Below are 57,671 nucleotides of genomic sequence, written 5' to 3'. Positions count from 1 at the left end.
GGGGTGGCTGGGGCTGAAAATGGTCGTCGGCGGCATTGTATACTACCCGGATACGGTCGGCGGGGATTTGGTAGGTGTGGATGAGGTCCTGTTTGGTGGCTTCGGATACGGCTACTACCCGGGCAGAGGCGCGGGCAAAGCGCGGGGCAAAGTAGTGATAGTACCAGCGCTGCAGGGTGCCTACATCCTGCGGAAAATGCTCGAAAGCCAGGTCGTGAATTACCGTGACGCGGGGCACGCTGGTGTTCAGCGTAGTATAGCCATCGGGGCTGAGAAATACCGCCGGGCGGAAGCGCAGCAGCCAGGCGGCCACGGCTACTTCAAACCACAGCACATACAGAAACGGATGCCGGGCCGGGGGGTAGAGCACGTGCGGTACCACGTTGGGCCCGAACACGTACCGCGCATCAAACTCCCGATCAAACAGAAAGTGAAAGGTGTGCCCGGGGTGCTGCCGCACCAGCCGTTGCAGCGTTTCAAAAGTAAAACGCCCGATGCCTTCCAGCTTGTTGCCGGGCAGCAGGAAACGGGTGTTGACGGCAATGTGCACGCGGGAAGGATTGAGCAGTGAAAGAGCAGCAAAATAGACAATCAGCCGCTCACGCCCGCCGGCCGCGCCGTTTTTGCAGTCGGCCAGGATAGATTAACGGCGCAACACTGCCCGCACTTCTTTCACTTTCACAATGCGCAGCAGCAGCAGAATAAGACCGAAAGCCAGCCCCGCCCCCACCGACTCTAACAGCCACTGGTGCAGCCACAGCTGCAGACCATACCACACGGCCGCCAGCAGCCCAAAGGCCAGCCCCAGGCGGCCCAGCAGCGCCCACGGAATGGCCACCCGCGCCCGGCCGCGCACCAAAGCCACGTAGCCAATCGAAACAAACAAAGCGCACCACAGCGTATTAAGCGCAGCAGCGGTAGCGCCAAACCGAGGGAGTAGCAACAGGTTCAGGCCCACATTCAGCACAATGCTGCCGGCCACCAGCGCACTCACGGCGCGCTCCTGATTGGTGCTGGTGAGCAGGGTGCTATAGATGGCGAAGAAGGCGTGCACCAGCACATTCACAAACAGGATTTTCAGGCAGAAAGCCATGTGCGCAATTTCCGTCGGGGTGCTGTGCTTAAACTGCCAGAACAGCACCTCGCCCCGAAACAGCACAAACGCGCACACAAACAGCAGCGGCACGGTTACAATTCGCTGCCCAAACCAGAGCAGCTCGCGCTGCTCGGTGGGGCGGGCGCTGGCGTGGGCAAACTTGGCAAAAAACAGGGGCAGCACCGTCCAGAGGTACATCATCACGGCATCTACCCAGCGGTAGGCCCCGGCGTAGTAACCCGCCTCCTGCGGCGAAGCCAGGCGCTCCAGCATCACCATGTCAATCCGCTCGTTCAGGCCATAGAGCAGGGTGATGAGGGCGAAAGGCAGGCTTTGCTTGAGCACGGTGCGGGCGTGCTGCCAGCGCAGCCGGTAGCGCTGCCACCCAAACAGCCTGGAAACCAGCACATACAGCACTACAAAGGTGAGCAGCGTGGCCACTGTGCGGGCCCCAATGTAGCTATCCAGTGAAAGGCCCACGGGCAGCAGCAAGAGCACCAGCCCCAGCAACAGCACTTTTTCCAGCACGGAGAGCAGGGCATCGGTATTGAAGCGCTGGCTGGCCTGCAACGTGCCGCGCAAAAACTGCGTGTATTGCATGAGCAGCAGTCCGCCCCCGGTAAGCGCCAGCAGCGTGAGCGTGTGCCCACGGTAGCCCAGCACGAAACCGGTGGCCACAATTAAGCCCAGAAAGCCCAAAGAAAGCCAGCCCTTCAGGGGCAGAATGGTAGGGAAATACTCGGGCAGAAAGGTGGCGTCGGCGGCCACGCGCTTGGTGGCGTGCTGCGTCATTCCCAGGTCAGAAACCGAGGCAAAGATGAGCGTCAGGGCATACAGGGCGGTAAACGTACCAAAGGCCGCGTGGCCCAGGCGGTCCTGCACCAGGTTTTCCACCACCACCCAGCCGGGCTTTACCAGCAGGTTGAGCAGCACGACGAAGCTGATATTTGCGAAAAACTTTTTGATGCTACTTGCCGCTGAGTGGACGGCAAAAATACGATTGGCACCGAACAATGCGTATTTTTCGGCCTTCGATGATTCTTCTGCTATTTTTCGGCGCGGCTGATGCGCCGCGTTCCTGCTACTGAAATGTTATTCGGGGCCCCGGCCGGGTACCAGCGGCCTTCGCTACCTGCATAATTGTAACCCTGCCCGTATGCCTGATTCGTCTTATTCGCTTCTCCATATTTGGCCGCTGCTCAGGCGGTGGCAAAAACCCGTGCTGCGGGCTTTGCTCCTCACGCTGCTGGTAAGCACCGTAGTGGCTTTCCTGCTGCCCAATCAATATAAATCAACCGCGGTATTTTACCCCACCGCTCCCCAAAGCACCGACCCCGACCAGATTGTAGCCGAAGGCGCCAAGCTGGAGCCCGGGGGAACGGCCGCCGACCTGGACCGGATTATTACCATTGGCACTTCCCTGCCCGTGGCCGAGCAGGTGGTGCGCAAATTTCATTTACAGCAGCATTATGGCCTAGACGATGGCAACACCGACAAAGTGCACCAGGCCGTGCTGGATGAGTTTAGCAGCAACCTGCGCATCATTCCCTCGGAGCGCGACGCCATTGAGCTGACCTTTATTGATGAAGACAAGTTTCTGGCGGCGAAAGTGGCCAACGCATTGGTGCAGATTATTGACAGCATCAACCAGCAGCTGACCACCGAAAACCGCCGCAAAGTACTGGCCCTCTACCAGTCCCGCTACGCTTACCTAAAAACCCAGTACCAGCTCACCCGCGACAGTCTGGTGAACAGCCGCAAGCGCTACGGCGTGTTTGGCATGGACCGCGAGTCGCGCTACCTGGCCAAGGAAGTGGTAGAAACTGAAACTGAGCTGCAGCGGGCCGAAGGCGAAGTGGCCGCTGGCGGGGGTTCCGTGGCCCGCGTGGCCGGCCTGCGCCGCGCCCTGCGCAATCTGACCACGGCCGAAGGCGGCAACCGCATCAACCTGGAAAACTACCTCACCGCCGCCGACGATGTGAGCACGCTTTACGCCCGTTTTCTGAATCTGCAGGAGCGCCTGGTGAAAGCCCGCGGCGCTTACGAGGATACGGAAGTCAGCCTGCGCAACCGGATTTCGTCTATTTACACGGTGCAAAAGGCCTACCCCGCCCTGCGCAAGTCCCAGCCCATCCGCTGGCTGATTATTGTAAGCTCGGTTACCGTCATGTTTGTGCTGTCGGTTATTGGGGTGAGCCTGCTGGAGCTCAGCCGCACGCAGCTACCGGTATTTAGCGCCCGGCGCGAACGGGAATACGCGGAATGAACCGCCTGACGCTGCCGGCTGCGTGGCGGCGCCACCTTCCTACCGATGTTCTCACCTGGCTGTACGCGGCCTTTGTGGGGCTGCTGCTGGTTTGCGGCAGCATTGCGCTGCTGACGAAGGATAGTGGCTGGTGGCTGGTGCCCTTTGTGGCGCCCGCCGTAGTGGCGCTGTTTTATGACTGGCGCTGGGCCTACTACCTGCTGCTGTTCTCGCTGGCGTTTTCCCACGAAATCAACCTGCCTAATGGGCTGAGCACCGATATTCCCTCGGAGCCGCTGATGCTGGTGGTTACCGGCTGCTGCCTGGCGGGCCTCATCACGGGGGCCATTCGCCTGCCCCGGCGTTTGCTGGGGCACCCGCTGGTGCTGCTGGTATTTCTGGCTTGGCTGTGGGCGGCTACCTCTACCCTGGTTTCGGTGGATACCCTGAAATCGGTGAAATACCTGCTGGCCAAAACCTGGTACCTCATTCCCTTTGGGATGGTGACGTGGCTGGTGGTGCGCCGCCCGGCCCATGTGTGGCGGGTGGCGGGCTGCTATACTGCCGGCGTGGCCCTATCTACTCTCTACAGCGTGCTGCGCCATGCCGGCAGCGGCTTTCGTTTTGATACCATTCATCAGGCGGTGCAGCCGTTTTACCGTAACCACGTTATCTACGCCGCCACGCTGGCCCTGCTGATTCCGTATACCTGGTATGCAGCGCGGGCGGCCCATACGCGCTGGGGTCGCCGCCTGTGGCTGGGCGCATTTTGGCTGTTCCTGTTTGGTGTATTCACCTCCTACACCCGGGCTTCTATTCTGGCGGTGGTGCTTTCCGGCGTGTTTTACTACATCATCCGCTGGCGGCTTACGCGCCTGTTGCTCATCGGCTCGGCGCTGGCCACCCTGCTGGCCGTGGTCTACTTTGTGCAGCAGAACAAGTACCTGCTGTACGCCCCCGATTATGAGAAAACGGTTTTCTACGGCGACAACTTCGAGAAGCATCTGGAAGCCACTTACAAGCTGGAAGACGTATCGGGGATGGAGCGCCTGTACCGCTGGGTAGCGGCCGCACGCATGTTTCACGATAAGCCCATTACCGGCACCGGCCCCAGCACCTTCTATCCGGAGTATAAGCACTACACCGTTAAGAGCTTCCGCACCTACGTCAGCGACAACCCCGAGCGCTCTACCACGCACAACTACTTCCTACTGCTGCTGGCTGAGCAGGGTCTGCCCGGGCTGCTGCTTTTTGCTTTTCTGCTGAGTACTGCCCTGCTGCTCATTGAGCGCCTATACCACCAGAGCAAGGACCCGGTCCTGCGCAACGTGGTGCTGGCGGCCGGCCTGTCTTTCTATATTATTGTGTTTCACCTGCTGTTGAACGAGCTAGTGGAAGTAGATAAAATCGGCTCCTTCTTCTTTATAGCACTGGTCATTCTAATTCGGGTGCAGGAATGGGTTTATCAGCCGGAAACCAGGCTGACGGCAGACGATTCTTCCTCACCCGGCTGAAGTGGATACAAAAGCTACCACACTCCGCCCGCACTGTGCGGCGGCAGCTAGCGGTAAAAAATATTGTAGAGAATCCAGAGCAGGACAATTACTGCCATGGCATACCAGCCCCATTTAGCATAGTTATCGGAGGAGGTTCGGCGGGGTGGACGGTTGAGGCCGGGGAGTTTCATAGCTATAATTTTAAGGGAGGAAAGAATAAGAAAAGGTATCCATTAGGACTGGCCCCGCCAAATATTGGTTCCCCGGGCCGGCCGCTGTTCTTTTCCACCTTTAGCAGGAATACTGGGAGCAGTACGCTAAAACAAATGCCAGCAACTGAACCAGAGGCATTGACAATGCAATTTTATATTTATATTATAACATAATTAAACCAAACAGCATTATCCCTCCCGTTCCTCCGTGTTATGAAAAACTTTCTCGTCCCCACCAATTTCACCCCCGAAGCGCACCATGCTTTTGAGGTAGCTATGCAACTGGCGCAGCGGGTAGGCGGCCGCGTGGTGCTGCTGCACAAGCCGGATTTGCCCGGCGGCTCGGGATTTGTGTCCAGCGGCAGCGGCAATAAGGGCGACGGGCTGGATGATATGTTTGCCGTACGACTGCTGCAGAACGTGAAGTTTAAAATGCACGAGCTGATGCGCGAAGCCCTGCGCCAGACCAATAATGTTAATTTCGATGAAGTCATCAGCACGGAGGAACTGACCACGGCCATTCTGGACACCATTCGCTCCCATGATATCGACCTGGTGGTGATGGGCACCCAGCCCGCCACCCAGGCCCGCCCCTGGTGGGTGGGCTCCAATACCGAGAAGGTAGTTCAGCTGGCACCCTGCCCCGTACTCACGGTAAAGCATGCCCAGCCCAACTTTGACGTGCAGCACCTGGTAGTAGCCTCAGATTTTTCGGATGAGGCTGACCGCCTGGTGCCCCAGCTGCGGGAGCTGCAGGAGCTGTTCCCGGAGGCCAGTCTGCACCTGCTGGATGTGGTAGCCCCGGGCCGCAGCCACGAAGCCCCGCTGCAGCGCATCCATGCCTTCGCCAGCCGCCACTCCCTGGACGACTACGAGCCTGATGTTATTGATGCGCCCCGCGTGCGCGAAGGCATCCCCCGCTTTGCCGAGCAGGCCCACGCCGATTTGGTAGTGATGCTCACCCACGGGCATACCGGCCTCAGCCACCTCTGGCACGCCAATACCGCCGAAAACGTGGCCACTCACACCTACGCCCCTGTGCTCACACTGCGCTCAGCATGACGGAAAAAGTTGCTGCTTACATAAGCCATTAACTGGCTTAAAACAGTAAAATCCCCATCCACCAGAAGTAGATTCTGATGGGTGGGGATTTTACTTGTTGCCGCTCTTTCAGCAGGTTTTGAAAAGCTTACTTAAAACGGCAGCTGAGGATGGTAATATCATCAGCAAACTGATTGCCTTTCACGTTGAAGCCGCGAATCTCATCCAGTACCTCCGTGTGCAGCGTGCGCAGGGGCAGGTAGCGGGAGCGGCGCAGGAAATCCAGCACGCCTTCTTCGCCATACTCGTCGCCGGCTTTGTTGAATACTTCCGTCAGACCATCGGTGTAAGTGAGCAGCAGGGCTTTGGGGCGAATAGTGATGCGCGACACTTTCAGGAAGGGCAGCTCGTCCATAATACCCAGCATGGTAGCCCCATCAGCCAAGTACTCCACCGTGTCGTCGTCCTGCAGCAGAATAGGCGAGTTGTGGCCGGCATTCACGTATTGCAGCTCTCGCGTGGTGCGGTTATAAATGCCAAAAAACGCTGTGATAAACTTCTCTGACACGGCATTGCAGTAAATCAGATTATTCAGCTCGGCTACCACCGTGGCCAGCTCCACGCCCTGGCGCAGCAGCGTGCGCAGCCCGGCCTGGAAGTTCGACATCAACAGCGAAGCCGGCACGCCCTTCCCGGATACATCGGCCACGCAGAACAGAAACCGGTCCTTGTCAATGGTCACTACATCATAATAATCGCCCCCAATGGCGGTGTGGGGCACGTAGCTGGCATGCACGGCCACCTGAGCATCGTTGGGGAGGTTGCGCGGAAAGAGCATGGTTTGCACTTCCTGGGCAATTTCAATTTCCTTGCGCATGGCGGCGGCCGCTACCCGCTGCCGGGCCAGGCGGCGGTTCTCAATGGCGCCCAGCAAAATGTTGCTCAGCGTTTCCAGAAACTTGGTGGCTTCGCCATCGGCGTAGTCCTCGTGCACATTCCCGATGAGGATGTACGCCAGCACCTCGCCGTTCTGCAATACCGGAATCAGGGTTTCCAGCAGCTGCCACTCCGGGCCCAAGTGGGCGGCGGCTACCGGGCAGGGCTGCAGCTGGGTTTGCTCCTGCACCAGGGCGGGCACGGGCAGCTTTTTAAAATCGGGCATGCCCGCCCCGAAGGAAAGCATGCACTGCCACTCCCCTTCTTCCTGCACATACAGCACCAGGCGGCGCACATTCAGCTGGCCCAGCAGCGTGAACTGAAATATTTTGTACAGCGCACCTTCCGGCGAGTCCTGGTTAATGGACTGCGTGATTTCCAGTAAGGCGTTCAGTTCCCGCTCCTTCAGGAAGAAGCGTTTCTCAAGCGTAATTAGGCGGGCTGATTCAGGCATGGGAAAGCGGGGTTTTCGGATCGTAGGCGTCGCGCAGGCCGTTGCCGAGCAGGTTAAAGCTAAGCACCAGCAGGCTAATAGCCAGCCCGGGCAGCAAAGTCAGCCACAGGCCGGCCTGCGTGCCCAGCAGCTGAAAGCCTTCATTCACCATCAGGCCCCAGGAAGGCGCCGGTGGCTGCACGCCCAGCCCCAGAAAGCTGAGGCCGGCTTCCAGCAGAATAGCTGCCGCAAAGTTACTGGTTGCAATTACAATCAGAGGGCCGGTCATATTGGGGAGCAGGTGGCGCGCAATCAGGCGGCTTTGTGGCAAGCCTAGTACGCGCCCGGCCTCTACAAAGGTTGTGGTGCGCAAACTCAGCATCTGACCCCGCACTACGCGGGCCACATCCACCCACATGGTAAGCCCCACCGCCACAAACGACGTCCAGACGCCTTTGCTGTCCAGGGCCAGGGAAATGGCAATAACCAGCATAATGCCCGGAATGCTCCACACCACCGTCATCAGCCCCAGCAGCAAACTATCTACCCAGCCGCCTACGTAGCCGGCCACGGCCCCAATCAGCATGCCCAAAGCCAGGGAAATAAGCACGGCCACCAGCCCAATGCCCAGGGAAATGCGTGTGCCCAGCAGCAGGCGGCTCAGCTCGTCGCGGCCGGCTTTGTCGGTGCCCAGCCAGTAGGTACGGTGCACTATATGGGTTGATTCCACCTCGAGGCGCAGCTCGGCAGCCGGGCCGGCATGCCCGGTAATCTGCGCCAGCGAATACCGCCGCGACTTATCGGCCAGGGCGGAATGGTTGCGGTAGGGTTCGGTTATGATTGAATCGCCCACAATACGGTAGCTGCCAATGGGCTGCTCGGCGTAGCGCGGTGCGCGGCCCTGCCACCAGGTCAGGAATAGGTTATCGGCTGAAATAGTATCCCGGGGCGCGGGCAGGCGCAGAATGGTAGCCTGGAAGCCGGGTGGCTCTTTTTGCAGCTGCACAATGCTGTTGTTGGCCGAGGGCGAATTATCGGGCAGCACCCAATAGCCCAGCACCGCTATAAGCGTGCACAGGGCAATAAAGCCCAGCCCGAACATGGCGGGCTTGTTACCGAGCAGGCGCTGGCGCACATAGTAGCCGGGCGGCCGCGCCGTAGTAGGTGCAGGAGCAGTTAGTACGGCCACCGTTAGCGGGTATTGTGCTGCAGCAGGCCTTCTTTGGAGGCCAGATAAAAGGCATCGCGGCCAATGGCCCCGAAGGAAGTAGGCTCATAGGCCAGCTCGGTATCGGGGTCGGGCCAGTAGCTGCGCACCAGGCCTTTTTCCAGCAGGCTGCGCAGGTGCTGTTCCAGCTCGGCCGTAGAAAGGCTGGTTTTCTGGAGCAGGTCGCGGAAGGAAGTAACGAAGTACAGCTCGTCGAGGATATCGAATTCGGCGTCGGTCAAGGCAGCAGGGGCTGAAGTGAAGTAAGCAAATGTAACGCAGGAAGGCGAGTTGTCAGTTGTCAGTTGCCAGTTACCGGTTGCAAGAAGTTCGTTATGCTTACTGACAACTGGCAACCGGCAACTCATTTCACCTGCCGGCCTTTCCACTGATACTGCCCGCGCCGCGCACCCAGCGCCACGGCCAGCGCATACGGCGCATAAAGCAGCTGCAGCGGCAGCACCCACCACAGTAACTCCCCGCGGCCTAATAGCCGCAGCACGGGCCGCAGGAAGACCATATCAGCCCCCAGCTTCAGGAGCCAGCCGCCTGCCACCCAGGGCCATAGCACTGGCCATACCAGCAGTGAAACCAGACCCAGGAAAAGCGCCACGTTGGCCAGCAAAACCACCACGGCCAGGCGTTGGGGTGCAGTAGTCTGATAATGCGGCCACTTACTGGCCCAGCGCACCCGCTGCCGGAGCAAGGCCGGAATGGTGCCCTGCGCGGCGGTGCTGACGGTGGCTTTGGCTTCTTTCAAGAACTGAATACCGCCGGGGTTGCGCTGCTGTATTTTATGCAGCAGAAACTCATCGTCGCCGCTGGCCAGGTGGTGGTTGCCGGCAAAGCCGCCCACTGCCTGGAAAGTGCTGCGCCGATACCCCAGATTGGCACCATTGCACATGGTGGAGGCTTGTTGCGCGATGCAGGCAGCCCCCACTCCTACCAGCCCGGCCATTTCCAGGGCCTGCAGTTGCGCCAGCCAGCCGGCACCCGTTAGCCGTACCGGGCCGCTTACAAAGTGCGTGGCGGGGTTGGCGGCCGCCAGCGCGTGCAGCCTTAGCCAGTCGGCGGGCACACGGCAGTCGGCATCAGTGCACACCACCCACGGTGCCCGGGCTACGGCCAGGGCCGCTTCCAGCGCTGCTTTTTTTCCGGTGCCCTGCCCCGGCGCCTCAGCTAAAGCCAACAGGCGCAGGCAGAAGGGCAACTTCTTCGCCCACTGTTGCACCAGCGCGGCAGTGGCATCAGTGGAATGATCATCGACTATAATTACCTCAAACTGCGCGACCGGCAGCGTTTGCTCCTGCAAATCCTGGAGTAAACCCGGCAGGTTTTCGGCCTCATTCCGGGCGGCAATCAGCACAGAAAGCTTGGGCAGCTCTCTTGCTAAAATTGAATGATCAGCCTGATTTTTCTGAGCCTGATCAGACAATCCAGGCAACGCCGGAAGCTGCTGCCAGGCTTGCCGGAAGCGCAGCATGGCCACCGCATACAGCACGGGCGGTATGAGTAGCGTCAGGCCCCAACTAAACGGCAGCCAGCTCACGAGGCGGTATCTTTATGTGCCTTTTTCCGAAACACCTTCACCCGCAGCACAAACAGCAGCCCGGCCGCGCTGGGCAAGGCAATATTAATCACCCACAAGCTCAGGCTGGCACTTAGCACCGGCAGCACCGGCTGACCCAGCAGGCCAAACAAATGCGTGGCCGACAGCTCCCGCACGCCCACATCGGCCAGCGCATTGAGCGACGGCACTAGGGACTTCAGCAGCAAAGTACCCGCAATAGCCGACAGCCCCGGCCCTACATCCGGCCGCGCACCATAAGCCCACAGCAGCAGCATAAACTGCCCGCAGAAAACCAGATACCGCAACCCCGACACCGCCAAAACGGAGTGCAGCAAATTAGCCGGATACGTAGGCATCACGGCCAGATACCGCCGGAAGCGCCGCAATGGGCGCACCAGCGTGAGGGCCGCCAGCAGCAAGCGGCTGCGGTAGAGCGGCACCAGTAGGGCTACGTTGATAGCCACGGCCGCACCTATTACCCCCAGCTTAGTAGCCGGGTAGCCGGTTAAATAAAAGGTGAGCAGGAAATAAAGTAGTCCGGCCGTGCCCGCCAGCATGGTAGCCACCATTTGGCAGTAGCGCCCGAGAAAAACCGCGCCCAGCGCATCCAGACGGCGGCTTTTGAGCTCAATGATGCGGCCGGCGTAGTCGCCCACGCGGTTGGGGGTGACGAAGCCCAGCGTGAGGCCTACCAGCACGGCCCGGAAACTGCGGCGGAAGGAAACCGGCTCCAGATGCCGGGCCAGGCGCCACCATTTCCAGGCCTCCAGGCCCCAGTTTACGGGCACCAGGGCCAGCGCGGCCAGCACCGGCCCGCGGCCAGCACCGGTTAGTGTGGAGCGGAGCAGCTGCCGCCAGGCTGCGGCCGTAGCTTCATCAGCAAACACCGAGTGGTACAGCAGCCCCAGCGTGAGCAGCGTAATAAGTAATTTGCCGCCCACCACCCATACGCGCCGACGACGCGCAGATTCTTCCGGCTTTCGTGCGTAGTTTTGTAGTGGTTCGGGGGGCAAAATGGTGGCGAATTTGGCGTACTCAGCTGGCAAGTTATCCAGCCCTACGCAATAAAGCGCCCGTCCGTCGTGCTTCTTCCCCGGTCTGCTATGATTTTGCCTCTCGCCTCTACTGAATTACTGCCTAAAATTATCATGGGCGTGGACCCCGGCACTCAGATTATGGGCTACGCCGTGATTGAGGTGCGTGGCCAGCACGTAACGGTGCTGCGCTACGATGTCATTGATATGAAGAAGCTGGGCACCAACCACGCCCTCAAGCTCAAGCGCATCTACGAGCGGATGACGGAGCTGATTGAGGAGTTTCTGCCCGATGAGCTGGCCATTGAAGCGCCGTTTTTTGGCGTCAACGTGCAGAGCATGCTCAAGCTGGGCCGGGCGCAGGGCGTGGCCATTGCCGCCTGCCTTTCCCGCCAGATTCCCTATGTGGAGTATGCGCCCACTAAAGTCAAGCAGTCGGTAACCGGCTCCGGCAACGCTACCAAGGAGCAGGTAGCGCACATGCTGCGCCAAACGCTGAAGCTGCCGCCCATCGAGGAAGCCCCCAAGTTTCTGGATGCGACCGATGCCCTGGCCGTGGCGCTCTGTCACCACTACCAAAAAGGCAACAACGTGAAAGCCGGCGGCAAAAGCTGGGGCAAGTTTCTGGCCGATAATCCCGGGAAGCTGGCTGCGCCAGTGGCGGGCAAGAAGGCCGTGGCGAGCAGGAAAAAGCCGGCGGCGTAAAAGTTTGTAAGTACTTTATCAGCTGGTATATCTGTGTAATTATCTATAGGATATCAATGAAAGTATTTACCAAATACCCCATATAGTAGAGGCCATAACCCCGAAAAAAAAATCAGCATAAAAGAAAATAATCTATCCGAAGTACTCAAGTGCGGATTGTGTTTTGCAAGTCCTAACCCAACAACATCTTTGGCACCTCTCGCAAGTAAATAGAACGTCCTTCCCTGAATTCGCAAGGATATACAATCAAATAATTCGTAAAGGACGCCAGCAATAAGAGAGGCTGAAAACAGTCCATAGATTGGGTGATGCAGCTTTATTTCAGGTTTGAATATAATAAGGTATAGCACTGGCAATAAAGACAACCCAATTAATATGTGGCGCATTCTTCTCCTGAAACCAAACGTCCTCGAATAGATAATACAAACCGCCAGTGTAATTGGGAGAAGGATTGTTATTAGAAGCTTCCAATTAATCATTATTGATAGTAGCATATAGTATCCTTACTCCCCTACCTCAATTTCTCCCTTCAGATACGTCAGAGCCTGGCCGCTGATCAGCACCCGGTCGCCGTGTAGCTCGCACCACAGGTCACCGCCGCGGGCGGAAACCTGGCGGGCGTGCAGGGTGGTTTTGCCGAGCTTTTCGGCCCAGTAAGGAATGAGTTGGGTGTGAGCTGAGCCGGTAACGGGGTCCTCATCAACGCCTACGCGCGGCCCAAAAAAACGCGACACAAAATCGACGCTGCCGGTGCCGGGGGCGGTGGCTACTATGCCGCGGTATTCTACCTTACTTAGGTGCTGAAAATGGGGCTTGAGGGCGCGCACTTCAGCTTCGGTGGAGAACACGGCTATCAGGTCGGCATTGGGGCTGGCCAGAATATTCAGGGGCGTGGCGCGCAGGCCGTCAATCAGGCCATCGGGGTGCACGGGCAGCGGGTGGGGCGGGTTGCTGGGAAAGTTGAGCGTGAGGCGGTTGTGCTGGCCACGCGTTACGTGCAGGGCTCCGCTTTTGCTGTGGAAGATGATTTCCTCGCCCTTAAAGTTGAGGTGGTGCAGCAGCACGTGCGCCGAGGCCAGCGTGGCATGCCCGCAAAGAGCCACTTCCACGGTGGGCGTAAACCAACGAATATCGAACTCATTCTCCTGCGCCCGGGACACGAAGAAGGCCGTTTCAGCCAGGTTGTTTTCGGCGGCAATGGCCTGCATCAGGGCCTCGGGCAGCCACTCGGTGAGGGGGCACACGGCGGCCGGGTTGCCGGTGAAAATTTTATCAGCAAAGGCGTCGATTTGATACAGTGGAAGAAGCATAGCTTGCGGGATGTTTGTGCTGGCGAAGTAGCCGATAGTTCGGCAGAAAACAAATTATATCAGGGTGCCCGGCAGAAGTTACCGGCGCTTTAAAATATATTTTTTGGCTACGCAACCGGATTCCAATACCTCTGGTCATGGGTGTAGAATGCTAGCGTACGACATTTCTATTAGTTCTATTACCTGCCTATGGCTGAATCAATTAATGCGCTGGTAGAAGGTTGCCGAAAAAACCAGCCAGCGGCGCAACGGGCGTTATATGAGCGCCTGGGTTATCAGCTAATGGGCGTCTGTATGCGTTACTGCTCGTCCCGGGCCGAGGCGGAGGACGCTCTGCAGGTAACGTTCGTCAAGATTTTCACCCGCCTGGAGCAATATCGTGGGCAGGGTCCCTTTGAAGCCTGGGCCCGCCGCATTGCTGTCAATACAGCCATCAACAGCTATCAGCAAAACCGGCAAGCGCACGTGCCGCTGGATGCCGAGGAAGTAAACGAGCTGGCCCATCCAGACGGAACTCCCTTTGATCAGCTTTCGGCAGAAGACCTGGTACGCATGATGCATCTGCTACCCCTCGGTTACCGCACGGTGCTTAACCTGTATGCTATTGAAGGCTATAGCCACGCAGAAATCAGTGAGTTACTGGGCATTTCGGAAGGTACCAGCAAGTCCCAATTGTCGCGAGCCCGCCGCCTGCTAGAGGAACGGCTGCTTGTTTCAACCTCCTCTTCTAACTACAATGACTGAGCACGAATCGGAACAATTTTATAACGACCTGCGCCAAAAGCTGGAAGGCTATGGCAGTGCCGTTCCGGAGTCCGTCTGGTCCGGAATTCAGGAAAAGATGCCTGCTGCTCCCCGCAAGCGGCGACTTTGGCCTTTGCTGCTCCTCTTATTACTGTGCAGCAACTACATCATTTATCTGGCCCTGGGGCCGGCTGCCCCGCTGCGGCAGCACCTGCCCTGGCAGGATACAGCAGAAGGTAAAGGCGCCGTAGCGCAAAACGCCTCCCGCTCCGGGGTAGCCCCAGGAGCACCCGCTGAAGGCGGAAAGGCCGCACTGGGTTCGGTAGCAGCTTCTCAGGCTGCAGGCCAAGCAGCAGGGCATCCCGGCAGTGGCTCAGCAAGTGCCGCTTTAGAGGGTGCACCCACTAGCGCATCCATCAGTAGCTCTGGCGGAGCAGCACGGCCCGCCCTTTTGCCTGTGCCTGAGCGGCGCACAAAAGACCGGCCCGCAGAGGAGAATATTTCAGCAGAAGGCGCTCAAAAGACATCATCACGCACCCGTACCCGCCGCTCCAAAATATTCCCGGGCGCGTTGGCGGCTATAGTAGGCAATCGGAAAGGTGTAAACCGAGGCGCCAACCGCTTTACGGATAACGGCGCAGGTGCTAATCCTTCATCGGCCCTAACGGCGGCAAGCAAACCTCGCCGCCCGGCTTCCCTGCGCCGCCCAGGCAGCCGGTTGGCAGGTGCTAATACTGAATCTTTGGGGGAGCAATTTGCTGCCAACGGGCAGGCCGCCTCTGCTTCGGAAACCCGTCGTCGGGACCGGGCAGGCAAGCCCGAAAAGCTGACGTATGAGCCCCTGGCGATGCGCCGGGTGCTGCCCCCCGAGCTGGAGGCCGAGGAGCCGGAGGTAAACAAGAAGCGCCGCCCACGCACCAAACGCAAGCGCGCCAACCAGATTCTTCAGCATATGGGAATTGAGTTGGTAGCAGGTAGCGGCGTTTCTTACCGTAAGATGGGCGGCATTACTACCCAGCTGCAAAACCTGGAGCGCCCTGGCACCAGCTATGGCGGCCACCTGGGCCTGACGTATGCCCTGAACAAGCGCCTCACGGTAATGGCCGGGGCCGGCTATGCTGAGTATGCCACTGCCCTGAATTACCAGCTGCAGAAAACATCGCAGGATATAACCAAGCAGATTTCCTTCCGGGATGTGCACCGATACATCACCCTTCCGGTGCAGACCCAATACCAGTTTATTGGCAACCACCGCTGGAACATTGGTACCATGGTAGGGGGCGCAGTAAACCTGCGCACCAGTTCCCGCACTACGGAAGGAGACGCCTGCTTCTGCGAGCAGAAAGAATGGACGCCGGGTGTAGCCTCGCCGTACCGCTCCACCAACCTGCTGCTCAAGGCCGGGGCCTATGCCAGTTACCAGATGGCCTTAGGCCAGTGGATCAGTGTGCGTCCGCAGGGTCAGTATTTCCTCAATTCCATTACCGATCCGGCCCAGGCACAGGCCAAACGCCACCCCTGGAACCTGGGCGTGGAAGTGGGTCTGATGTGGGAGCTTTCCCCCGCCCCTACCAAAAGTAAATAGTTGTTCATCTATCCCTTATCCTTTTCAAGATACTCTGCCATGCCGCGCTCTTTCACTTGGCTAGCCGCCATTCACATACTACTCTTCGCCTTAACCGCCTGCGAGCTTTCGCCGGACGTAGTGATTTGCAACGACGGTAAGCCGCCGGTAATTAAAACACCCACCACTATTAAGGAAGTAGCTACCACCTTAGGGGCCCCGGTGCAGCTCTATACTTACAACCCCGCCCAGGAAAACACCTTCAACAGTGCGCAAGGAACGGCAGTAGTGATACCTGCGCATGCCTTTGTGGATGAGAACGGCAAACCCGTGACCACCCCAGTGCATGTGCAGCTCCGGGAGGTATTTGATAAGGCAACTATGGTGCTGACGGCTATGCCTACCATCAGTGACGGCCGTGCGCTGGAGTCAGCGGGTGAGTTTTATCTGGCTCCTGAGGAAAAGGTAAAATGGGCTGATGGCATTTCGGTTACGCTCAGTTCCCAGATTCCGCCTTCGGTTACTTCCATGGAAGGTATGCAGCTTTTTGCCGCACAACCCATCTCTGACTTTAGCTTCGACTGTTTTCACTGGTCTCCCCAAATTGATACCACCTTCAAAAGCTTCGGTCAGACGGCTTCCGCAAAAATTCCCAGTGCATTGCTCAATGCCGGTTACGAATGGATCAACTTCGACCGGTTTCTGCCGGATGAGCCCAAGGACACCATTATCGTCACCATTCCCGGTGAGAATATCGATTTGAAGACGAATACCATGGCTTATGTGCTGTTCCAGGACAATAACACAGCTTTCAAATTCTGTGAATCGGCCGGAATCGGCAAGCTAAAAAGCCCAGGCATTCCGTTGGGCACGGCGGTAAGCACCGTGGTTATCAGAACCCTGAATGGCAAAGTGTATTATGGGCGCACCAATACGATTGTAGACGGCAAAAAGTACCTCGCGCCCAATATCCTGGAAATAACCCCAGAGGCTTTGGTGGACTCCCTAAAGCTGCTCAAGTAAACACTGCAGCCAAGTAAAAGGCCCGCTTCCGGAAATCCGGAAGTGGGCCTTTTACTTGGAATGGTCAGGCGAGCTACAAAACTTTATGCAGCGTGGCCTCCTGTTCAGCCTTCGCCTTGCCGTTTTTGGCGGCCAGTTGCTCCGCGCCTTTTTCGGCCGCGGGGGCATGCTTGGCTACTTCCTGCGCCTGGCTGCTCTGCTTTTCTTCCTGCACCTGATCTGCTGATTTGGTACCGTAAATATGGTCCAGGTCTTTGATCATGTCATCATCTACCTGCAGGTCTTTCAGCAGGCCTTCGCGGATGTCGTACACCAAGCCATGCAGGCGAGGCGGGTTGCCACCTTTCAGGGCATTCTGGATGATGTTGGTCTTGGCCAGGTTACGCACCTGCTCAATTACGTTGAGCTCTACCAGGCGGCGCAGACGCTCGTCCTCGTCCTTGATGCGCAGGAACTCGGTTTCGTGCACCCGGATTACGTCGCGGATGTTGGTGAGCCAGTTATCGATGAGGCCGTATTGCTTGTCGGCAGCGGCCGCAGCTACACCGCCGCAGCCATAGTGGCCCACTACCATAATATCCTGCACGCCCAGCACCTCTACGGCATACTGCAGCACGGAAAGCAGGTTGAAATCGGTGTGCACCACCATGTTGGCAATGTTGCGGTGCACGAACATCTCGCCCGGGCCGGTGCCGGTGATGGCCGAGGCCGGCACCCGCGAATCGGAGCAGCCGATGAACAGGAAGCGGGGCTGCTGACCGGTGGCCAGTTTTTCAAAGTACTGGGGGTCGGAGCTGCGCTTCTCCTCCACCCATTTGCGGTTGTTCTCCAGAATTGGCTCGATACCTTTCATGATGCAATAATAGTAGTCGGAATGTGTGGATGAAATCCCGGAACGGGGGAAATGTTTTAGTGGCCCACCGTATTTACCTGCGGAATCTGACGCAGCTCCAGGTCGATGTGCCGCTCCAGGGCATTTACGCGGAAGTTCTCAATGGCTTCCAGCACGTCGTAGTCAATTACCTCTGAGTCAGACCCATCAATAACAACCCGGGAACCAGGCTTGAAGCGGTCCAGCAGCTGCACAATACTGGCCTTGTTTAAAAAGGAGACGTGCTCACTCAGCTTTAGGTGAAACGTGCCCGGCTCGCGGGAAGGCTCGTGGTGGAAAAAGTACGCCGACTGATAGTTGGCTTTCAGAATGAAGAACACGGCCACCACCAGCCCGATGCTGATGCCCTTCAGCAAATCACTGAACAGAATGGCCAGAATGGTGATGATGAACGGCAGAAACTGCTCCCAGCCCAGCTTCCACTGCATGCGGTAGAGGGCGGGCTTGGTAAGCTTGAAGCCCACCAGCAGCAGCACGGCTGCCAGCGCCGACAAAGGAATCAGATTAAGCACCGGGGCCAGGAAGAGCACGCTCAGCAACAGGAAAAAGCCGTGGATAAACGCCGACATTTTGGTTTGGCCGCCGGCATTAATGTTGGCAGAGCTGCGCACGATAACCGCCGTCATGGGCAGGCCACCCAGCAGGGCCGCCACCATATTGCCCACGCCCTGCGCTTTCAACTCGCGGTTTTGGGGCGTATGGCGCTTGTGGGGGTCCAGCTTATCCACGGCCTCTACGCTCAGCAGGGTTTCCAGGGAGGCCACCATGGCAATGGTGAAAGCCACGCCGTAGGTAGCCGGGCGCAGGAAGGCGCTCCAGTCGGGGAAGGTGAGCAGGCCACCCAGGTCGCTGAGGGAGGATACCACGGGCAGCTTTACCATGTGCTCCGGCTGCACCTGCAGCGTGGGCGCAATGGAGCCCAGCAGCAGATTGAGGCCAATAGAGCCGGCCACCACCAGCAGCGCGGCCGGCACCATTTTCACCAGCTTAATGCGCTGCAGGGCCTTGCTTTCCCAGGCCAGCAGCACCAGCATCGACAAGCTACCAATCAGGATGGCGCCCGGACTCAGGGCCTGCAGGGCGGCCCCAATGGCGGAAAACGTGTTCTGCCCGTTTAGCTGGAAGAAGGTGTTATCCTCGAAATAGTCAGTATCGGCGCCCAGGAAGTGCGGTATCTGCTTCAGAATCAGAATAAGACCAATGGCGGCCAGCATGCCCCGGATAACCGAGGAAGGAAAGTACATGCCTATAATGCCCGCCTTCACAAAACCCAGTATCAGCTGCAGTATACCGGCTACCACGGTGGCCGCCAGCAGGGCCTCAAACGAGCCCAGGGTTTGAATGGCCGTGAGCACAATGACGGTGAGGCCGGCGGCCGGGCCGCTCACGCTCAGCTGCGAGCCGCTCAGCCAGGACACCAGCACCCCTCCTACTATACCGGTAATGATACCGGCCAGCAGCGGGGCGCCGGAGGCCAGCGAGATACCCAGGCACAGGGGCAGGGCCACCAGAAAAACCACCAGCCCGGATGGCGCATCGCTGGCCAGGGTGCTGAAGTAGTTGCCCGGTTGCGGGCTAACCGGGGTAGTTTTTACTTCTATTTTTTCAGCCGTCTGACTCATAGCTTCTACTCTGGAGAACAAGGGAAACGGGCCCGATGACCCGAATATGAACACAAGAGTAGGGCCGCGTAGTTAAGGCCGGGTTAAAAGGGAATTAAATTACGATTAAAACGCCCCAGGCTCACGAAAAAGGCAATATCAGCCATACCTGCGTGCCCCGCCCCAGCTGGCTTTCCACCTGAATGCGGCCGCCATGCAGCTCCATAATTTTGGAGGTGAGCGGCAGGCCGATGCCGTGGCCGGGCACATTGCGCACGGCCTCGGCCCGGAAGAAAGGCACAAACACCTGCTGGCGGTCTGTCTCGCTCATGCCCAGGCCCTGGTCGCGCACTTCCAGGCTAACCCGGCCGGGCGGAGCCGTGAGCGAGGCTACAATGGGCTGGTTTTGGCGAATAGAGAATTTGCAGGCGTTTTCCAGCACGTTCAGCACGGCCACCAGCAGCAGGGCCTCATTGCCCAACACGGTGAAGGGCCCGGTGCGGCCATCCGGCTGTGATTCGCCAAACTCCAGGTCGATGCGGCAGGTGGGGTGGCGGCGCTGCATCTCCTCATGGGCCAGCAGCAGCAGCTCATCAAAGCGCACCTGGGTGCGGGAAATCTGGGAGGGGTCGTCGGAGGCCCGGGCTATTTGCAGCAGGCCGTTGGTAAGGTCTTTCAGCAGGCGGGCGGCATCCAGGGTGCTGCGCAGCACGCGGCGGTACTCCTGAGGGGTGCGCTCCTGCTGGAGAAGAGCCACTTCCAGCTCGCCAATAATAGCGGTGAGCGGGGTGCGCAGCTCATGGGAAGCATCGCGCACGAAGGTGCGCTGGCCGGCAAAAGCCGTTTCCAGGCGGTCGAGGAGGCGGTTGAAGCGCTGGGCCAGGTGTGATACTTCATCCTGCCCATCGGCCATGGATAGGCGCTGGTGCAGATCGGAAGCGGTAATACTATCTACTTCCCGCACAATGCGCTGCATGGGGCGCAGGGCCTGCCCGGCAAAAAACCACCCGCCAATACCCACTGCTACCAAAGAAACCAGCAGCCCGCTCAGCAGAATCACCCGCAGGGTTTCCAGCTCGTGGCGGCTATCGGCATCCAGGGAGGAGGCCAGCACCACAAACGTGCGCTGCTGGCGGGCATCGTGGTAGCGCAGCCCTACGGTTTGGCGGTAATGCCCTTCGCGGCGCACCACGCGGCCCTGGGCCAGCACCTGCGCCAGGAGCGCCGCCGTTACGGGCTGGTACGGGCCGGCGCCTTCCTTAAACACCACGCGCGCGCCATCATACACGCGCACCTGTTCCTCGGGCAGGGTGCGGTAGAACTGCCGCAGGTAGCGGCGGTACGAGCCCCGGCTGGCTTCATCGGCCCGGTTGGCACCATCGGCATACACGTGGCCTACCACCAGGGCCCGGTCAAAGAGGTTATCGGTGAAAGCCTCGCGCCGGGCCCGGAACGTAAAAAAGTAAATCACCACGGAGAACAGCAGCAGCGTAATGGCCAGAATAACGCCAAACTGCAGCGCCAGTCGAGTACGGATGGTCATGAGCTGGTTTTGGTTTCGGGTGGTTTTTTTTGTGGTCAGTTGTCAGGTTAAATATATTATCATCCTGAGCCGGCGAAGGACCTTTTTACGTTAGAACGAGTCGTTGTTGCGCGAGGCGGGCAGTCGGGTGAAGGTCCTTCGCCGGCTCAGGATGACAGTTCATTCTATCAATAGAAAAGCCTCTACTATCAATCAGCAACTGACAACTCATCAATCCTCTTTCAAAACATAGCCCATGCCTACCAGGGTGTGAATGAGCTTGGGGGTGAAGTCCTTATCTATCTTCTTGCGCAGAAAGTTGATGTAGACATCAATGACGTTGGAGCCGGTATCGAAGGAGGTTTCCCAGACCTGCTCCAGAATATCCACGCGCGAAACCACGCGGCCCTGGTTGCGCAGCAGGAAATGCAGCAGGGCAAACTCCCGGGCCGTGAGCTGAATCAGGTGCCCGGCCCGGGTCACCATTTTGCGGGTGGGGTCCAGGGTTAAGTCGGCCAGGCGCAGCACCGCCTCGGCGGCCGGCCCCTCGTGGCCCCGCCGCGTGAGGGCCCGGATGCGCGCCAGCAGCTCCTGAAAGGCAAAGGGCTTTACCAGGTAATCATCGGCGCCGGCATCCAGGCCCCGGATTTTATCATCCGTCTCGCCCAGGGCCGTGAGCATGAGAATGGGCACGCGGGTATTCTCGGCCCGGATGCGCCGGCATACATCCAGCCCGTTCAGGCCGGGCAGCATCTGGTCCAGAATAATCAGGTCGTACTGCCCCTCGGAGGCCTGGTGCAGGCCCTGCAGCCCGTCCATAGCCACATCTACGGTATGGGTTTGCTCACTGAGGCCTTTATACAGGAAGGCCGCCACTTTGGGCTCGTCTTCTACCAGCAGAATCTTCATACAACAAGGTTAGGGCGCCCAAAATACGGGGTTTAGGCGCAGCGCAGGCTTTGCCGATTGGGCTACCGCACCCAGCAGGCCTCCACCGGATAATATTGCCCGTATTCAATACAATTTTTTGTAAGAATAATTTAAATACATCTTGACTTTATGAATCAAATCCTATAGGTTTAAAGAATTATTCTATCATTGGTTTTTTATCAACTTCCTACAAACTAGTCTTCTCCTCCATTTTTCCGGAGTGCCTGTCCTGATCTTTCTCACTTGTCCACCACCGTCGTCATGCGCTGTTTCTCACCTTCCATCCGGTATTTTGTGTTGTTGATGAGTGTGATTTTCTCCAGTTGTGTAAGCCAGAAGGAGCTTCCTTACCTGCAGGACACGCAGTACTCCACCGCTACCCCGGTCACCACCAATAATACCCCGCCCACTTATAAAGTGCAGGCCAACGACATTATGTCGATTCAGGTGCAGAGCACGCAGCCAGTGCTCAGCTCCATCTTTAATCCCACCAACGTCAATGCTTTTCTCAGCGCCGACCCCGGCAATATGTATCTGACGGGCTATTCCGTGAATGACCAGGGCTTTATTAACCTGCCCACCATTGGCCCGCTGAAAGTGCAGGGCCTTACCGTAACCGAAGTGCAAAGCCTGGTACAGAAGGAGGTGAGCCGCTATGTGAAGGATGCCAACGTGCTGGTTAAAATCTCCAGCTTCAAGGTTACCATTCTGGGCGACGTGCGAAACCCCGGGCGGTACTACATCTATAACGGGCAGGCCACGGTGCTGGAAGCCCTGGGCCTGGCCGGCGACCTGAACCGCCTGGCCAACCGCAAAAACGTGAAGCTCATCCGGCAGACGCCCGCCGGCTCGGAAGTGGTGCTGCTGAACCTCACCGACCCCAACCTGCTCAAGTCGCGGTACTACTACATGCTTCCCAACGATGCCCTGTACGTGGAGCCGCTGAAGGTGCAGAATGAGCGCGCCAACCTGGCCAATCTGGGCCTGGTTTTCTCGGGCATCACCACCTTAGCTCTTCTGCTTAACTATCTGAATGTAAACCTTTGATATAAGGCAAACTCTGATTTTACCCCACTTCTTTAGCTCTATTGCCCATGGACCCACAAGCAGCTTCCGACGGAATTGACCTCCATCAGCTATTATTTCGGATACGCACCCGGTGGCCCCTGGTAGCGGGGTGTTTGCTGGTGGCTTTTCTGGGCGCCTTCCTGTATCTGCAGGTTAAAACCCCGATATATGACTTTAAGGCCACCATGATGCTGGGCTCGCAGACCAGCGGCTCCAAGCAGGCACAGGAGCTGCTGAAGCTCCTGGAAATCAAGGACAAGAGCGTAAAGATGGAGGATGAGATAGGCATGGTTACCTCCGTAGCTATGGTACAGCAGACCATGAAGCGCCTGCCCCATTTCACTACCTCCTACTATGTGGTGCCCAACACGTGGGTAAATGCGGCCTTCCCCCTGAAAAAGCGCCAGCAGTCCATGGAGGAGTCACCCTTCCGGGTAACGCCTACCCCCAATGCGCCCCAGCTGACCAATGTTCCTATTCTAATTGATAAGCTGCCGGATGGCCGCCTGCATGTACGCGCTGATGCCGATAAGGGCGAGCTGAAGAATCTGCAGACCGGGGCTGTGGTTCGCCGCCTGACCAATATCCATATCAACGAAACAATACACCCGGGCACGGAGCTGAAGCACCCGCTGCTCTCGCTCCGCATTGATTCCAACGAAGGGGTACCCGCCGAAGCTAATGCCCAGTATCTGATAACCCTGAATGATGTGATGAGCCTGGTAGGGCAGCATCTGGGACGCCTGAAGGCCCGCGCCACCGACCACGACTCGCATATTATTGAGCTGATGACCTCTGGACCGGTACCAAAACAGGAAGAGCAGTTTCTGGATACTCTGATGAGCGTGATGCTGGCCAACGAGGTAGAAGACAAAAACCGGGTAGGCCAGCGCACGCTGGATTTCCTGGACGGGGAAATTGCCAAGATGGCCGCCTCGCGGCAGCAGGCCTCCCAGGACCTCAGCGCCTTCCGCTCTTCCCGCGGCGTGGTGAACGTGGATGCGCAATCATCCAACCGCGTCTCGCAGCTCACCAATCTGCAGCTGGAACGCTCCCGCGTAGCCACCCAGCGCAAGTATTATCAGAACATGCTTAGCTACCTGCGCAGCAACCGCAGCCTCAACCAGGTGGTGTCGCCGGCCAGCATGGGTATTTCTGATCCGGTACTAAACAATATGGTGCTGCAGCTGGCGGACCTTAGCTCGCAGAAAGCCGCCCTGGGCGTGAATGCCAGCGCCGATAACCCCATGGTAACGGTGCTGGATGAGCGCATGAAAACGACCCGCGAAGCCCTCAACCAGACCCTTTCTAACTTACTGCGCACCAGTGATATTGGCCTCAACGACCTGGACAACCAGGTAAGCCAGGTACGCGGCGACCTGAACCGCCTGCCCGAGGATGAGCGGCGCCTGGCCATGCTGCAAAGCAAGTCTGACTTCAACGATAAGAACTACAACTTCCTGCTGGAGAAGCGCACGGAGGCCGCCATTGCCCTGGCTACCAACTCTACGGACAAGAAAATTGTAGACCATGCCGTGATGCAGGGCTCGGGGCCTTCCTCGCCCAAACCTATGTTTGTGGGGCTCATTGCCCTGCTTTCCGGTCTGATAGTGCCCATTGGCATTCTGCTGATAACGCAGAAAGTAAACCGGCGCATTCAGAGCAAGGAGGACCTGGCCCGCGTAACGGATATTCCGCTGCTGGGCGTGGTGGCGCACGCCTCCAAGGCCGATAAGCAACAGATGGTGCATGAGCCCAAAGGGCTGGTGGCCGAGTCTTTCCGCTCTATTCGGGTTAACCTGCAGTACCTCTCGGGGGGGCTGGAGAAAAAACTGATTGGCGTTACTTCCTCGGTGCCCGGCGAGGGCAAGAGCTTCTGCGCCGTAAACCTGGCCGCCGAGCTGGCCCACTCCGGCCGCCGCGTGATATTGGTAGAAACCGACCTGCGCCAGCCCACCATGGCCACCTATTTCGCCGTGCCGCCCTCCGATAAGGGCCTGGCCACTTACCTCAGCGGCCTGACCACCTTTGAGGACAGCGTGCGGCCTTCCGGCGTGGAGCGCCTGGATGTGATGACCTGCGGCATTATCCCGCCCAATGCGACCGAGCTGCTGGAAACCCCGCGCATGGCTGAGCTGCTGGAACGCCTGCGCGCCGAGTACGACTACATTGTACTGGACACCCCGCCGGTAGGCTACGTGGCCGAGTATTTTGTGCTGATGCGCTTCCTGGACGCCAACATTTACGTGGTACGCCAGAACTACACCGACCTCTCCCTGCTCAGCCAGATCAACGACCTGCACCTGGAGAAGAAGATCAAAAACGTGTTCCTGATTATCAACGACGTGCACTTTGCCAAAACCTACGAGTACCGGCACCGCACCAAAGCCTACAGCTACGGGTATTCGCACTAAGTAAGCCCCGCCCCCAGATATCACTCCCCGCTTCTTTCCCTGCCCTATGTCCAGCCAGCTCACTACCACGCCACCACCGGCCCCTGCGGCCCCCGGCAGCCTGACGGGAGCCGCCATACAGGGCATGAAGTGGACCACGATGGCCACGCTGGCTACCTCCGTGCTGCAAGTGGGCTACACCGCCGTAATGGCTCGCCTGCTTACCCCCGCCGATTTTGGTGTGGTGGCACTGGCCGCTATTTTCATGCGGTTTGGCGGCTACTTTGCCCAAATGGGGATGGAGCAGGCCCTCATTCAGAAAGCCACCCTGACCCCCGCCGATGTACGGGCCGCCTTTACCTCGGCGGTGGGCCTGGGTTTGTTTTTTGCCGGGTTGCTGTGGCTACTGGCGCCTTTGGGCGGGCGGGCTTTCTCGCAGCCCGGCGTAGTGCCTATTATCCATGCACTTTCGGTGGGGCTGGTGCTGATGGGCATTTATGCCACCTCCGTGAGTTTGCTGCGCCGCCAGATGCGCTTTCGGACGCTGGCCCTTATAGAAGTCAGCACGTTTGTGCTGAGCTACGGGGGCGTGGGTATTACCATGGCGTGGCTGGGCTACGGCGCCTGGAGCCTGGTAGGTACGCAGCTAAGCCAGAGCCTGCTGCTGTTGATTTTGGGCTACGCCGTTACCCGGCATTCTGTTAAGCCCCTGTTTAGCTGGCAGGTATACCGGCCGCTGGTGCAGTACGGCGGCTGGTCGTCGGTGGCCAGTTTTTGCGAGTACATGACCGGCGAGCTGGATAAAATGGCCATCAGCCGCCTGTGGGGCGGGGCGGCCCTGGGTCTCTACAGCCGCGCCGCCATGCTCATTGCCCTGCCGGCCTATACCCTCACCGCCAGTGTCACGCGGGTGGCCCTGCCCTCCTTCAGCCAGGTGCAGCACGACCGGCCCCGCCTGCGCGGCGCCTACCTGCGCAGCCTCAGCCTCACGGGCGTGCTCATCATGCCCATCTGCCTGGGCGCCGCCGTGGCTGCCCCTGAGCTGGTGCGCGTGATGCTGGGCCCGCAGTGGATGGACGCCGTGCCCATTTTCCGGGTGATTTGCCTGCTCTACAGCCTGAGCACTATGAATATGTTTGCCGTGACGGTGTGTGATGCCACGGCCCACCTGGTTCGCAAGCTGGTGCTCACCCTTACGCACGCTGCTGCCATGCTGGCGCTGTTTGTGCTGCTGCGTGGTTTTGGGCTGGTGGGCATAGCGCTGGCTGTGCTGCTGGGCGAGGCACTGCGCACGGTCTTTTATCTGATTTTGATGCGCCGGGTGCTAACGGTGGAGCTCACCACCCTGATGCGCGCCTACGTACCGGCTTTGCTCCTGAGTGCCGGCGTAGCCGCTTCCATAGCCCTGGTGGCCAGTGGGCTGCGCGCGGCCATGGCGCCGCTGCCTCTGGTTTTTGCCGCCGAGCTGCTCACGGGGGCTATCAGCCTGCCCACTCTTATTCTGCTGTTGCCGCTACCGGCGCTGCAGGCGGAGGTGGCCTATCTGCTGGGCCACCTGAACACCCGCGCGGTGCCGGTGCTGGGCCCGGTTCTGGTCTGGCTGCATCGGCAGCTGGCTCCCTCCTCGCTGCCGGCTTAGCGTCGGTGGGCATATCATTCCCTTAGCTACTCTGTGGTTTCATTTTTAAGCTTATGTCCGGGTTTGCTACTTCTTATTCTCCGCCCATTGCCGCTTCCCAGCCCAGCCGGGCAGCCGGGCCGGCCAGGGCGGTGGCTCGTCCCCGGCAGAAAGTGCTCTGGATGGCGCAGTTTCCTTACCCTGGTGCGGGCATGGGGCATCCGGCCCCGTGGGTAGCGGCCCTGGCCGCCGCCCTGCAAAAACAGCCGGAAATAGAGCTTACCATTCTCGACTGGCACCCCGGCCTGAGCAAGCCCATTGATGAGTTTGACAAAGATGGGATGCACTTTATTTACCTGCGGGCTCCCTCCTTCCGGCAGGATTTACTTACGCTGTATACCCAGCGGGTACATGTGGCGCGCCAATACCTGCGCCGGCATCATCAGGCGTATGATGTGCTGCACCTGCATGGCTCCGAATGGCAGCTGCCGGCGGTAGTGCCCGGGCTGGAGCGGCCCGTGGTGCTCTCGGTGCAGGGCGTGATAACCGAGTACCTGCGCTACCTGCCCCAAACCTGGTCCCGGCTGGGCCTTTCCTGGAAGATTGGCGAGTTCTATGAGCGCCGCTATCTGCCCACGGTGCACGAGTTCATCTGCCGCACAGCCTGGGATAAAGCTCTTATGGCAAAGCTGAGTCCCGGCGCCCGTATCCATCATAACTGGGAGATGATGCGCCCGGAGTTTTATGAACCCGAACCAGAGCCGGCAACTGAAGTACGTCCGCAGGTGCTGTTTACGGGCGGCAACCAGCGCATGAAAGGCTTTACGGAAGTAGTGGCCGCCTATGCGCTTATCCGGCAGCAAAGTCCGCTGAAGCTGGTGATGGCCGGCCGGGTAACGCTGGAAGAGGTAAATCAGGAGGCCCGCAAGTTAGGCATAGCGCCTTTCACGGCCGCTGAGGTGGAGTGCGTGGGCTTCTGCAATGCGGCACAGCTGGCGGCCCTCATGCGCCAGTCCTTTTGCCTGCTCCACCCTTCTTACATCGATAACAGCCCCAATACGGTTTGCGAAGCCCAACTGCTGGGGCTGCCGGTGGTAGCCACCCACGTGGGCGGCGTGCCCGACCTGATAGAGCCCGACAAAACCGGCTTGCTCAGCGACTTGGCCCCGCGCAGCCTGGCGGCCCAGGTGCTGCGGCTGTATCACAGCCCGGAGCTGGCCCATATGCTGCGGCAGGAAAGCCGCCTGGTGGCTGCCCACCGGCACGACAGAGAAACCATTGTACGGCGTACGATAGACATTTATCACACCATTAGCTGACCTCCCGCGCATGAAAATCAGATTTGGGATTCCCCGCGGCCTGTACCTGTTTGGCGTTCTGTTCATGAGCAGAATCTACACGGAGTTCTTAGTCTCGTGGGAAGGGGACCCTCTGCTACGGTATTATGCTTTTGCCTTATTGGGCATTACCATGTGGATTACGGTGCGTAATCTACGCTACCTCACCGGGGCCATGGGCTGGTGGTTTGGCCTCACGCTGCTGAGTCTGTTCCTGCTGGCGCTGGAGTCGTATGGGGGTTGGGGGCGCTGGTTTGTGTACCTGCACGTATTCAGTAAGCTCACTGATTTTCTGCTGGTTTTTGGCGTGTATGCTTATTACCTGCGTTGGGGTCTACCTAACTTAAAGCTGCTGATTGGGAGCATTCCGCTGGTTCTGCTGCTAAACCTGCTTGTTTTTCACCCGGAAACCTTCACCATGGAGGGCTTTCTGGAACAGGAAAGAGGGGTATCCTCAGCGTCTGCTTTCCTGCTCATTTTACCGCTGCTGTATTACCTGAACACTTATTTCAAAAATGGCTCTCTGCTGGCATTAGTGGCCTTTTTTGGTACCCTGAGTCTGATTGTATTTTTACAGCACCGAACGGTTTGGGTCACTACCGGTATTGTGCTGGTCATCGACCTGCTCCTCCTGATGCGCACTGTCTCTGTGCGGCCAACATTTAAACGGCTGGTGCCCATGCTGGTACTGCCGGTGCTGGTGGTGGCATTGGGCGGGCTGGCTATTGTACTAAATGACGAAGCAGTACAGAAGAAGTTCGAACAAAACATAGCGGACATCCGCAACCCGGATAAGCAGGGCACGGGCAACTTTCGCCTGAATCAGTTTGAAGCCTATATCCCCTTCCTACAGGAGTACCCCATTGCCGGCATGCGGCTCAAGGGTTTTGAGCTGCCAATACAGTTTTACCATAGCAATACCGGAGAAGCGGTATGGATAAACGGTACCGGACACCACTTTCACAGCTTCTATGTAGACCGGCTTTTCTACTTTGGGCTGCTGGGCTTGCTGTTGGCCGTGGGCCCACCTATTTACCTGGTTATTAAACGACTGCGCCAGCCCGAGCCTATGACCCTGGAGGCCGTGACTCTGGTGGCGTATGCCTGCGGCGCGCTGGTTTACGGGGTATCCTATAACTGGCCCGATTACTATCTGGGGTTGCTGGGCCTGGCGCTGGCCGCCGCTACCGTAGCCGATACCGCACCGGCCCCCGCGCCCGCTCCTGCACGTTCTGTTTCCCAGCAACCCCAGCTCGCTCATGGCTCCATCCCCTCTGTCCTGCTCCACAGCTGATCGGGGGCCGGCCGTTCTGTTCGTGGTCTTCAACCGGCCTGCGCTTACCTGCCAGTCCTTTGAGGCCATTCGGGCGGCGCGGCCGCCCCGCCTGTACCTGGCCGCCGACGGCCCCCGTGCCAGCCGGCCCCTGGAGGCGGAGCTGTGCGCGCAAACCCGCGCCGTGGTTACGGAGGGAATAGACTGGCCCTGCCAGCTGCAAACCTTATTTCAGCCCGCCAATCTGGGCTGCAGCCGGGGCGTATCCACGGCCATCAACTGGTTTTTTGAGCACGAGCCCGAAGGCATTATTCTGGAAGATGACTGCGTGGCCGGCCCTGACTTTTTCCCTTTCTGCCAGGAACTGCTGACCCGCTACCGCCACGATACGCGGGTGATGCACATTGGCGGCAACAACTTATTCCAGGAAGCCCGGGAGCATACCGCCCCCACCGATTCCTACTCCTTTTCCAGCCAAGTGCATTCCTGGGGCTGGGCTACGTGGCGGCGCGCCTGGCAGCTGTATGACTTTGAGTATGCCCAGCTGCCCGAGCTGCGCCGGCGTGGGTTGCTCAGCAGCATGTATCCTTCGCGGCTACAGCGGTATTACTGGCTGCAGAAGTTTGAAGCCATGCGCCGGCAAGCCTACCCGCCCCATACCTGGGATTATCAGTGGCACTTCACGGTAGCGGCCAATTCCGGCCTGGCTATTATCCCGGCGGTAAACCTGGTGCAGAATATTGGTTCCGGGCCCGATGCCACGCATACCGTCAGTGCCACCCACCATGTGGCCGGGCACACGCGCTACCGCCTCTCCTTCCCGCTGCAGCACCCCACGCCCGTGCTGGGCAACTATGCCCGCGATGAGCGCCAGTTCCGGCGGTTTCTGACGGGCCGGGTGCTGGCCCGCCTCGCCCGGCTTATTCGGTGGCCGGACCAGTGGCGGCTTCGGCGACGCGCCGCTACCGAGGGCCTGCCAGCGGCCAGCTACTCCGTACCTGCCACGTAGCCGCTTCGCCGGGTTTAACCGTCTACCGCCCTATCCCATTTTCTGTACCGTAGCTTCTCCCTGGACCCATGCTCTACGTTATTATTCCGGTTTTCAACCGCTGGGCGTTTACGCAGGCCTGCTTAAGCTCGCTCCGCCAGCAAACCTACCAGCACTTCCGCGTGCTTGTGGTAGATGATGGCTCTACCGATGGCACCGCTGAGGCGCTGGGGCGGGAATTTCCGGAGGTAGAAGTGCTGCGCGGCAACGGCGAGCTATTCTGGACGGCCGGCGTGAATATGGGCATCCGGCAGGCCTTGGGCTACGGTGCTACCCACGTTCTCACCCTGAACAATGATGTGGTGGCAACGCCTGCTTTTCTGGAGAACATGCTGCTCTGGGCCCGCCGGCAGCCCCACGCGGTGCTGGGCGCCCTGGAGCTGGACGCCTCAACCCGGCAGCCTATTTATGGGGGGGAGCGGTTTAGCTGGCTCACGCACCGCAGTGCCTTTCTGCTGCAGCAGCTGCCCGCCGAGGAGCGCCAGGGCCTGCACCCGGTTACCTACCTGCCAGGCCGGGGCCTGCTGATTCCGGGGGAAGTGCTGCGTACCATTGGCCTCTTTGATGAGCGCCGCCTGCCCCACTACCTCGCCGACTATGACTACACCAGTGTGGCGCGCCGGCGGGGGTTTCCAGTCTACATCAACTATGACGCCCACCTGCTGACCTACCCCGAGGAAAGCGGCCAGCAGCAAACCCGGCGGCGGCGCAGCCTGCGCGGCTACTACCAGCATCTGTTCGGCATTCGGGGCGGCGGCAACTTATTGAATTTCACCCACTTTGCCCTAAAAAATTGTCCACCCCTGCTGTTGCCGCTGTTTTTACTGAACGGGTATCTGCGGCGGCTGGGCGGGTATTTTCTACCGCATAAACTGGCCTGAGCTGTTGAGCTGAGCTACTTTATAGCTGCTTGAAATTGTAGAAGCGCTGCTGATTTTCCTTGCTATGGTTATTCTCGTGAAACGTACCGGACAGCTCGGCAACCGCCTGTTTCTGTTCGCCCATTTTATCAGCAATGCGGCGGAGTACGGCTACGAGTTGTGCAACCCCAGCTTTGGGGCGTACGCGCCATACTTTGAAGCCACGGCCAGCGGGGAGTTTGGCGGCCTGCCGGTTTCCCTGCATCCGTTTGGCAGGCAGCGCGCCCAGCTGGATAAAGTATTTGGCCTGCTGCAGCACCCCCGGGCATTCCGGCTACTGGGCAGCGCGGCGCGGCTGGTGCCCGGCAGCCGGCTCACGCTGGTGCATTCTGCTGATAAGGATGACACCTGCTTCGACCTGAACCAGCCGGAATACCTGGCGCAGGCCCGCAGCAGTAGCATTGTGCTGGCCCACGGCTGGCTTTTTCGGGATAAGCGCCATTTTGTGCGGCAGGCCCCGCGCCTGCGCCAGCTGTTTGCGCCCATTGCGCCCCACCGCCTCGCCGTAGCCAACCTGCTGGAACAGGTGCGCCAAACGGCTGATGTGGTGGTGGGCGTGCACCTGCGCCGCGGCGACTACGCCCACTATGCCGGGGGTGCCTTCTACTACACCAATGCTACCTACGCCCGCGCCATGCGCCAGCTGCGCGACCAGCTGCCCACACAGCAGCGCGTGGCCTTTCTGCTCTGCTCCAATGAGGAAGTTGACCCCACTGATTTTGCCGGATTAACGGTACACCGCCCCACCGGGCACTTCGTGGAAGACCTATACGCCCTGGCCGGCTGCGACTATATCCTGGGCCCGCCCAGCTCCTACTCCCTTTGGGCTTCTTTTTATGGCCAGGTCCCGCTGCTACATCTGCACAGTGCCGAACAACCGGTAGCACTGCCTGCATTCGAGGTTTTTCTGGATACCTAAATCTTCTGCCGATGCTTATGCTCCGTCTTCTGGCCTTTGTGCTCACAGGTGCCTGCCTCACCATGGAGTCTTCCCAGGCATTTCTATCGGAGGGCCCAAACGGACCGCTGGTGATTCGCCAGGGCGGCACCTACAGCGGCACTTTTATCAGTACCGATGCCAGCCGGCCCTGCGTGCGGATTCTTACCCGTGAGCCGGTACTGTTGCGCAACAGCTACCTGAAAGGCAGCGGCCACCTGATTGAAGCCGCGCCTGGCGCCTGGCTCACGGTAGAAAATTGCTACGGGCGGGGCGTGCTGCCCCAGATTCCGGAAACCGCCCGGGGCCGGTTTTTGGTGGCCGAAGGCGCCCGTATGCTGCGCATTGAACACTGCACCATGGAGCAGACCACCGGTATTTATGTGCTGCGCTGGAGCGGGGAAGGCACCCCAGAAGAAACCCTGACCGTGCGCTACAACCGCTCCCGCAATATTGATGGTCGTTACTGGAATGGCGGCCGCACCCGCGCCAGCTGGCTGAGTCTGGATAAGGTGTGGCGCGTGCCCGGCATCGAAATAGCATGGAACCAAGTGATAAATGAGCCCGACAGCTCCCTGGTGGAAGACAACATCAATTTCTTTAACTCCTCGGGCACCCCGGAAAAGCCAATTCAACTGCATAACAACTACATTCAGGGTGCTTACCCCTACCCGGCCACCAGCCCGCAGTATTCCGGCTCGGGCATTATGATGGATGGCCAAGGTGCCACTGCCGAAACCACCACCGCGTACGTGCAGGCCTACAGTAACCAGGTGATAAACACCTGCAATGCAGGCATGAGCATAGCAGCCGGCCACGATATCCGCTTCTTCCAGAACCGGGTGGTGCACAGCGCCCATCTGCCCGATGGGCGCTATCTGCCTTCTACGTTTGCCGGGCTGGCCATCTTTAATCATTACAATATGGACTCCTCGGTTTTCAACCGGCATAGCATCGACCATAACGTGGTGGGCTACAACAATCAGAATTACAGCGCTCCGGTGTCCGGCCGGCAGGATGAGCACCGCCATGCCTGTACCAGCTGCTCGGCCCAGCAGCATCTTCCTAACCCCATTACCCGGCGTACAGAGCAACTGGAATGGCGCCTCTGGAAACGCAAGCTACGCCGCCATCAGGTAAAAGTGGGGGCTACCCTGACCAAACCGCCCCAGCCGGCCAACATGCTGGCCCGGCGCTAATTGTGGCTAAACCGTAAAAATCTTCCCTCCGGAAGATTTTTTTTATGCCCTTGGCAGCAAATCAGTTACCCCAAAAAATCACATTCCGGCTTATATAAGCGGATTACGATATCTATTTTCTATTCCATCTTATTTTAGTCCTATATACATAATTTTGGTGTTGCCCCTCGGGTCATTTTATCTTTTGTACATTTGTAATGAATCACGGTATCAGATTTATGACTTTTACAAGTTACTATCTGATCTGCTTTTTCAAAATCGGGGCATAGTTCGCTGAAAGGGGGATTTGAATTGCACCGGAGTGAGAAGCGAGGAGACAGATGCTTTATAAGGCATGCTGTTGGAGAGAGTTGAATCGTGCTGCTGAAAACCTGTTTTACCAGGTAATTAACAACTTTATTAGTTTACTACTCCGTTCTTCTGCGCAGAAGAACGGCCTCCAGGAGCCCGGGGCTTGCGCACCACCGGGCGAGTACAGAAACTAACACCCCGTTGTTTTGGCCGGTGCCCGGCACTGACCATCAATTGCACAAAAATGATCTAGACATCTTGACCCAATTAAAACATAAGCGGGTTTAGCTAGTCATTCATTTCCCTGTTTTTCATTTTTACAAAACTCAGAATGCAAAAAACCTCTGGAAACCGGTTTGGGTACGCCCACAACACAACATCCTCTGGTGCACGCTTTCTGCCGCTGTTGGCGTTCGTGCTGTTGGTATTAGGGTTTGGTCCGGCTACGTTCCGGGCTGCTGCGCAAGCACCCAACGTGACCTATCAAGGTCCCATTACGATTTCAAAAGGCGGTACATATACGGGCAACTACCGCAGTACCGATTCTAATACACCGGCCATTAAGATTACCACTTCCGAGCCGGTTATTCTGGATGGCTGCATCATTGCCAGCGCCGGCGACCATATTTCGGCGGTTAATGGCGGGGCTGTTCTGACGGTGCGCAACTGCAAAGGCTATGGCCTCACGCCCAGCCAGGATAATATTCGCCGCGGCCGCTTCCTGGCTACCCACGCCGCTAAGTCGGTACGGGTAGAAAACAACTACATGGAGCAAACGACGGGCATTACCATTCACCAATGGACGGGTGATGGCTCGCCCTCCCAGACCCTGACGATTCTGCGAAACCAGGTGCGGAACATTGACTCGCGCTACCGCAACGGGGGTGGCACCAAAGCCAATTTCGTGGGCATGGATAAGGTTACCAACATTGGTAATATTGAAATTGCCTGGAACGAGGTAGTGAACACCCCTAACAACTCACTGGTAGAAGATAATATCAACTTCTACAGCTCGGGCGGGGTATCGAGCGCCTGGGCCAAAGTGCACGACAACTACATTCAGGGTGCTTATCCTTACCCGGCTACGGGTACGTCTTTCTACGGTACGGGCATGATTACGGACGGCCTGAAGGATGGCGCACTGCCGGCCTTCATTGAGTCTTTCAACAACCAGTTTGTCAGCATCTGTAACGGTGGTATGAACCTGGCCGCCGGCCACGATATCTACTACCACCACAACCGCATTGTAACGGCAGGTTTGATGCCCGATGGCACAACCAAGCTCCCCGCAACGTACTCCGGCGTAGCCATCTTCAACTACAACAACCTCTCGAGCAGTGTTTTCTACAACCACCGGGTAGATAACAACACCATTGGCTACGTGAAGTGGGGCTACAACCGCCCGTACGCCAACCGGAACGATGAAGCCGACTACGGCCTGCAGATTGCTACCAACACCCAGCACATGCCTAACCCCATTACGCTGGACACGGAGAAGAACGAGTGGACCATCTGGCAGAATAAGCTGAGCAGCAACAATGTTAAAATTGGGGTTGGCGGCAGCGGCGGCGGAACCACCACTACGCCTCCTGCTACTACCACCAACAAGGTGCCTACCGTGAGCCTGACGGCTTCTGCTACCTCGCCGGTAGTAAACACGGCTGTGAAACTGACGGCTTCGGCTTCGGACGCGGATGGTACCGTGAGCAAAGTAGAGTTCTTCTCAGGCAGCACTAAGCTGGGCGAAGATACTTCCTCTCCTTATGAGCTGAGCTGGACGCCCACGGCTGCGGGCTCGGTGAGCCTGACGGCGAAAGCCACGGACAATGCTGGTGCCACTGCTACCTCCTCGGCTGTGAGTGTGAGCGTTCAGGCGGCTACCACCACTACGCCCACTACGCCCACCACGCCTACCAGCACTACGCCGGTAGCCGGCACTTTCTACCGGGCTATTGACCTGAACGGGGGCGCCTCCACGATTGACGGCAAGAACTGGGAAGGCAACTCGGCACCCAACTACTCCATGAACGGCACGCTGCACAACAAGACCACCGTGGCGCTGATTCCCAGCACGGACGCGGCCCGCACGAACATGATTCGCTCTTCGAAGTACAGCAACACGGTGGACTTTAAGATGAGCAGCATGGCCAACGGCAGCTACCAGGTGTACCTGTACGTGTGGGAAGACAACTACTCGGAAACCTTCAGTGTGCAGGTGGAAGGCAAGTCGGTGCAGACGGGCATTGTCTCGGGCAGCGCCGGCACCTGGAAAAAGCTGGGCCCATACGCGGCTAATGTTACGGATGGCGTGCTGAACGTGACCACCACCGGCGGCACCGTTAACCTCTCCGGCGTGGAAGTATGGACTGGCTCTACCAGCACTACCACTACCACCACCGCTAACAAAGCTCCTTCCGTAAGCCTCACGGCTTCGAACACTGCTCCTACGGTAAACACGGCTATTACGCTTTCGGCTTCGGCTTCGGACGCGGATGGTACCGTGAGCAAAGTGGAGTTCTTCTCGGGCAGCACCAAGCTGGGCGAGGATACCTCCTCCCCCTACTCCCTGAGCTGGACGCCCACGGCCACCGGCACCTTCAGCCTCACGGCTAAGGCTACGGATAACAGCGCCGCGGCCACTACTTCGGGTGCCGTGAGCGTATCGGTGAAAGCCGCTACCACGACGACCACGACCACCACTACGCCTACTACCACGACCAGCACCGCTTTCTACCGGGCCATCGACCTGAACGGGGGCGCCTCCACGATTGACGGCAAGAACTGGGAAGGCAACTCGGCGCCCAACTACTCCATGAACGGCACGCTGCACAACAAGACCACCGTGGCGCTGATTCCCAGCACGGACGCGGCCCGCACGAACATGATTCGCTCTTCGAAGTACAGCAACACGGTGGACTTTAAGATGAGCAGCATGGCCAACGGCAGCTACCAGGTGTACCTGTACGTGTGGGAAGACAACTACTCGGAAACCTTCAGTGTGCAGGTGGAAGGCAAGTCGGTGCAGACGGGCATTGTCTCGGGCAGCGCCGGCACCTGGAAAAAGCTGGGCCCATACGCGGCTAATGTTACGGATGGCGTGCTGAACGTGACCACCACCGGCGGCACCGTTAACCTCTCCGGCGTGGAAGTATGGAAGCAGACAACCTCCACGGCCAGCATCTTCACTCCTTCGGCTGGTTCCCTGAACGTGGCCTCGGCTCCGGCCAGCGTATACCCCACGCCTCAGGCTGGTGGTCTGGTACAGCTGCCCGCCTTCACGGCCTCGGCAGTAGTAGTACCCGCGCTGCAGGCCCGCCAGTGGGCACTGGCTCCTAAAATTGGCTAATCCTTCCTGAATACAGGTGGTGCCCGCACCACTTGCCCTACTCGAAAAGCCCGGTCCCTATGGATCGGGCTTTTTTGTTTTTCTGGTAGTGTATGCCCGCAGGCTCAATAAAGCCTACCAAACCAGTAATTCATTTTAAACACAATTTGAAATAAATTTTTTCATAGATTATATTGACATTATCGTTTTAAATGCAATTATTTGTAAACATAGTTCTAACAATGGACTATTCAGTATTGCTTTCACTTTTGATTAGTTCTACTTATGAAAAGAGCCCTTATCACTGGTATTACCGGGCAGGATGGTGCTTACCTCGCCGAGCTGCTGCTGGAAAAAGGATATGAGGTGCACGGCATTAAGCGGCGCACTTCCCTATTCAATACGGATCGAATAGACCACTTATACCAGGACCCGCACGAAACCGACATCCGCTTCAAACTCCATTACGGCGACCTGACGGACTCCACCAACCTGATCCGCATTATTCAGGAAGTGCAGCCCGATGAGATTTACAACCTCGGGGCCATGTCGCACGTGAAGGTGTCCTTTGATACCCCGGAGTATACCGCCGATGTGGATGGGCTGGGCACGCTCCGCGTACTGGAGGCGGTGCGCATACTGGGCCTCACGCAGAAAACGCGCATCTATCAGGCCTCTACTTCGGAGTTGTACGGGCTGGTGCAGCAGGTGCCGCAAAGTGAAACCACGCCCTTCTACCCCCGCTCGCCCTACGCCGTGGCCAAGCTTTACGGCTACTGGATTACGGTGAACTACCGCGAGGCTTATGGCATGTTTGCCTGCAACGGCATCCTGTTCAACCATGAGTCGCCGCTGCGGGGCGAGACGTTTGTGACGCGCAAAATTACCCGCGGCGTGGCCCGCATTGCCCTGGGCCTGCAGCCCAAAATCTACCTGGGCAACCTGGACGCCAAGCGCGACTGGGGCCACGCCAAAGACTACGTGGAAGCCATGTGGCGCATTCTGCAGCAGGACACGCCCGAGGACTTTGTGATTGCCACCGGCGTAACCACCACCGTGCGCGAGTTTGTGCGCCTGGCTTTTGCCGAGCTGGGCATTGAGGTAGCTTTTCACGGCGAAGGCGAGCAGGAAACCGGCTTTGTGGTGCAGTGCACTAATCCCGACTACCAGCTGCTGCCCGGCCAGGAAGTAGTAGCCATCGACCCCGCCTATTTCCGCCCCACGGAGGTAGAGCTCCTCATTGGCGATGCCACCCGGGCCCGCACCCGCCTGGGCTGGACGCCCCAATACGACCTGCCCGCCCTGGTGAGCGACATGGTGCAGGCCGATGTGCTGCTGTTCCGCCGCGATGCCGTGCTGCTGGAGGCCGGCCACCGCATCCTCAATTATTACGAATAAGCTACCCGGCTCGCCCTCTCCCTCAGCATGGAAAAAAACGCTAAGATTTATGTGGCCGGTCACCGCGGTATGGTAGGCGCGGCGGTGGTGCGCCTGTTACGGCAGGAAGGCTATACCAACCTGCTGCTGCGCACCTCCCAGGAGCTGGACCTGCGCAACCAGGCCGCCGTGGAGGAGTTCTTCGCCCGGGAGCAGCCCGACTATGTGTGGCTGGCTGCGGCCAAAGTGGGCGGCATTCACGCCAACAACACCTACCGCGCCGATTTTATCTATGATAATCTGCTGATTGAGGCCAACGTTATTCATGCCAGCTACCGGCAGGGCGTGGGCAAGCTGCTGTACCTGGGTTCTTCCTGCATTTATCCCAAAATGGCGCCGCAGCCTATCAAGGAAGAGTATTTGCTCACGGGCCCGCTGGAAGCTACCAACGAGCCTTATGCCATTGCCAAAATAGCCGGCCTCAAGCTCTGCGAGGCCTACCGCGCCCAGTATGGTTGCCGGTTTATAACGGTGATGCCCACCAACCTCTATGGCCCCCACGATAACTACGACCCCGAAAACTCTCACGTAGCCGCCGCCCTGATCCGCAAGTTCAGTGAGGCCGCGGCCGCCCGGCTGCCCAGCGTAGAAGTTTGGGGCACCGGCACGCCGCGCCGCGAGTTTCTGCACGTGGATGACCTGGCCAGCGCCTGCCTGCACCTGATGCAGCACTACGATGGCGCCGAGCCCGTGAACATCGGTACCGGCGAGGACCTCAGCATCCGGGAGCTGGCCGAGCTGATTGCGGAGCTGAGCGGCTTCCGCGGCGACATCATCTTTAACCCCTCCCGCCCCGATGGCACCCCGCGTAAGCTGCTGGATGTAAGCCGCCTGCACGCCCTGGGCTGGCACCACCGCATCGGGCTCCGAGAGGGATTAAAAAAGGTGCTGGCCACCGCCGACTGGAAACCGGCCGCGCAGCAGCCCGCTCCGGCAATGACCTGATTCTCTTTTCTTTGCGTGTGCTTCCACAATCTTTTTTATCCTTATTTCTGATGGGCTTATGCACAATTTTATAGCCCGGGCAAAACGAAAAGCCGGCCGTTATCTGCGCGAAATAGTGCCCTATCAGCTGCACTACCGGCCCACAGGCGTGCACCCCAGCTGCCGGGAGCTGGCCCTGCGGCCGGGCAGTGAAGTGGCCTATTATGAGATTGTGCCCGCCGGCAGTTCCCACCTGCACGTGCCCGATGACTTTTACCAGCAGGCGTCTGATTTTGGAGGCCTCTACAGCAAGCCCAACCGCACGGAAAAGGTACCAGCCGCCGCCGTGGTAGTCCTGAAAAACGGCCGCATCTACGCTGATAATCCCAATAGCGTGGCGGTGCTTTCTTCCGATGGCGGCCTGGTGGGTGACATATCCTTTCAGTACACCAACAAGGAATGGGACCTGCTGGACCCCGCCCGCAACAACATATTTCAGCAACGCTTTTTTCAGGAGCCGCTGGAAGTCGCCGGCACGGTGTGCAGCTTGCTTTCCGGCGGGGGCGCGGCCAATGGCAACTATTATCACTGGCTCATTGACTCCCTGCCCCGCCTGCACCTGGTGCGCGAGGCCGGCCTGCTGAGCAGCATCGACTACTTTCTGGTGTATGATAAGTCCTTGCCGTTTGTGGTCCAAACCACGCAGCAAATGGGCATCAGGCCCGAGCAGCTGCTGGAGGTGAAAACACACCCGCACGTGCGGGCCGGACAGCTGGTGGTTACCGCCGCCGTGCGGGGCACCCGCACGCATACGCCCACCTGGGCCTGCAACTTCCTGCGGGATGTGCTCCTGCCCCCTCCGCCCACCGACCGTCCCTTCGGCTCTTACATCTACATCAGCCGCCGCGACGCTAAGTTTCGCCACGTAGTAAATGAGCCCGAGATGGAGGCTATGCTGCGGCCCTATGGCTTCGAAACCCACGTGCTTACGCCCTACACGCAGGCGGAGAAAACAGCCCTTTTCGCGCGGGCTAAAGTGATTGTGGCGCCCGTAGGTGCGGGCCTGGCCAATATCGTCTTCAGCTCGCCCGGAACGCAGCTGATTGAGCTGTTTCCAAAGAATTTTGTGGTGGCCGATTTTCTGGAGCTTAGCGCCCGTCTCGACATCGGCTACCAGTACCTGGTCTGCCCCTCGCCCCACGCCAGCCACACCCGATTAGCCGCCAACGCCGACCACCTGCTGGTAGACCTGCCCGCGCTGCGCCGCCAGGTAGAGCGCGCTATGCTGGAACACTTTTCCCCGGCCCCCATCACCCAGGCCAGCTGCTAGGCGGGCCTGGGGCCGTCCGCTTTTTCTTCCGCACTTCTCCTGCCATGGTTAATGCCCCTTCCACCGCCCTTGCCTCCCCCCAGGCGCCTGCTGCCCCAGAGGATGCACCCCAGGCCTTTGTTACGCTTTCCGTTGTAACCTGGAACAGTGCCGAGTGCATTGAAGCCTGCCTGCGCTCTGTGCTGACACAAACCCACCGCAACTTTGAGCTCTGGGTAGTAGACAATGCCTCTGCTGATGATACCTGCGCGCTGGTGGCCGCGCTGGCCGAAACCGATAAACGCATTAAGCTGCACCGCCTAAACCACAATACCGGCTTTTGCGGGGGCCATAACTACTCCCTAAACCGCACCACCTCCGAGGCCGTGCTGCTGGTAAACCCCGATACGGAGCTGGACCCGGATTACCTGGAGCACGCCCTGGCAGCCTTACATAAGGATGAGCGAATTGGCGTAGTATGTGGCCTGCTGCTGCAAAGCCGGGAACCAGACGCCCGTATTGACAGTGCCGGCATGCTGGCCCTGCCCGATGGCCGCTTTGCCCTGCGCCTGCACGGCATCCGCCAGAGCCAGGCCGGCCCGCTGACCCCGCAGTACGTAGATGGCGCCGATGGCGCCCTGCCGTTATACCGGCGGCGCTATATTGACGATTTGCGGGTGGAAGGCGAGTTCTTTGACCCTCGTTTTTTTGCGCATAAAGAAGACTGGGATATAGCCTGGCGAGGGCAGCTGTTGGGCTGGCGCACCTGGTTTGAGCCGGCCTGCCGGGCTTTGCACCCGCGCCAGTTTCAGCCCACCAACCTGCGCGTGCGCCTGCGCATGAGCCGCAGGGTACGCGCCAATGCCGTACGAAACCAGTGGATTATGCTCATCAAAAATACCCCCAAAGCCCAGATATGGCATATGGTGGTCCGGGCATTGCCCCGGCAGCTGGCCATTCTGGCTTATTTGCTGGTGGCCGAACGTACTTCCTTAAGCGCCCTGCGCTACGTGTGGCAGCACCGCAAGGAAATTCTTGCTTCACGCCGGCTTATCCAAAGCCGTGCCCGGGCGGGGTGGTCGCCGGTTGCTACTGCTTAAACCCATGTTCCTGCATATCAGCAGCAACCAATGCTTATGTATTGCATTTCCCTCCTGAATACTACACGATAATCTAGCTTAAAAATCCGCTGGCGCGTTCCCTTCTTATGGATGCGCCAGCGGATTTTTGTTGCAATAGTTAACCTGGGTGCCGTTGGTATTGCCCAGTAAGGCAAACCAGAACTCAGGACGCGGCAGATGCCATATTTCGCACTGGTTCGCTCTTTGACTCGCTCATTGGTAAAGGGAAGCGGACTTCCTGTTCCCGGCGCAGCCTGTCAATCAGGCGACCCTCGGGCAGCTCCACGTCATTATAGGTCAGCACCTGGTCCTGGGGTACGTCGTGGCGCAGGCGGCAACCCTCGGCCACGCCCAGGGGCAGCAGGTTTTGCTGCTGGGCCACCTCATAATTCTCCGCCAGGCCATAGGTGTGGTAGTGGCCGATGCCATCCAGCACCTGCCCGGCAAACAGGGGCACTTTGGCGGCGGTAATCACCTCCACCGTGGGCCGGCCCTGCGGCGCCAGCGCGGCATCCTGAAACAGCACGGCCCGGGCCACGGTGGTGGGCGTTTCAAAATGACAGAGGTGATAGGGCGTGTAGAAGCAGTACAGCGGGCCGGGGCCCAGCTTGTAGAGCTTGAGGTAATGCTGCTGCACGGGGTCATCGTGGGTGCCCAGCACGAATACGCCGGGGCCGGGCTCGGCGCCTACCACGTAGTCTACAATGCCCGGGCCACCATCCAGCAGGTGCTCGTGGGGTACCATTCGGCGGCTTTACTGATGGGGGTGCCGGTGGGTACGGTGGGGCCGTACATACCCCGCCGGGCCACGCGCATGCCCAGGGCATTGGCAATGCAGGCCTGCTCAAAGCTGATTTTGCTGCCATCGGCGAAGCTGGTGACCATGCTGGGGTTCTGCCCCCACTGCCGGGCAAAGCCTTCCTGCGTGGTGGGGTTACGGTAGGGGTCGTGCAGGCCTTTGATGTTGCCGCACAGCACGGGTTTCACGCCCAGTCCTTTGACAAACCGCACCAGATTCAACGTCACCCCGGGCTGGTCGCCATCGGAAACGGAGTAGATAACACCCGCCTCATCAGCATAAGCTTTTAGAATAGCGCCAACGGTGCCATCCAGCTCGGCATTCAGCAGAATCAGATGCTTGCGGTTGCGGATGGCTTCCATAGCCACGTGCGCACCGTGCTCTACGGCCCCGGTTACTTCAATAATAGCATCAATACCTTCGGCGCGGCACACCAGCAGGGCATCATCCGTCACGGCGGGCACGCCCTGCCGGATGCACTCCTCCAGCTGCGCTACCGAGGCCACCTCCCGCACCGAGCCGCTGCCGGCTGCCAGATACGCCTGCCGGGCTTTGTCTACGGAGCGGTTGGCAATAACCACCAGCTCCATGCCGGGCACGTAGCGGCAGATTTGCAGCGCTACACCCCGGCCCATAAAACCGGCGCCCACCATAGCCACGCGAATAGGATTGCGGGCCTGCGCCCTTTTTTGCAAAGCAGTATCAACTAAAATCATATCCTACAAAGCGTAAAAAGGTGAACGGGGGGACTCGGGCAGAGAAGCTACTGTGATATCAGAAGCTGAAAATCAGGATGACTGCTATCCTTGGCGGAAACAAGCTTGGGTGGGAAAGGCCACTTAATGGCAATGGCGGGGTCGTTCCAGCGCAGGCCCCGCTCGGCCCCGGGGGCATATTTGGCTGATACCTGGTAGAATACATCGGAATTATCCACCAGCGTGAGGAAGCCGTGCGCAAACCGCTCGGGCACCAGCAGCATGCGGAAGCTGTCGGCGGTGAGCTCTACGCCCAGCCACTGCCCGTAGGTGGGCGACTCTTCCCGCAGATCCACGATGACATCATAAACGGCGCCGCGGGTGCAGCGCACCAGCTTGGTTTCCTCATGCGGGGGCAGCTGGTAGTGCATACCGCGCAGCGTCCCCTTTTGGGGGTTGGAACTCACATTGGCCTGTAGCGGAGGATATAAAATGCCGTGCTCCCGAAATTCATCCTCGCACCACGACCGGGCAAAAAACCCCCGCTCATCACTCATTCGCTCCACATCAATGATGTAAGCCCCAGGCAATTCAGTCTCAGTAAAAATCATAACATCATATGGTTTAGGGAAAAGAAGGAGAGACACGGGGGATGCATGGGGTAAGCAGGAAGCGTGCTAGACTACCTCGGCGGGCACAGGCGCAGCCACCGCGGCCGGAGCCCAATACAGCGTATCGGTTAGCTGCTGGCTTTCGCGCAGCTCTGTGAGCACACGCAGGCGCATGAGGCGCGAGGAGCGGAATTCGGGGTCGCGGAAGTTCATGGCGAGCAGGCCGTCGCGCAGCTCGGCAATGGTATCGGCCAGCTGATGCCGGGGCTGGTGCTCGGGGGCCAGGGCGCGGAACAGGCTGAAATCGACGCGGTAGGAACGTTTGTCCGGGGGGGCATCGGCGTTGAGCTCTACGGTGGTGCCGGGCAGGGCGTGGGCCACCGCCTGGGCCAGCTCGCGCACCTGGTAGTTCCACTCGTCGGAGCCGGCATTGATGGCCAGGAAGGCGCCGCCCAGCACGGCCGGGCGCTGCACGGCCCACTCAATGGCGCGGGCCATATCCAGCACATGAATTAGGGGGCGCCAGGGGGTGCCGTCGCTCAGAATACTGATGCGGCCACCGGCCACGGCGCCGGCCACAAAATCGTTGAGCACCAGGTCCAGCCGGAGCCGGTCGCTCCAGCCGCAGGCGGTGGCAAAGCGCAGGCAGGTTACCCGGAAGGTGTCATCGGCCAGCGGGGCCAGGTCCTGCTCGCTGAGCACTTTGGAGCGGGCGTAGGCGGTTAGCGGGTTGAGCGTGGAGGCTTCGGTTTTGGCCCCCTCGCCCCCGGCGCCATACATACTACAGCTGCTGGCAAACACAAAAGCGCGCACACCGGCGGCCTTCGCCTGGCGGGCAATTTCGATGCCGGCGCGGTAGTTTACTGCCAGCGTTACTTCCTCAAAGGCTTTGCCCATAGGGTCGTTGGAAATGGCCGAGAGGTGTACCACGGCATCCACGCCCTGCAGCAGATCGGCCGGAAACCGGCGCACGTCGCCAAAAATTTGCCGGTTGAGGCGAGTTTCGGGCAGGCGGGAGGCGCCCGTGAGGCAATGAGCGAAGAAGCCGGTATCGTAGCCAATGAGCTCGGCCTGGGGAAAGCGCTGCCGCAGCTGGCGCACGACGCCCGGCCCCACATAACCCATATTTCCGGTGATGAGAATTCGATTCATAGGTGGAGTATTGGTTGAGAAAGAGTCAACATAATTTGATTATATAACTTTAATAATCAGTTTATTAACACAACATAATACAGGTAAGGTTGAGGTAAAAAAGGCAGCATAATCCCTGGAAAGCAGCCGGCAGGAAATAGTAGGCCACGGGTCAGTCCACGGGTATAATAGTGGGGCTGGCTACCCGCTCGCCCTGCGGGGCCTGCACCGGTGCGGCCAGAATTTCGGCCAGTACGGGGTCGGGCGTGGCGGGCTCGGGAGCATCGTTCCATACTTTCCAGCGGGCCTCCCCTTTAGTCCAGAGCTCATCCAGCAGGTTCCGGTCGCGGAGGGTATCCATGGGCTGCCAGAAGCCTTGGTGGCGATAAGCCGAGAGCTGGCCGCTGGCCGCCAACCGCTCCAGCGGGTCTTTTTCCCACACGGTATCGTCGCTGTCAATATAGTCCAGCACTGCGGGCTCCAGGACAAAGAAGCCGCCGTTTATCCAAGGCGTGGCTTCGCCTTCAGGCTTTTCGGTGAAGCTGCCCACGGTGCCTTCGCCTTCACTTAAGTTAAACACCCCGAAGCGGCCGGGCTGGCGCACGGCCGTGAGCGTGGCCAGCGTGCCCTGCTCCCGGTGAAAGCGCACGGCTGCCCTAATGTCCACATCCCCCACCCCGTCGCCGTAGGTCATGCAGAAGGGCTCGTTGGGGTTGAGGTGCTCGCGCACGCGGCGCAGGCGGCCGCCGGTCATGGTCTTCTCGCCGGTATCTACCAGCGTCACGGTCCAGGGCTCGGCGTGGTTGCGGTGTACCTGCATTTCGTTGCGGTCCATGCGGAAGGTAACGTCTGAGTTGCGCAGGAAATAATCAGCGAAGTATTGCTTGATCATGTGCCCCTTATAGCCACAGCAGATTACAAAGTCGCGGATGCCGTGGTGGGCATAAATTTTCATGATGTGCCACAGAATGGGCCGCCCTCCCACTTCTACCATGGGCTTGGGACGAATGCCGCTTTCTTCGCTGATGCGGGTACCGTAGCCCCCGGCTAATATCACTGCTTTCATAGAACGGGCACTGTTAACGGTGGATACAGAATAGACTACAAGACAAGTGATGTGAATGAGCTTCGCCTCGGATTAAGAGAGGTACAAGTTGCATGAATGTAGTAATAATTATAATAATGTCAATATAAATTATGAATAAATTTTACACCATTTATATACATAATAAATAAAGTACAGACATAATAATACTCTTCACCTTTAGGGTTAGCCCTGGAAAGAAACCATGCTACTGGAGTGCTATTCGGCGGCTAAGGGAGGGCGCCCGGCCAGCTGGGCGAGCAGGCGGGCCGCTACCAGGTACACAAAGCGGGTATTGGTGGTGAGGTAGCGCCGCCACAGGCGGCGGGGCTCCAGCCACAGCCGGTACGCCCATTCCAGCCACAAGCGGCGGGCCCACGGGGGCAGGCGCCGCTCCAGGCCGGCATACACCATAAAGGCCTGCCCTACACCCAGCATACAGGCAGAGATGCGGCCCTGGTGTTCGGCCATCCAGCGCTCCTGGCGCGGGCAGCCCAGGGCCACAAAAACCAGATCGGCGCCGCTGGCATTCATGGCGGCTACATCGGCCTCATCCTCGGCGGGGGTTAGCGGGCGGAAGGGCGGCGCCAGCGTGCCGGCAATGCGCAGGGTGGGCAGCTCGCGCGCGGCCCGGGTCACTATAGCCGCCAGCACGGCGGGCGTAGTACCATAGAAAAACACAGACTTATCCTGCGCGGCGGCGGCGGCCAGCAGCTGCGGCAGCAAATCCATGCCGGCTACACGGGGCTGCGGGCTACCGCCAAACCAACGCACGCTGGCCGCCACGGGGCTACCATCGGGGGCTACCAGGGCAGCCTGGTTTACTATCTGGCGGAAATGGCGGTGGCGGTGCGCCTCTACTACCATGTGCACATTGGCAAAGCACACGTACGCGGAGGCACGCCGGGCGGCCAGGTCCAGAATGCTGTCCACAAACTGCTCGGTAGTTCCCGTCGAAATCCAGGTGTCCAGCACCAGCTGTTTGGGCAGCATGTTTTCTTTAGTAAAGCAGTTGATTTAATATTGGAAGCCGGTGACAAACCCTTTACCAGGGCTTAGTAAGCATTTTTCTCGCCTTTCACCATGTTCCAGACGGTGCGGCCAATGATTTTCATATCCAGGCCAAACGACCAGTTTTCCATGTATTGCAGGTCGTACTCCACGCGCTTTTCCATGGCCTGCGGGGCGCGGGTTTCGCCGCGGTAGCCGTTTACCTGCGCAAACCCGGTAATGCCCGGCGTTACGGCATGGCGCATGTGGTAGGTGGTAATGTACTTAGAGTACTCCTCCAGCTGGCTGATCATGTTGGGCCGGGGCCCTACCACCGACATATGGCCCAGCAACACGTTGAAGAACTGGGGCAGCTCGTCCAGGTTATACTTGCGCAGGTAGCGGCCCACGCGGGTAACGCGGGGGTCCTGGTGAGTGGCCTGCAGCTCGGGGTTGGGGTGGTCGGCGCGCATGGTGCGCAGCTTGTAGCAGGGAAACAACTGGTTGCGCTTGCCTGGGCGCATCTGCTTAAAGAAAACGGGCCCCGGCGAATCCAGTTTAATCAGCAGCGCCAGCACCGGCAGCAGCAGCGGGAAGATGCCCACAATTACAAACAGGGAAAAGCCTATATCGAAGAGGCGCTTCATAGTTTGGTTGTAGCGTATGCCCAGGGGCTGGCTGCGGATGGTGAGAATGGGTAGATGGTCGTAGAAATACACATTCACCTCTTTGTGCACGGTGCCGCAGAAATCAGGAATGATGCGGAAGGTGAGGAAATGCTCATCGGCAAAGTGGGAAAGCTCCTCAATGAGGTGGCGCTGGTCCATGGGCAGCGTGAAATAGAGCGTGTCTATCTGGGCGCGCAGGCAGTAGTCTTTCAGCTCCTGCAGAGGGCCGCGCACCAGGGGCCGCAGGCCGGGGGCCACGGGCTCATCGGCAAAAAAGCCCATAAACTCGTCGCCAATAGGGTCGTGGGAAAACAGAAACCGGTACAGCTCCTGGCCCGAGTCGCCGGCGCCTACAATAACGTAGCGGCTGTGCGGCCGGGATATTACCTGATGATAGGTGCGGTACAGAAAGGTGAGCAGAAAGCGCATGCTCACCACCCCTATCACGGAGAAGGCATACACCGTGAACAGGTACCGCAGCGGCACCCAGTAAATCTGCAGCAGCAAAGCGCCCAACAGTACCACCACGGCATGCAGCAGAAAGGTGCGCAGCAGGTACAGCAGCTTCTCCCGGTAGGTAATGAGCTTGTCTACGCGGTAGATGTTGGCGTACTGGCCCGAGAGAATCCACCAGAGCATGCCAAAAATGACGAACAGCAACGGGGAATACCCCTCAAAGCTCCAGCTGCTGTATAAAAACCAGCTCGTGCTACGGAAGGCCACAAAAATGACCAGCACATCTATGATGGGAAAAATAATGCGCGAGCCGTCTGAATAATGTCTGTAACGTTCCATAAATCTTCCTCACCGCTACCATTTACACTTTTGGGGACACCCTAAGTACGGAACTTTTTATAGTTTAACCAATATTTTTTATAACAATTTTATAAATTATGCCAAAATTATTTAAGATAATTTATATATGAATATCATTCCCAGGCGCTTACGGAAGTGCTTAGGTAGTAAGGCAGGCTTCCAGAGGCATTTTCACGGCTGCTCTGCCTTCTCCTTGACTGGTTCTTTTAGCTGGCTCTACTCCCAGGGCCTGTCACTTCGGACCTCACTTCTTTAAGCGTGCCCATGAGCAACGCGGTTGGCAATCAGCAGCGCGGCTCTTGCCCAGCAGACTACGCAGGGCAGCAGCTCATCTGCCCCGGGCATTGGCCTACTCCCCGGAAAGAAAGTAACAACATAGCCCTCAACCCAGTAAACGGGAGAGGAAATGCTCTTATTTCCGACTACTTTATTTCCTGGTATGGGTCCTCATTTCCTGTTTGCCACCGGTATTGAAAACAGTAACCCCACCATCCAGAACGGCCGGTTGCGGGTAGATGAAATGGCAAAATGCGGCCATTATGAGCACTGGCAAAAGGACTTTGACCTGGTGCAGGAAATGGGCATTCATTTTCTGCGCTACGGCCCGCCCATTTATAAAACGTGGCTGGCCCCCGGGAAGTACGACTGGTCCTTTGCCGACGAGACCTTCCAGGATCTGCTGCGCCGCAACATCTCCCCCATTGTGGATTTGTGCCACTTTGGCCTTCCCGACTGGCTGGGGAATTTCCAGAACCCCGACTTTCCGTTGCTGTTTGAGCAGTATGCCCGCGCGTTTGCCACCCGCTTTCCGTGGGTGCAGCTTTACACGCCCGTGAATGAAATGTTCATCTGCGCCGAGTTTTCGGCCCTGCATGGGTGGTGGAATGAGCAGCTTACCGGCCACCAAAGTTTTGTAACGGCCCTCAAGCACATTGTAAAAGCCAACCTGCAGGCCATGCGCGCCATTCTGGAGGTGCGCGCCGATGCCATTTTTATTCAAAGCGAATCCTCGGAGTACTTCCATGCCGAAAATCCGGCTGCCATTCGGCCGGCGGAGCTGATGAACGCCCGCCGCTTTCTGTCCCTGGATCTGAACTATGGCCGCCGGGTAGAGTCGGAGATGTATGAGTATCTGATGGATAATGGCATGACCCGCGACGAGTACCACTACTTCATGCACAACAAGATGAAGCATCATTGCATTATGGGCAATGACTACTATAAAACCAACGAGCACCGCGTATCCGCCGATGGCAGCATTCGGCCGGCCGGGGAGGTTTTCGGCTACCACGTTATTACCACCCAGTACCACGACCGGTACCGGCTGCCGGTGATGCACACGGAAACCAATCTGGCGCAGGGCTCTACGGGCGAAGAAGCCGTGAACTGGCTCTGGAAGGAATGGGCCAACGTGCTGCGCGTGCGCAACGACGGGGTGCCTATTGTGGGCTTCACCTGGTATTCCCTCACCGACCAGGTGGACTGGGACACGGCCCTGCGCAGTAATAATGGCCGCGTGAACCCGCTGGGGCTGTATGATCTGGACCGCAACATCCGGCCGGTGGGCAAGGCTTATAAGCAACTGATTAAGGACTGGCAGCAGGTGCTGCCCACGCACAGCGTCTGCCTGCAGCTGCCCATTGTAATGCCCCGGGAAAGCAGCCGCCTTTGGGCTAAGCAGCAGGAAGCAGAGGCCAAGAAAAACAGCGCCGATGTCTCCACTGCCCAGGCCAACGCGCCGCGAACCTAGTATGGGCTAATTCCTCTGTTCTTATGAAAACCAGATTTCAGGATAAAGTGGCCCTGATTACCGGCGGGGCCAGCGGCATTGGCCTGGCCGTAGCCAAGCGCCTGGCCTGCGAGGGCGCCCGCATTGTATTAGCCGATTATAAACAGGAAAACCTGGACGCCGCAATGCCCATCGTGGAGGCCGCCGGGGCACCCGCCGTGTGGGGCAGCCTGTGCAACGTGGCCGACGAAGCCCAGGTAGAAGCTACCGTGGCCGGGGCTCTAAAGCGCTTTGGACGGCTGGATGTGGTGGTCAACAATGCCGGCCTGATGCAGTTCAAACCTTTGGAACAGCTTACGGGGGAAGACTGGCTGCGCATCCTGAATGTGGATTTGCTGGGCGCCTTTTACTTTATCAAGCAGGCCTTTTTGCATATGAAACCTGGTAGCAGCATTGTGAATGTGGCCAGCATTCATGCCATAGAGACCAGCCCCCTGGTGGCGCCGTATGCCGCGGCCAAAGCGGCGTTATTGTCGCTCACCCGCTCTGCCTCGCTGGAGGGCAAGCCCAAAGGCATCCGCACCAACGCTATTCTGCCGGGTGCCATCGATACGCCCATGCTCTGGGATAACCCCAACGTAAAAAGCGGCGTGGAAGTCATTGACAAAACTGATGTGGGTCAGCCTGAAGATGTAGCCGCCGTTATAGCCTATCTGGCCTCCGACGATGCTCATTTTGTACAGGGCGCCGAAGTGCGCATCGACGGTGGCCGCCTGACGCGGTTGTAATTACGCCTGCTGGCACCAGGCTGTCCATCCTTTGTACCTCACTAGCCTAAAACATGGGTTATTCACTGAAATCAGTACCTCATTCCCAATGCCACCGGTACCACCGGCCTAGCGGGCCCCTGCCCGTCCGCTTCCTGAAATCCTGGGCTGGTGTGGTGCTGCTTATCCTGGCGCTGGCCAGTTGCCAGAGTAATCCGGAAGTAACTCAGGTACCCACTGCGCCCGCCCCACAGCCTAAGCTGGCTACCGGCAGCGCTTTGCCCGCAGATACTGCCACACCGCAGAGGGCCTCGGAAATGAAGCAGTCTGTTGCCCTCACTTCTAATGCCCTGCAATTGGTAGCACAGCCGTCGGGCTCTACCACGGAAATACCGCTGGGTATGCCCCAGGAGGAATTGGTTGCGCTTTTGAATAAGGTCCTCGCCCAGAAAGTGGCGAGCGTGGGTATCAACTCCGAGTGCGGAGTCGGGCCTTTAAAAATGGCTACCTGGGGCAACGGCTTAACGGTGGCTTTCCAGCAAAAAAAAGCGGGTAACTGGCTGTTTGCCGGCTGGTCCGTTGGGGCACCGGCCGGCACCTCGCCTAAACCTACTACCATGGCGGGAGTTGGTATTGGCTCTACCCGCGCAGAGTTGGAAAGCGCTTATGTCATAAAGAGAATGAAGACCAGTTTGGGGCAGGAATTCTCTACTGCCGATGGCCTCTACGGCATTCTGGACGGCCCCGGACCCGAAGCCCGAATTACCAGCATGTGGAGCGGCGTGAGCTGCGTTTTTCGATAGCTGCCCCGGCCACAAACCCAAAAACCAGCAGACTAACTTAGCTGCTGGTGCAAAAGAACAGCCGTGGGCTGTTCCAGTCTATCCTTTTGGAAAGGGTACTAAAAAAGCAACTGTAAATGCAGGAACTGCCTGTTGTCTGTAATTCCCGGGGTATTAAGAGTAATTACAGGGTGGCGGCGGCGGTGCGTTTTCAGCTGTATTCGATTAACGCGCAATAAAACCCTTGGCTTCCCAGGCTTTCACATTTTGCGTGCGTACAAAACGGGTTTCAATATGCCCCCAGGCATCCTGCTTGTACATTACGGTTTTTCCCTGTTCCCGCGTGTGCATTATCTGTAAATGCTCGGCGTGCGAAAGCGTGGCAGCAGGGGCAGATTCTTGAGGTTTCCGCGTACGGGTACGTTTGGTCGGTTGTGTCATAATGGATATAACGCAAACTACGAAAAAAAAGAGCCCGTTCGCACCTGGCAGACCGGCTCTTTTTTGGATAAATAGTAAAATCGAAAGCTTTATGGCGCCGAGCGTGAACCCATCCGATATTTAATGGCACTTTGCCTGGTAGCAGCTATGGAGGAGCGCAAATTATTATTGGTCGCGGGCGCAATAGCCCCCTCATAAGTGGTAGCCGTTCTGGCTCGCGCACCGCACCCTCTCCTGAAGCATGCTTCTACCCAGGCCGCGCGCCCGGCTGTCTGGCAATACTTCTGCTTGCCGGATGTTGCTTAACTCCTGTCTCCTTCCTGTAAAGCTTAAAAAGATAGCCGTAGGCAAATTGCTTTGCTGTATAAGCCTCCGTTGGCATTCTTGCCGCTGTTAACCGGGGTCATTCTTTTATTCTCTCTTTGTCCTTAGCTTACTTTGATAAATCTTGCCAAAGATCAAATAAATAGTTGTATCAGATAAAATTTATTGATTTTTTAGGCATAACTACAACCCGCCTAAGCACCTATTGAAAGGTTGGTGAAAACCCGTTTCCGTCCTGCTAACCTCAGGCGAACCGGAAGGCAGAGTAGCCAGAATGACCGGCCAAACGAGCGAGATGCTTCACTTGCGCTGGCCTGCGGTTCGGAAAGCTCTCCAGGACAAGTCCCAAACCCGCACTAAACGGGTCTTATATAGCTTCCTTGATGGATAATATCAACCTACTTTCCCGGATCCAGCTGCTGGGCCACGCCCTGGATAAGGCGGCAGACACAGCCGATACCGGCAGCAATAGTGCCCTGGAACAAGTCCGCGCCTTTCTGTTCACGCATTTGTTACAGGAGCCTGTGCGCCCGCACCGGGCAGATGATGTGCTGGAACTGCTGACTCCATCACCTCACAACCATTTAAGCTGGGAGCAGCAGCAGGCGCTGGCGCTGGAAGGCCTGGCTATTCTGCGTCAGGTCTGGCTTCGCACCGTGCCGCTGAGCTGCTCCACGTAACCTGCAACCTGAAAATGCTGGCGGCGCCATTTCCCTCCGAAGGCGTTCTGGCTTTTGTAACGGCGGCTATGCATTCATCGGCAACCAATACCGCCAAGCGCGTCAAAATACCCCACTAAAACTATTACCGGACCACTGCTATGCGCGTTTTAGCTTTCCTGCTGGTTATCCTGTTCCTGGGCTTTGCCGCCGTACAGTACAACGACCCCGACCCCTACCTCTGGATTCCGGTTTACCTCTTTCCGGCCATCGTATCAGCCCTGATTTTTACCGGCCGACGCGTTTCTCCCTGGCTGCTGGCTTTGGGAGCCGGTGTTTTTTTGGTGTTTTCCTACTTTCAGTGGCCCGCGCATTGGGAAGGGGTAGCGCTGAAAAACGGCATGAAGGATATAAACATTGAGGAAGGCCGCGAGGCGCTGGGCCTGATTATCTGCGCGGCCGTATTGTTGCTTTATTGGGTGTACCTGACCCGGTTTAAAGCAAGAGCAAATCAACCGGCTGTTGGTTGATTATTAAATCATAACACCATATCCCTATTGCCTTTTGATTGATGATTTCAGGCCCGTAAATGGGCCAGGATAACATCAAACACGGCCGGCGCTTCTATAGCGGCATCGGGCAAAAGCTGGTGACTGCGGCTCATCAGGAGCGGCCCTTCTGCCGGGGTTTCCGGCGCGCGGCCATGTGAGCCTTTTATCAGGCTGGCATCCAGGGGAATAATATCCATCAGCATCCGAAAACCCAGCTTCTTGCGCAGCAGCTTCAGGCCTACTTTGGGCTTCAGAAACCGGATGGCCGGGTTGGTGAACATCTCCACCGGGTCGTAGCCGGGCTTGCGGTGAATATCCACGATGCGGGCGAAATCGGGCGCCCGGGCATCATCCAGCCAATAGTAGTAGGTAAACCAGGCGCCCTTTTCGGCTACGGCAATCAGCTCGCCGGCACGGGCATGGTTTAAGTGGTGGGACGCTTTTTCCTCGGGCCCCAGCACCTTTTCCACGCCGGGCACCTTTTCCAATAGCTGCCGTACGGCCGGCATTTGGGCAGGGTCCGGCACGTAGATGTGCGCCAACTGGTGGTCGGCCAGGGCAAATGCCTGGCAGGTGCCGGCGTCCAGCAGCTCCCGTCCCCGCTCTTCCCGGATGGATAGGTAGCCGTTTTCCCGCAGGACGCGGTTTAAATGCACCGGGCGCGCGGCCTCGGCAATACCGTACTCGGACAAAAAAATTACCTGGGCACCGGCACCCTCAAAATAGGTGGCCAGGCGCTGGCATACGCCGTCTATTTCCCGCAAATCGGTAGTTACGCGGGCATCGTGGGGGCCGTAGCGCTGGGCATTATAATCCAGGTGGGGCAGGTAAACCAGCGTGAGCGTGGGGTGGTAGCGCTTATCGGTTTCAATGGCGGCCTCGGCAATCCATCGGCTGGAGTTGATGGTGGTGCGCGGCCCCCAGTATTCAAACAGCGGAAACGGGCCCAGTTTGGCTTCCAGCTGGGGGCGCAATTCCATGGGGAAGGTGTAGCAGTCGGGCATTTTGCGGCCATCGGCCAGGTACTGCGGGCGCGGGGTTACCACGTAGTCGGCGGTGCTGTACATGGCATACCACCAGCAGATGTTGGCGCAGGTAAAGCCGGGGTCCTCGGCTTTGGCCACCTCCCACACCTTCCGGGCCTCCACCAGCCGGTTAGACTGACGCCAGAACCTGGGCTCACACTCGTCGCGGAAATACCAGCCGTTGCCCACAATGCCGTGCTCCGCGGGCCACTTGCCCGTGAGGTAGGTAGCTTGCACCGAGCAGGTTACGGCCGGCAAAACGTGACCCACAGAAACCGTTTTCGCGCTTTCAGACCACTGCTTCAGAAAAGGAGTATGCTCTCCGATGGAAGCCGGGGTTAGCCCCACCACATCAATGACAACTGTTTTACGCATAGCAACCTATATTCCGGTAGCGGTAGAAAAAATGCCGGCTTAGCAGCCGAATTTGCGAGAAGCTTTGACCGGGCCACCGACGGGCAGCCACGTACTTTCGGTCTTTAATCCGGAGCCGGCAGCTGCTGCTTTACCCACTCCAGCTCCCGGGCAATGGAAGCCACCAGATCCTGCTTTATTTCCGGGGGCAGCACCTCCCAGGTATAGGTTTCTACTTCTAAATAGCTGGTAACAGGCTGCTTGGATAGTGCCTGCAGCACCTTCAGGATTTCTCCCTGGGTAGACTGCAACCGGTTATAGCAGGCCAGAAACACCGGCACATGAAAATGGGAGCGCCACTCCCGGGCCTGCTCCTCCAGGATATGCGGCAAAGCCGCCGGCAGATCAGCATAGTGCGTGATGCTCTCGTCCTGGTTGCGCACCAGCACCTGGTGCAGATAGGTAGATTCCGCGAAGGCCGCAAACTGTTGGGTTAGCTCCTGCCGCGCTTCCATTTCCAGTGGTAAATCGGCCTTTAGGGCGGCGCTTATCTGCACCCGACCTACCTTAATATGCTTGGCAGCCAGCTGCTCGAAAACCGCTGCGGGCTCCTCATACACCAGGGCAAAATGACAGACATCGTAGCAGAGCTGCACGTGCTCGTAAACTGCTTTAACGGCCCTCTCATGGCTCAACTCTAACCGTTGCTGCAGATGCCGGGAAACCTGAGGCAGCAGATACCGCTCGTAGTAAGCAATGAATTCCGTTGAGTTTTCGAGTAGCCCATCCGGTTCGGGCTCGATATCCAGGTGAATGAGGCGCCCGGTTTGCTGCCGCAGCATAACCAGTTCTTCCACCAGCATAGCCAGGTGCCGGGTGCTGGCCTGCAGCACTTCCTCCGTTTGCTGTTCCTGGCCCGCCAGCCAGGGCTTGTAGGATAAAGGAGAAGTCGAAATGCCACCTTCCAGGCCCGGGGGCAGCAAACCGGCCAGGATGTACGCCAGGCGCCCGGTGTACGCCAGGCGCGCCGGGGAGGTCCAGTCGGGCCGGTGCACGTCGTCCTTCACCGCTTCGCCGTGGAAGCTGCCAAAAGGAAACCCATTAATGATGGGCACATACAGCTGATTTTGGGCCAGCCAGGCCTTGAATTCTGCCAGCTGCCTGGGCTGTACCAGCTCCCGGCTGGCGGCATCGGAAAGGCGCAAGCCCAGAGCAAAAGGTGCATCAGGCGAAACCCGCTCCTTCACCGGCAGCACATAGGTGCGCAGGCTCTCAAAAACCTCCGGCCAGGTTTCTCCCGGATGGATGTTGGTGCAGTAAGTAAGATGATAGCCCTGCTGGATGTTCATAGCTTTCAGGAACCGGCCGGTGAGAAAGGCAGCATGCGTGGCGGCGCCTGCTCAGCAAATTACCGCGGGCTGATACTCGCGAAGCTGCCGCACGGCTTCCATCAGCAGCGCGTTATCCATTTCGTGCACCTCCACGCCCCGGCCTATTTTCTCCAGCAGCATCACCGTCAGGCAGCCTCCCAGGTGCTCCCGAAATTCCTGCAGCCCCCGCAGCAGGCTCTGCGGATGCGTGGCATCCTCCAGCTGCTCCGCCATTTCGGGGGCGTACAGCGCAAAGCCCAGCGTGCGGATTACGTCCAGAATCTGCTCCAGCTCGGCACCGCTCAGGCGCCCCTGGAGGCAGGAATAGGTAGAGTCCAGGGCAATGCCGATAGCCACGGCCTCGCCGTGGCGGAGGCGGAAATGGCTCAATTGCTCCAGCTTATGCGCCGACCAATGGCCAAAATCAAGGGGGCGGGAAGAGCCCTGCTCAAAAGGGTCGGGGCCGGCAATGTGCTGCAGGTGCAGCTCGGCGCAGCGGTGAATGAGGTACTGCATGGTGGGCAGGTGGCGGGCTGCCAGCCGGGAGGCGTTTTCCTGAATGAAGCGAAAGAAAGTAGCGTCCTTTATCAGCCCCACTTTCAGGGCCTCCGCAATGCCGCCCCGCCAGTCGCGGTCCTCCAGCGTCAGGAGAAATTGGGCATCATTGAGCACGGCGTAGGGCGGGGTGAAATTGCCCAGGAAATTCTTTTTACCGAAGGCGTTGACGCTGTTTTTCACGCCGATACCGGAGTCGTTCTGCGACAAAACCGTGGTGGGGATGCGGATGTGCCGGATGCCGCGGTGCGCCACGGAAGCCACGTAGCCTACCAGGTCTAACACCGCGCCGCCGCCCAGCCCTATTATATAGGAGTGCCGGTCTATATGATAGGTGTCCACGGCTTCCAGAAGCTGCTGCAGCAGGGCCGGCTCATTTTTACACTGCTCGCCCCCGGGAATAATAGTGATGGGGCCACTCAGGCGCAGCACGGCCGCGTGGGCATCCACGTAGCGTAGAATCTCGGCTTCCAGCCCGGGCCGGTGGTCTACCACGCCACTATCCAGCACAAAGAAAACCTTGCGCGGCCCTTCGCTCCCATCCTGGCTCAGCACCTCC

General features: G+C 58.4%; 49 protein-coding genes (2 of these 49 cut by a window edge). 26 read left to right on the top strand and 23 right to left on the bottom strand.

Annotated elements, in window-relative coordinates:
- Both PK28_RS07845 and PK28_RS07840 read right to left on the bottom strand, forming a co-directional pair.
- Positions 1–550, bottom strand: partial view of a glycosyltransferase family 4 protein gene (locus PK28_RS07845; RefSeq protein ID WP_044513117.1) — the beginning only. The gene continues 581 nt to the left of window position 1, outside the view; only the first 550 of its 1,131 coding nucleotides appear in the window; its start codon is at positions 548–550; the stop codon falls past the left edge of the window.
- A 93-nt stretch (positions 551–643) separates the two neighbouring features.
- Positions 644–2,029, bottom strand: coding sequence for an oligosaccharide flippase family protein (locus tag PK28_RS07840; protein WP_044513113.1), 1,386 nt, complete (start codon positions 2,027–2,029; stop codon positions 644–646).
- 223 nt (positions 2,030–2,252) lie between these two features.
- On the opposite strand from PK28_RS07840, the gene PK28_RS07835 reads away from it, so the two are divergent.
- Both PK28_RS07835 and PK28_RS07830 read left to right on the top strand, forming a co-directional pair.
- Positions 2,253–3,362 carry a GumC domain-containing protein gene (locus PK28_RS07835; protein WP_071885129.1) on the top strand — a complete coding sequence of 370 codons (1,110 nt, stop codon included), beginning with the start codon at positions 2,253–2,255 and terminating at the stop codon, positions 3,360–3,362.
- Positions 3,359–4,855, top strand: a complete 1,497-nt coding sequence (locus PK28_RS07830; protein ID WP_048825739.1) for an O-antigen ligase family protein — start codon at positions 3,359–3,361, stop codon at positions 4,853–4,855. Before PK28_RS07835 ends, PK28_RS07830 begins: the two co-directional genes overlap by 4 nt.
- 47 nt (positions 4,856–4,902) lie before the next feature.
- Here PK28_RS07830 and PK28_RS21130 read toward each other — a convergent pair whose 3' ends face one another.
- A complete protein-coding gene (locus tag PK28_RS21130) occupies positions 4,903–5,028 on the bottom strand; it encodes a hypothetical protein (RefSeq protein WP_262489744.1) in 126 nt (41 codons plus the stop codon).
- Positions 5,029–5,262: 234 nt separating this feature from the next.
- Between PK28_RS21130 and PK28_RS07825 the strand changes: the two genes are divergently transcribed.
- Positions 5,263–6,111, top strand: a complete 849-nt coding sequence (locus PK28_RS07825; protein WP_044513106.1) for a universal stress protein — start codon at positions 5,263–5,265, stop codon at positions 6,109–6,111.
- Between the two features lie 127 nt (positions 6,112–6,238).
- On the opposite strand, the gene PK28_RS07820 is transcribed toward PK28_RS07825, so the two are convergent.
- From PK28_RS07820 to PK28_RS07800, 5 genes are all read right to left on the bottom strand, one after another.
- Entirely contained in the window at positions 6,239–7,480 is a 1,242-nt protein-coding gene (locus PK28_RS07820) for a PP2C family protein-serine/threonine phosphatase (RefSeq protein WP_044513103.1), read from the bottom strand.
- Positions 7,473–8,648 (bottom strand): ABC transporter permease, encoded by a 1,176-nt coding sequence (locus tag PK28_RS07815; protein ID WP_044513101.1) that lies wholly within the window; start codon positions 8,646–8,648, stop codon positions 7,473–7,475. The genes PK28_RS07820 and PK28_RS07815 overlap by 8 nt, the downstream gene beginning before the upstream one ends.
- A 2-nt stretch (positions 8,649–8,650) precedes the next feature.
- Positions 8,651–8,908, bottom strand: coding sequence for a helix-turn-helix domain-containing protein (locus PK28_RS07810; protein WP_044513099.1), 258 nt, complete (start codon positions 8,906–8,908; stop codon positions 8,651–8,653).
- A gap of 122 nt (positions 8,909–9,030) precedes the next feature.
- Positions 9,031–10,215, bottom strand: coding sequence for a glycosyltransferase (locus PK28_RS07805; protein ID WP_156126302.1), 1,185 nt, complete (start codon positions 10,213–10,215; stop codon positions 9,031–9,033).
- A complete protein-coding gene (locus PK28_RS07800; RefSeq protein ID WP_044516568.1) occupies positions 10,212–11,249 on the bottom strand; it encodes a lysylphosphatidylglycerol synthase transmembrane domain-containing protein in 1,038 nt (345 codons plus the stop codon). Before PK28_RS07800 ends, PK28_RS07805 begins: the two co-directional genes overlap by 4 nt.
- Before the next feature lie 90 nt (positions 11,250–11,339).
- Between PK28_RS07800 and ruvC the strand changes: the two genes are divergently transcribed.
- The gene (ruvC, locus tag PK28_RS07795) at positions 11,340–11,975 is read left to right on the top strand and encodes a crossover junction endodeoxyribonuclease RuvC (RefSeq protein ID WP_044513097.1); all 636 of its coding nucleotides are present in this window, start codon (positions 11,340–11,342) and stop codon (positions 11,973–11,975) included.
- A 503-nt stretch (positions 11,976–12,478) separates the two neighbouring features.
- On the opposite strand, the gene PK28_RS07790 is transcribed toward ruvC, so the two are convergent.
- Positions 12,479–13,285: a PhzF family phenazine biosynthesis protein gene (locus tag PK28_RS07790; RefSeq protein WP_044513094.1), complete on the bottom strand. Its 807-nt coding sequence runs from the start codon at positions 13,283–13,285 to the stop codon at positions 12,479–12,481.
- 189 nt (positions 13,286–13,474) lie between these two features.
- On the opposite strand from PK28_RS07790, the gene PK28_RS07785 reads away from it, so the two are divergent.
- The 3 genes from PK28_RS07785 to PK28_RS07775 are packed head-to-tail and all read left to right on the top strand — an operon-like array spanning position 13,475 to position 16,616.
- Complete coding sequence (locus PK28_RS07785) at positions 13,475–14,029, top strand: RNA polymerase sigma factor (RefSeq protein WP_044513092.1); 555 nt, start codon at positions 13,475–13,477, stop codon at positions 14,027–14,029.
- On the top strand, positions 14,022–15,614 hold the full coding sequence (locus tag PK28_RS20405; RefSeq protein ID WP_156126301.1) for a porin family protein: 1,593 nt from the start codon (positions 14,022–14,024) through the stop codon (positions 15,612–15,614). Before PK28_RS07785 ends, PK28_RS20405 begins: the two co-directional genes overlap by 8 nt.
- A gap of 39 nt (positions 15,615–15,653) precedes the next feature.
- On the top strand, positions 15,654–16,616 hold the full coding sequence (locus PK28_RS07775; protein ID WP_044513087.1) for a hypothetical protein: 963 nt from the start codon (positions 15,654–15,656) through the stop codon (positions 16,614–16,616).
- A gap of 73 nt (positions 16,617–16,689) precedes the next feature.
- On the opposite strand, the gene PK28_RS07770 is transcribed toward PK28_RS07775, so the two are convergent.
- From PK28_RS07770 to PK28_RS07755, 4 genes are all read right to left on the bottom strand, one after another.
- Complete coding sequence (locus PK28_RS07770; protein WP_231576239.1) at positions 16,690–17,469, bottom strand: carbonic anhydrase; 780 nt, start codon at positions 17,467–17,469, stop codon at positions 16,690–16,692.
- A gap of 56 nt (positions 17,470–17,525) precedes the next feature.
- Positions 17,526–19,130 (bottom strand): SulP family inorganic anion transporter, encoded by a 1,605-nt coding sequence (locus PK28_RS07765; RefSeq protein WP_044513085.1) that lies wholly within the window; start codon positions 19,128–19,130, stop codon positions 17,526–17,528.
- A gap of 121 nt (positions 19,131–19,251) precedes the next feature.
- On the bottom strand, positions 19,252–20,652 hold the full coding sequence (locus tag PK28_RS07760; protein ID WP_044513082.1) for a HAMP domain-containing sensor histidine kinase: 1,401 nt from the start codon (positions 20,650–20,652) through the stop codon (positions 19,252–19,254).
- A gap of 210 nt (positions 20,653–20,862) precedes the next feature.
- The gene (locus PK28_RS07755; protein WP_044513080.1) at positions 20,863–21,540 is read right to left on the bottom strand and encodes a response regulator; all 678 of its coding nucleotides are present in this window, start codon (positions 21,538–21,540) and stop codon (positions 20,863–20,865) included.
- 282 nt (positions 21,541–21,822) lie between these two features.
- On the opposite strand from PK28_RS07755, the gene PK28_RS07750 reads away from it, so the two are divergent.
- The 14 genes from PK28_RS07750 (at position 21,823) to PK28_RS18940 (ending at position 41,740) form a co-directional block, all read left to right on the top strand.
- Positions 21,823–22,608, top strand: a complete 786-nt coding sequence (locus PK28_RS07750) for a polysaccharide biosynthesis/export family protein (RefSeq protein WP_044513077.1) — start codon at positions 21,823–21,825, stop codon at positions 22,606–22,608.
- A gap of 47 nt (positions 22,609–22,655) precedes the next feature.
- Positions 22,656–25,043 (top strand): exopolysaccharide transport family protein, encoded by a 2,388-nt coding sequence (locus PK28_RS07745; protein WP_071885128.1) that lies wholly within the window; start codon positions 22,656–22,658, stop codon positions 25,041–25,043.
- 46 nt (positions 25,044–25,089) lie between these two features.
- Positions 25,090–26,661, top strand: a complete 1,572-nt coding sequence (locus PK28_RS07740; protein WP_044513073.1) for a lipopolysaccharide biosynthesis protein — start codon at positions 25,090–25,092, stop codon at positions 26,659–26,661.
- A gap of 53 nt (positions 26,662–26,714) precedes the next feature.
- Entirely contained in the window at positions 26,715–27,959 is a 1,245-nt protein-coding gene (locus tag PK28_RS07735; protein WP_044513070.1) for a glycosyltransferase family 4 protein, read from the top strand.
- 10 nt (positions 27,960–27,969) lie between these two features.
- The gene (locus PK28_RS07730) at positions 27,970–29,271 is read left to right on the top strand and encodes an O-antigen ligase family protein (RefSeq protein WP_044513066.1); all 1,302 of its coding nucleotides are present in this window, start codon (positions 27,970–27,972) and stop codon (positions 29,269–29,271) included.
- Entirely contained in the window at positions 29,237–30,259 is a 1,023-nt protein-coding gene (locus tag PK28_RS07725; protein WP_044513063.1) for a hypothetical protein, read from the top strand. The genes PK28_RS07730 and PK28_RS07725 overlap by 35 nt, the downstream gene beginning before the upstream one ends.
- 68 nt (positions 30,260–30,327) lie before the next feature.
- A complete protein-coding gene (locus PK28_RS07720; protein ID WP_044513060.1) occupies positions 30,328–31,179 on the top strand; it encodes a glycosyltransferase family 2 protein in 852 nt (283 codons plus the stop codon).
- Positions 31,180–31,255: 76 nt separating this feature from the next.
- On the top strand, positions 31,256–32,137 hold the full coding sequence (locus PK28_RS07715; RefSeq protein WP_156126300.1) for an O-fucosyltransferase family protein: 882 nt from the start codon (positions 31,256–31,258) through the stop codon (positions 32,135–32,137).
- Between the two features lie 17 nt (positions 32,138–32,154).
- Complete coding sequence (locus PK28_RS07710) at positions 32,155–33,354, top strand: hypothetical protein (protein ID WP_156126299.1); 1,200 nt, start codon at positions 32,155–32,157, stop codon at positions 33,352–33,354.
- Between the two features lie 622 nt (positions 33,355–33,976).
- On the top strand, positions 33,977–36,991 hold the full coding sequence (locus tag PK28_RS07705) for an Ig-like domain-containing protein (RefSeq protein WP_156126298.1): 3,015 nt from the start codon (positions 33,977–33,979) through the stop codon (positions 36,989–36,991).
- A gap of 264 nt (positions 36,992–37,255) precedes the next feature.
- Positions 37,256–38,368: a GDP-mannose 4,6-dehydratase gene (gene gmd / locus PK28_RS07700; protein ID WP_044513051.1), complete on the top strand. Its 1,113-nt coding sequence runs from the start codon at positions 37,256–37,258 to the stop codon at positions 38,366–38,368.
- A gap of 27 nt (positions 38,369–38,395) precedes the next feature.
- Positions 38,396–39,352, top strand: coding sequence for a GDP-L-fucose synthase family protein (locus PK28_RS07695; RefSeq protein WP_044513049.1), 957 nt, complete (start codon positions 38,396–38,398; stop codon positions 39,350–39,352).
- A 58-nt stretch (positions 39,353–39,410) separates the two neighbouring features.
- Positions 39,411–40,661, top strand: a complete 1,251-nt coding sequence (locus PK28_RS07690; RefSeq protein WP_044513047.1) for a glycosyltransferase family 61 protein — start codon at positions 39,411–39,413, stop codon at positions 40,659–40,661.
- 44 nt (positions 40,662–40,705) lie between these two features.
- The gene (locus PK28_RS18940; protein ID WP_048825729.1) at positions 40,706–41,740 is read left to right on the top strand and encodes a glycosyltransferase family 2 protein; all 1,035 of its coding nucleotides are present in this window, start codon (positions 40,706–40,708) and stop codon (positions 41,738–41,740) included.
- 184 nt (positions 41,741–41,924) lie between these two features.
- Here the strand turns inward: PK28_RS18940 and PK28_RS20915 are convergent, their stop codons facing one another.
- The 7 genes from PK28_RS20915 to PK28_RS07655 form a co-directional block, all read right to left on the bottom strand.
- Positions 41,925–42,506, bottom strand: a complete 582-nt coding sequence (locus PK28_RS20915; protein WP_231576238.1) for a hypothetical protein — start codon at positions 42,504–42,506, stop codon at positions 41,925–41,927.
- On the bottom strand, positions 42,461–43,255 hold the full coding sequence (locus PK28_RS20910; RefSeq protein WP_231576237.1) for a hypothetical protein: 795 nt from the start codon (positions 43,253–43,255) through the stop codon (positions 42,461–42,463). The genes PK28_RS20915 and PK28_RS20910 overlap by 46 nt, the downstream gene beginning before the upstream one ends.
- A 68-nt stretch (positions 43,256–43,323) precedes the next feature.
- Positions 43,324–43,866, bottom strand: a complete 543-nt coding sequence (gene rfbC / locus PK28_RS07675) for a dTDP-4-dehydrorhamnose 3,5-epimerase (protein WP_044513045.1) — start codon at positions 43,864–43,866, stop codon at positions 43,324–43,326.
- Between the two features lie 66 nt (positions 43,867–43,932).
- A complete protein-coding gene (locus PK28_RS07670; RefSeq protein ID WP_044513044.1) occupies positions 43,933–45,018 on the bottom strand; it encodes an NAD-dependent epimerase/dehydratase family protein in 1,086 nt (361 codons plus the stop codon).
- 151 nt (positions 45,019–45,169) lie between these two features.
- On the bottom strand, positions 45,170–46,063 hold the full coding sequence (gene rfbF / locus PK28_RS07665) for a glucose-1-phosphate cytidylyltransferase (RefSeq protein WP_082017012.1): 894 nt from the start codon (positions 46,061–46,063) through the stop codon (positions 45,170–45,172).
- A gap of 237 nt (positions 46,064–46,300) precedes the next feature.
- Positions 46,301–47,074: a WecB/TagA/CpsF family glycosyltransferase gene (locus PK28_RS07660; RefSeq protein WP_044513043.1), complete on the bottom strand. Its 774-nt coding sequence runs from the start codon at positions 47,072–47,074 to the stop codon at positions 46,301–46,303.
- A 62-nt stretch (positions 47,075–47,136) separates the two neighbouring features.
- The gene (locus PK28_RS07655; RefSeq protein ID WP_044513041.1) at positions 47,137–48,534 is read right to left on the bottom strand and encodes an exopolysaccharide biosynthesis polyprenyl glycosylphosphotransferase; all 1,398 of its coding nucleotides are present in this window, start codon (positions 48,532–48,534) and stop codon (positions 47,137–47,139) included.
- Positions 48,535–48,994: 460 nt separating this feature from the next.
- On the opposite strand from PK28_RS07655, the gene PK28_RS07650 reads away from it, so the two are divergent.
- The 5 genes from PK28_RS07650 (at position 48,995) to PK28_RS07630 (ending at position 53,787) form a co-directional block, all read left to right on the top strand.
- Positions 48,995–50,305: a family 1 glycosylhydrolase gene (locus tag PK28_RS07650; protein ID WP_044513039.1), complete on the top strand. Its 1,311-nt coding sequence runs from the start codon at positions 48,995–48,997 to the stop codon at positions 50,303–50,305.
- Positions 50,306–50,328: 23 nt separating this feature from the next.
- Positions 50,329–51,072, top strand: coding sequence for an SDR family NAD(P)-dependent oxidoreductase (locus PK28_RS07645; RefSeq protein ID WP_044513037.1), 744 nt, complete (start codon positions 50,329–50,331; stop codon positions 51,070–51,072).
- 53 nt (positions 51,073–51,125) lie between these two features.
- Positions 51,126–51,854 (top strand): hypothetical protein, encoded by a 729-nt coding sequence (locus PK28_RS07640; protein WP_156126297.1) that lies wholly within the window; start codon positions 51,126–51,128, stop codon positions 51,852–51,854.
- 1,127 nt (positions 51,855–52,981) lie between these two features.
- On the top strand, positions 52,982–53,278 hold the full coding sequence (locus PK28_RS07635; RefSeq protein WP_044513033.1) for a hypothetical protein: 297 nt from the start codon (positions 52,982–52,984) through the stop codon (positions 53,276–53,278).
- Positions 53,279–53,418: 140 nt separating this feature from the next.
- Positions 53,419–53,787, top strand: a complete 369-nt coding sequence (locus tag PK28_RS07630; RefSeq protein WP_044513032.1) for a transmembrane 220 family protein — start codon at positions 53,419–53,421, stop codon at positions 53,785–53,787.
- 47 nt (positions 53,788–53,834) lie between these two features.
- Here the strand turns inward: PK28_RS07630 and PK28_RS07625 are convergent, their stop codons facing one another.
- From PK28_RS07625 to PK28_RS07615, 3 genes are all read right to left on the bottom strand, one after another.
- The gene (locus tag PK28_RS07625; protein ID WP_044513030.1) at positions 53,835–55,208 is read right to left on the bottom strand and encodes an alkaline phosphatase family protein; all 1,374 of its coding nucleotides are present in this window, start codon (positions 55,206–55,208) and stop codon (positions 53,835–53,837) included.
- A gap of 104 nt (positions 55,209–55,312) precedes the next feature.
- Positions 55,313–56,536: a metabolite traffic protein EboE gene (gene eboE / locus PK28_RS07620; protein ID WP_044513028.1), complete on the bottom strand. Its 1,224-nt coding sequence runs from the start codon at positions 56,534–56,536 to the stop codon at positions 55,313–55,315.
- A 51-nt stretch (positions 56,537–56,587) separates the two neighbouring features.
- Positions 56,588–57,671, bottom strand: partial view of a 3-dehydroquinate synthase gene (locus PK28_RS07615; protein WP_044513026.1) — the 3' portion only. Its footprint extends 98 nt past the window's final position; the window shows 1,084 of its 1,182 coding nt (coding positions 99–1,182); its start codon lies beyond the right edge, outside the window — the gene reads right to left on this strand; the stop codon is at positions 56,588–56,590.

Origin of the sequence: Hymenobacter sp. DG25B (assembly GCF_000801315.1) — a bacterium.
Taxonomy (GTDB): Bacteria; Bacteroidota; Bacteroidia; order Cytophagales; family Hymenobacteraceae; genus Hymenobacter.
This window is presented reverse-complemented; position numbering and strand designations above follow the sequence as displayed.

What these genes read in the sequence shown, in the direction of transcription:
- PK28_RS07835 (WP_071885129.1), top strand. Translation starts at nt 2,253, where the DNA reads ATGCCTGATTCGTCTTATTCGCTTCTCCATATTTGGCCGCTGCTCAGG.
- PK28_RS07830 (WP_048825739.1), top strand. Translation starts at nt 3,359, where the DNA reads ATGAACCGCCTGACGCTGCCGGCTGCGTGGCGGCGCCACCTTCCTACC.
- PK28_RS21130 (WP_262489744.1), bottom strand. Translation starts at nt 5,028, where the DNA reads ATGAAACTCCCCGGCCTCAACCGTCCACCCCGCCGAACCTCCTCCGAT.
- PK28_RS07825 (WP_044513106.1), top strand. Translation starts at nt 5,263, where the DNA reads ATGAAAAACTTTCTCGTCCCCACCAATTTCACCCCCGAAGCGCACCAT.
- PK28_RS07820 (WP_044513103.1), bottom strand. Translation starts at nt 7,480, where the DNA reads ATGCCTGAATCAGCCCGCCTAATTACGCTTGAGAAACGCTTCTTCCTG.
- ruvC (WP_044513097.1), top strand. Translation starts at nt 11,340, where the DNA reads ATGATTTTGCCTCTCGCCTCTACTGAATTACTGCCTAAAATTATCATG.
- PK28_RS07790 (WP_044513094.1), bottom strand. Translation starts at nt 13,285, where the DNA reads ATGCTTCTTCCACTGTATCAAATCGACGCCTTTGCTGATAAAATTTTC.
- PK28_RS07785 (WP_044513092.1), top strand. Translation starts at nt 13,475, where the DNA reads ATGGCTGAATCAATTAATGCGCTGGTAGAAGGTTGCCGAAAAAACCAG.
- PK28_RS20405 (WP_156126301.1), top strand. Translation starts at nt 14,022, where the DNA reads ATGACTGAGCACGAATCGGAACAATTTTATAACGACCTGCGCCAAAAG.
- PK28_RS07775 (WP_044513087.1), top strand. Translation starts at nt 15,654, where the DNA reads ATGCCGCGCTCTTTCACTTGGCTAGCCGCCATTCACATACTACTCTTC.
- PK28_RS07770 (WP_231576239.1), bottom strand. Translation starts at nt 17,469, where the DNA reads ATGAAAGGTATCGAGCCAATTCTGGAGAACAACCGCAAATGGGTGGAG.
- PK28_RS07765 (WP_044513085.1), bottom strand. Translation starts at nt 19,130, where the DNA reads ATGAGTCAGACGGCTGAAAAAATAGAAGTAAAAACTACCCCGGTTAGC.
- PK28_RS07760 (WP_044513082.1), bottom strand. Translation starts at nt 20,652, where the DNA reads ATGACCATCCGTACTCGACTGGCGCTGCAGTTTGGCGTTATTCTGGCC.
- PK28_RS07755 (WP_044513080.1), bottom strand. Translation starts at nt 21,540, where the DNA reads ATGAAGATTCTGCTGGTAGAAGACGAGCCCAAAGTGGCGGCCTTCCTG.
- PK28_RS07750 (WP_044513077.1), top strand. Translation starts at nt 21,823, where the DNA reads ATGCGCTGTTTCTCACCTTCCATCCGGTATTTTGTGTTGTTGATGAGT.
- PK28_RS07745 (WP_071885128.1), top strand. Translation starts at nt 22,656, where the DNA reads ATGGACCCACAAGCAGCTTCCGACGGAATTGACCTCCATCAGCTATTA.
- PK28_RS07740 (WP_044513073.1), top strand. Translation starts at nt 25,090, where the DNA reads ATGTCCAGCCAGCTCACTACCACGCCACCACCGGCCCCTGCGGCCCCC.
- PK28_RS07735 (WP_044513070.1), top strand. Translation starts at nt 26,715, where the DNA reads ATGTCCGGGTTTGCTACTTCTTATTCTCCGCCCATTGCCGCTTCCCAG.
- PK28_RS07730 (WP_044513066.1), top strand. Translation starts at nt 27,970, where the DNA reads ATGAAAATCAGATTTGGGATTCCCCGCGGCCTGTACCTGTTTGGCGTT.
- PK28_RS07725 (WP_044513063.1), top strand. Translation starts at nt 29,237, where the DNA reads ATGGCTCCATCCCCTCTGTCCTGCTCCACAGCTGATCGGGGGCCGGCC.
- PK28_RS07720 (WP_044513060.1), top strand. Translation starts at nt 30,328, where the DNA reads ATGCTCTACGTTATTATTCCGGTTTTCAACCGCTGGGCGTTTACGCAG.
- PK28_RS07710 (WP_156126299.1), top strand. Translation starts at nt 32,155, where the DNA reads ATGCTCCGTCTTCTGGCCTTTGTGCTCACAGGTGCCTGCCTCACCATG.
- PK28_RS07705 (WP_156126298.1), top strand. Translation starts at nt 33,977, where the DNA reads ATGCAAAAAACCTCTGGAAACCGGTTTGGGTACGCCCACAACACAACA.
- gmd (WP_044513051.1), top strand. Translation starts at nt 37,256, where the DNA reads ATGAAAAGAGCCCTTATCACTGGTATTACCGGGCAGGATGGTGCTTAC.
- PK28_RS07695 (WP_044513049.1), top strand. Translation starts at nt 38,396, where the DNA reads ATGGAAAAAAACGCTAAGATTTATGTGGCCGGTCACCGCGGTATGGTA.
- PK28_RS07690 (WP_044513047.1), top strand. Translation starts at nt 39,411, where the DNA reads ATGCACAATTTTATAGCCCGGGCAAAACGAAAAGCCGGCCGTTATCTG.
- PK28_RS18940 (WP_048825729.1), top strand. Translation starts at nt 40,706, where the DNA reads ATGGTTAATGCCCCTTCCACCGCCCTTGCCTCCCCCCAGGCGCCTGCT.
- PK28_RS20915 (WP_231576238.1), bottom strand. Translation starts at nt 42,506, where the DNA reads ATGGTACCCCACGAGCACCTGCTGGATGGTGGCCCGGGCATTGTAGAC.
- rfbC (WP_044513045.1), bottom strand. Translation starts at nt 43,866, where the DNA reads ATGATTTTTACTGAGACTGAATTGCCTGGGGCTTACATCATTGATGTG.
- PK28_RS07670 (WP_044513044.1), bottom strand. Translation starts at nt 45,018, where the DNA reads ATGAATCGAATTCTCATCACCGGAAATATGGGTTATGTGGGGCCGGGC.
- rfbF (WP_082017012.1), bottom strand. Translation starts at nt 46,063, where the DNA reads ATGAAAGCAGTGATATTAGCCGGGGGCTACGGTACCCGCATCAGCGAA.
- PK28_RS07660 (WP_044513043.1), bottom strand. Translation starts at nt 47,074, where the DNA reads ATGCTGCCCAAACAGCTGGTGCTGGACACCTGGATTTCGACGGGAACT.
- PK28_RS07655 (WP_044513041.1), bottom strand. Translation starts at nt 48,534, where the DNA reads ATGGAACGTTACAGACATTATTCAGACGGCTCGCGCATTATTTTTCCC.
- PK28_RS07650 (WP_044513039.1), top strand. Translation starts at nt 48,995, where the DNA reads ATGGGTCCTCATTTCCTGTTTGCCACCGGTATTGAAAACAGTAACCCC.
- PK28_RS07645 (WP_044513037.1), top strand. Translation starts at nt 50,329, where the DNA reads ATGAAAACCAGATTTCAGGATAAAGTGGCCCTGATTACCGGCGGGGCC.
- PK28_RS07640 (WP_156126297.1), top strand. Translation starts at nt 51,126, where the DNA reads ATGGGTTATTCACTGAAATCAGTACCTCATTCCCAATGCCACCGGTAC.
- PK28_RS07635 (WP_044513033.1), top strand. Translation starts at nt 52,982, where the DNA reads ATGGATAATATCAACCTACTTTCCCGGATCCAGCTGCTGGGCCACGCC.
- PK28_RS07630 (WP_044513032.1), top strand. Translation starts at nt 53,419, where the DNA reads ATGCGCGTTTTAGCTTTCCTGCTGGTTATCCTGTTCCTGGGCTTTGCC.
- PK28_RS07625 (WP_044513030.1), bottom strand. Translation starts at nt 55,208, where the DNA reads ATGCGTAAAACAGTTGTCATTGATGTGGTGGGGCTAACCCCGGCTTCC.
- eboE (WP_044513028.1), bottom strand. Translation starts at nt 56,536, where the DNA reads ATGAACATCCAGCAGGGCTATCATCTTACTTACTGCACCAACATCCAT.